We start from the raw sequence: 56,001 nt of genomic DNA, 5'->3' as shown, positions 1-56,001 counted from the left end.
GCGCGCGTCTCCCGCATCGGAGAGAACGACATCCGTTCCAGTCGGCCGCACGTTAACCGGTGGCCTGCGAAGAGTGACCAGCCCATGTCCAACCCGCCGCCTGCCCCGCCTTCGCTTGCCGATTTGCGCAAGGAGATCGACGCGATCGACGAGCAGGTCCATCAGCTCCTGATGAACAGGGCCGACATCATCGACCGGCTGATCAAGGTCAAGAAGACCCAGGAGGTCGGCTCGGCATTCCGGCCGGCGCGAGAGGCCGACATGATGCGGCGCCTGGTGCAGCGCCATCGCGGCATCCTGCCGCTCGACACCGTCGAGGGCATCTGGCGCGTGATCGTCTCGACGTTCACTTACGTGCAGGCGCCGTTCTCGGTGCACGCCGACGTGTCGGTCGGCGAATCCGCGATGCGCGATTCCGCCAGGTTCCATTTCGGCTTCGTGGTGCCTTATGTCGCCCATTTCAGCGCCCAGGCCGCCGTCGAAGCCGTGGCGCGCTCGAAGGGCGATCTTGCGCTGGTGTCGACGACATCGGGGCATACGCCGTGGTGGATCACGCTCGAGCCCGTGGGCGCGCCGAAGATCATCGCCCGGATGCCGTTCATCGAGCGTGCCGACCATCCGGCGGCGCTGCCGGTGTTCGCGGTGTCGCGGGTCGCCGACGACGCGCTCGTGCTGGAGGTCGAGACCTGGAGCATCCGCGTCTCCGGCTGGAATGCGCAGGTGTCGCGCGCGCTGTCGCCGCTGGCCGACGTGGTCGCGGTGCCCGATACCGCCTTCGACGGCGCCGCGCTGCTGGTGTCGATCGAGGCGCCGTCGAACCTCGACAAGATCAAGGCTGCCCTAATCGCGGCGGGCGCCTCGGTCCGCTCGACGGCCCTCGTCGGCGGCCATGCGAAACGCTATACGGTTCCGAGCTGAGACGCCTCGCGCCAGTGATGATTTTCCGGAGTTGATGATGAACCGCCCCGTGCCGAACCCCGGCATCCTCGACATCGCGCCCTACACGCCGGGCAAGAGTCCCAAGCCGGAGCCTGGCCGCAAGGTTTTCAAGCTGTCGGCCAATGAGACCCCGTTTGGTCCCTCGCCGAGGGCGATCGAGGCGTTCAAGAGCGCGGCCACGCATCTGGAAGATTATCCGGAAGGGACCTCCCGGGTGCTGCGCGAGGCGATCGGCCGCACCTACGGCCTCGATCCCGACCGCATCGTCTGCGGCGCCGGCTCCGACGAGATCCTCAATCTGCTGGCACACACCTTTCTCGGCCAAGGCGACGAGGCGATCTCCACCGCGCACGGCTTCCTGGTCTATCCGATCGCGACCATGGCCTGCGGCGCCAGGAACGTGGTTGCCGCGGAGACGGAGTATCGCACCGATGTCGACGCCATCCTTGCCGCGGTGACGCCGCGCACCAAGCTGGTCTGGCTCGCCAACCCGAACAACCCGACCGGCACCTACATCCCGTTCGACGAGGTCAAGCGGCTGCGTGCCGGCCTGCCGTCGCATGTCGTGCTGGTGCTCGACGCCGCCTATGCCGACTACGTTTCGCGCAATGACTACGAGTTCGGGCTCGAGCTGGTGGCGACGACCGAGAACACGGTCGTCACTCATACCTTTTCCAAGATCCACGGCCTCGCGGCGCTCCGTGTCGGCTGGATGTTCGGCCCGGCGCACATCGTCGATGCGATCAACCGAATCCGTGGGCCGTTCAACGTCTCCTCGCCGGCGATGCTCGCCGCGGTCGCCGCGATCGAGGACACCGCGCATCAGCAGATGTCGAAGACGCACACGGAAACGTGGCGCAACTGGCTGACCGAGGAGATCGGCAAGCTCGGGCTGAAGGTGACGCCGAGCGTCACCAATTTCATCCTGATCCACTTCCCGACCGACAAGGGCAAGACCGCGGTCGAGGCCGACGCATTCCTGACCCGGCGCGGCCTCGTGCTGCGCGCGCTCGCCAACTACAAGCTGCCGAACGCGCTGCGCATGACGATCGGCACCGAGGAAGCCAATCGTCTGGTCGTGGAGGCTCTCAGCGAATTCATGAGGGCGAAATGAGCGTCGCGGGGCGGTTCGAACGCATCGCGCTGATCGGCTTCGGCCTGATCGGCGGCTCGATCGCGCGGGCGGCGCGGCTGCAGGGCGTGGCCGGCGAGATCGTCACCACCGCGCGCTCGGAAAAGACGCGCGCGCGCGTCGCCGAACTCGGCCTCGTCGACCGCGTCGTGGCGAGTAATGCGGAGGCGGTCAAGGATGCCGACCTCGTCATCCTCTGCATTCCCGTCGGCGCGTGCGGTCCGGTCGCGGCCGAGATCGCGCCGCATCTGAAGCCCGGAGCCATCGTCTCCGACGTCGGCTCCGTGAAGGGCGCCATCGTTCGCGACATGGCGCCACATCTGCCAGCGCATGTTCATTTCGTGCCGGCGCATCCGGTCGCCGGCACCGAGAATTCGGGACCGGATTCTGGTTTCGCCGAGCTGTTCATCAACCGCTGGTGCATCCTGACGCCACCCGACGGTGTAGATGCCGACGCGATCGATCGTCTCCGCGCGTTCTGGGCGGCGCTCGGCGCCAAGGTCGAGATCATGACGCCGGATCACCACGACCGCGTGCTCGCGATCACCAGCCATCTGCCGCATCTGATCGCCTACACCATCGTCGGCACCGCCGACGAGCTGGCGCAGGTGACGGAGTCCGAGGTGATCAAGTTCTCCGCCGGCGGCTTTCGCGATTTCACCCGCATCGCCGCCTCCGACCCGACGATGTGGCGCGACATCTTCCTGAGCAACAAGGATGCGGTGCTCGACATGCTCGGCACCTTCACCGAGGACCTCTCCAAGCTGACGCGGGCGATCCGCCGCGGCGACGGCGATGCGCTGTTCGATCACTTCACCCGCACCCGTGCGATCCGCCGCGGCATCGTCGATATCGGCCAGGATTCGGCGGCGCCGGACTTCGGCCGGCCGCTGCCGCAGTTGAAGAAGAGCTGAGGTCAGAACAGCGGCGGGACGCGGGCGACCTTGAACGGACCGAGCACGACGACGCCATCGGAGAAGCGCAACGGGAAGGTCCGCGCCTTGCGCCCTTCGAGGGTGGCCTCCTTGCCGAGCGCATTGATACCGAGCGCGACGCCGACATTGGCGTTCTGCTTGACGACCTTGCCGAGGCCGGGAATGGCGCGGTCGAGCGCACCGAGCAGGTTGTTGACGTCCTGCGACTTCACACCCGGCGCTACGCGATCGAGCGTCCCCTGCGGCACGCCGTTTTCGAGCATCTTGTCGAGACCGAGCGCCGGAATGACCTTTTCGATCCCGGCCACCGTCATTTGCACTTCGCCATCAATGCCGCCATTGGCGGTCAGGCTGAGCGTGCCCGACGCAACGGCCAGTAGCTCGCCCTGCTGGATGCGCGACTGGACGATCTCGACATGACCGCCCGCCGCCTGGATCTCGCGAAACCGCTCCGGCCAGGGTTTGGGCCGGAAGTCCTTGAGACCCGTGACGCGGGCCTGGATGTCGGTATTGAACGGTTCGGCAAGCAGAGGATGGCTGCCTTGGATGCTGCCGCTTTCGATCTGCAGCGCAGTCTCCAGCACCGGATGGTCGGACGGCGTGCCGTCGGCGAAGCGGCCGTGCAACTCGACGTGATCGGCGCGCGCGGCGGGCACGGCTGTCCCGCCCTCGATGCGGTCGATGGTCGGTTGTTCGAACACGAGGTCGGCGCGCTGTGGCGGCCCTGGCAGGCCGCGGACACTGGCCTCGCCGACGCGCCAGTTCGCGGAGAACGAGGTCGGTCCGCGCCCATCAGCAATCGTCGCGGGTCCCTTGAACTCCGCGATGAGCCGCTTCGGGTCCCACACCTGGGCGACGACGAGGATCTCGTCGAGCTTGGCATTCATCAAAGGCGTGCCGGCGGCCTGCGAGAACAGGTCCACGCTCGGATCCGTGCAGCGGACCTCGAGCCGGAACGGGAAGCCCGCGACCGAGCGCTTCGCGCAGTCATAGACGCGTCCCGATTTTGCTTCGCGCGCACGCCAAGCGTCGGCCTGGACATCCACTTGCGAAGCGGCGAAGAACCAGAATGCGCTCCACGCAACAGCGGCGATCAGGAGCAGAACGGGAGCTATGAAGAGCCCCCAACGAGAGCGCCTGCGGCGCGCTTGCGGCAAACGAGACATGCAGGACACCCTTTGGGCAGCAATTTTGGCAATTCGGCGATCACGGATTGTGTATCTAAATTAACAATTCGCGAGCATCACACTTAGGCTTCCGCATTGATGTCCGCAATGACCCTCTCCGAACGCGACCTTCCCCACGGCGACCTCTGGGTCTTCGGCTACGGCTCGCTGATGTGGCGGCCCGGATTCGCTTTTCTCGAGCAGGTGCCGGCGCGGCTGATCGGCGAGCATCGCGCGCTCTGTGTGTATTCGTTCGTCCACCGCGGAACGCCGGAGAAGCCGGGCCTCGTGCTCGGTCTCGATCGCGGCGGCGCGTGTCGCGGCATTGCGTTCCGGGTGGCAGCAGACAAGCGCGACGAGACCATCGCCTATTTGCGGGCGCGTGAGCAGGTAACCTCGGTATATCGCGAAGTGACGCGCTCGGTTTGGCTTGAAAACGACGCGCGCGAGCGGGTGAGCGCGCTGGTCTACGTGGTCGATCGCGGCCACGTGCAATATGCAGGCCGGCTGTCGCCACAGGAGCAGTTGCGCCATGTGCGCCAGGGTCACGGCCAGTCCGGCGCCAATCGCGACTACGTGATCTCGACCGTGAAGGCGATCGAGGCGCAGGGCTTTCGCGACGCGCAGTTGCATCGGCTGGCGACGATGCTGCACGATGACGGCCACTCGCTGCATCCTGCGCCAAGCAAGACATAGCCCTCAAGCCTTCACCGGCGCCGGCACCCGGCCAAACAACTGCGCCTGTTCCGCCTGCCCCGCGGCGACGAGCCGGCCGGTCGCCTCTTCGATGACGCTCTGAATCCGCGCCATGAACTCATCGCGCGGCAGGCCAGGCGGCAGCGGATCGAGAAACTCCACGACGAGCGTGCCCGGATAGCGCAGAAATGTGCGGCGTGGCCAAAACAGACCCGAATTCAGGGCCACCGGCAGGCAGAGTACGCCGCAATCCGTGTAGATCAGGCCGACCCCGCCCTTGTAGTCGGGCGGTGCGCCCGCCGGACGCCGGGTGCCTTCCGGGAAGATCACAAACTGACGGCCGTGCTTCACCTCCTCCGCCGCCCGCCGCATCACCTGCTTCAACGCGCGGGCGCCGGAGCTGCGGTCGATCGCGATCATGTCCGCCTTGACGAGATACTGTCCGAACAGGGGAATCCGCAGCAGCTCGCGCTTGAGAACGAAGAACGGCGCATCGAAGAAATGCAGCAGCGAGATCGTCTCCCACATCGACTGATGCTTGGCGGCGACGATCAGCGGCCCCTTCGGGATCTTCTCGACGCCGCGATATTCGACGCGGATGTTGCAGACGACGCGCATCAACAAGATGTTACTCTGCGCCCACCAGTTTGCGACGCGCAGCAGCGCCTTGCGGGGCATAGCCAGGGTCGGCAACGCGATCAGCGCCCAGAGCACGAAGTTCGGGTAGAACAGGATGTTGAACAGCAGCGAACGCAGGAAGATCGAGACCATCAGAAACCCAGTTCAATTGGCTTGCGCCGTCGTCGGTCGGCGCGACACCGAGCCGGTTGGCGGATCGAACTCAGGCGCGAGATCGAGGCCGAGATCGGCCAGCCGCAGCCGCATCTCGGCGGCGACATATTTGGCATATTCGGACAGCAGAAGCCGCACCGTCGGCGCGCTGGTCCACCACGGCTCGTCGCGCCATTTCTCGCCAACGACCGCATAGGGAATGAGATCCATGCTCGGCATCGCATGCGACAGTTCGACGATGGCCCGCGGCATGTGATAGTTCGACGTCACGACGATCAGCGACTTGAAGCCGCGCTCGCTCGCCCATCGCCGCGTCTGCGCAGCGTTGCTGCGGGTGTTGATCGCCGAATAATCCAGATCGACGCAGCAGTTGATGAATGATCGCGCCTCGGGCAGTGACCGGGTGATGTCGCTGGCCTCGTTGGTCGGGTGCACACCGGAGATCAGCAGCCGCCGGCCATAGCCTCCCGCCAGGAGTTCCACCGCGTCCGATACGCGTGACGAGCCGCCGGTCAGGACCACGATTCCGTCCGCCTTGCGCTCGGGCTGGATCTCGGCGCCCCGCAATTGCGAGAGGAAGCCGACGAAGCCGACCGCCGCGACGAAGAAGCCGACCCCGAGCGTCGCCACGGCGCCCGCGAGCGTCCGCCACACCGCCACGGTGAGCGGCAGCTTTCGCCTGCTATGGTCAGTCTCCGGCTCCATGCAACGCCTGGCTTGTCCTTGCCTGCCTGCGCGCGGCGCCATGCCGTCGCGCGATCCCGTCGTTCAAGTCCGGGAACGCAGGCAGGTTTCGCCGGCCTCCCGATCACGTTCGCTCGCCGCCGATCCTGGCGCGCGACCTCCGCCGTGTTCGTGACCCAGCTCACCCCGTCCTGCCTCACCCCGGCGCAGACGATTTTAGGCGGTTTTCGGGCCAAGTGAAATCCGCAACGAGACGGCTGGGGATAGAAGCCGCCATCAGTCGATGCTCGCCAGCGTCGTGAACAGGGTGCGGCGTGCGGCCCAGCCGGTCACCGCGGCGATCACGATGGCCTGCAGCGCGATCGCGACATAGCCGAGCGGGCGCAGCGAGAATGTCCCCAGCAACGCCGCGAACTGATCGCCGACGGGAGTGCCGGAGAACCAGTTGGCGATCGACTCCGAGAACCCGAATCCGAGCATCGCAAGGCCGCCGCCGATCACGCCCCCCTCCAGTCCGAGCTGCAGAAAATGCCGCAGGAAGTGGTTGGCGATGTAGCGATCGCCGGCGCCGACGAAATGCAGCACCTCGACGATCGGCCGGTTCGCGGCCATCGCGCCGCGGGTCGCGAACGACACCGAGATGATGGTGGCCGCGATCACCAGCAGCAGAATGCCGAAGCCTGCGAAAAGCGTCGCGCCGGTCATCGAGCGCATGCGCTCGATCCAGGCGCGGTGGTCATCCACGCTGGCGGTCGGCGCAACCTGGGTCACGCGGCTGCGGAGCGCGTTGAGGTCGAAGCTGGTGCCGGGCTGGACGCGCGCGATGATGACGCGCGGCACCGGAAGCTCGTCGAACGACAGGCCGCTGCCGAGCCACGGCTCCAGCAGCTTGCTGGATTCCTCCTTGGTGAACGGCCGGACCTCCACGATTCCGGACTGCGCCCGCATCGCCTCCGTCACCAGGGCAATGTCGCGCTCGATGTCCCGTCCGGTCTTGGGGCGAACCTGGACGGTGATCTCGCTCGACACCTCCGACTGCCACTCGGCCGCGGACTCGCTGACCAGCAGCACGCCGCCGGTCGTGATCGAGGCCAGGAAGGTCATGATCGCCACCACGGCGACCAGCGCGCGGCCGGCGATCGAGGCCCGCGGCACGATCGGCGACACGATGCGGGCCTGCGCTGGCAGTTGCGGGCGGTCGTCGCCGAGATCGACCAGGAGGCCGCGATCGTCTACGCTACTCATAGATGTGCAATCGTCCCTGATGCAGCACCAGCCGGCGGGCCTCGTATTGGTCCATCAGCGTGATGTCATGGGTTGCGATGATGACCGCCGTCCCCGAGCGGTTCAATTCGATGAACAGCCGCAGCAGGCGGCGCCCGAGCGTCGGATCGACGTTGCCGGTCGGCTCGTCCGCGAGCAGCAGTTGCGGCCGCGAGATCACGGCGCGCGCGATCGCCGCGCGCTGCTTCTCACCACCCGACAGGATCGGCGGCAGCGCGTCCATGCGCTCGCCAAGGCCGACCCATTTCAGGAGGTCGATGACCTCCTTGCGGTAGCTCGATTCATCCCGCCCCATGACGCGAAACGGCAGCGCCACGTTCTCGTAGGTCGTCATGTGATCGAGCAGCCGGAAGTCCTGCAGCACGATGCCGATGCGCTTGCGCAGATCGGCGATCTCCTCTTTGCTGAGCAGCGAGATATCGTAGCCGAACAGATTGACCAGGCCGCGGGTCGGCCGCAGCGACAGAAACAACAGCTTGAGCAGCGAGGTCTTGCCCGCGCCCGACGGGCCGGTGAGGAACTGGAAGGAATGGGCCGGAATCTGGAAACTGAGGTCACGGAGAATCTCCGGCCCCAATCCATAGCGCAGCCCAACATTTTCGAACCGAACCAAAGCGTCAGCTCCGTTCGACCGCGTGCGCGGCAGACCCGCACGCTCCAAGCTCAGCGGTACGATGGCCCGATTGAGCGCCCGTTATGGTTTCCGGTTCGTTAACGGTCGCCGTGTACCATTGGCGCGATTGAGTTCCGATGTTCGTCGACATGGCGGTCCTTGTAGCACGAACTGTCGGAAACAAAGCGGCAATGGCCGTTGGAGAACAGGCGCGATGTTCATCGTTTGCCCTCATTGTACGACATCTTATGCCATCGACGTGGCAACCCTGGGTATGGCTGGCCGCAACGTACGCTGTTCCCGTTGCAAGGAGGTCTGGCTGGCACGACCGGAGGATGCGGTCGAGGCGCCCGCCCCCATGCCTGCCATGGCGGAGGCCGGCGCGGCGGCCGCGCCCCGTGACGCGGCCGACGAGTGGGAAGCCCTCGCGCGCCAGGAAGACGACGACGAACGGACGCCCGATATGGAAAGTCCGCCACTGGCTGCCGGCTGGCCCGAGGATGCCCTCGCCGAGCCCGACGACGACACGGCCGATGCCGCGCAGCCGGCGCAGAGCGGGGCTTCGCGCCTCGCCGGTCTCCGCAAACTCATCAGGCGCCCGACGTTGCCGGATTTCCCAGGCAACAAGGTGTTGAACCTGCCGGTGCTGACGGCCGCCATGGCGGCGCTCACGATTGCGCTGGTGGTGTGGCGCGCCGACGTCGTCAGGCTGCTGCCGCAGACGGCCTCGTTCTACAAGCTGGTCGGGCTCGAGGTGAACCTGCGCGGCCTGACCTTCAAGGACCTGAAGGTGGCGACCGAAACCGTCGACGGCAAGCCGGTGCTGGTGATCGAGGGGACGATCGTCAGCCTGACGAAGAAATCGGTCGACCTGCCGCGGCTGCGCTTCAGCGTCCGTGACGCGCAGGGCACCGAGATCTACGCCTGGAACACGCTGCTCGAGCAGACCGCGCTCAAGCCCGGCGAGCGCACGACGTTCAAGTCGCGGCTCGCCTCGCCCCCTCCCGAAGGCCGCAATATCGATATACGGTTCTTCAACCGGCGCGATCTCGCCGCCGGCAGTGCATGATGGTTCCGGTCTCGTGGGTCGCCCGCGGGGCCCACGAGACGGAGACGAAACGACATGTCGCGCGTGCTGATCGCCGACGACGAAGATTCGATGCGGACCTTGGTCGCGCGCGCCATTGCCATGGATGGACATGAGATCGTGACGGCGCAGGACGGTGCCGAGGCGCTCGACATCCTGACGCGCGAGGCCGGCGCCTTCGACCTGCTGCTGACCGACATCCAAATGCCCATCATGGACGGCATCGCGCTGGCGCTGTCGGCAGCACGCGATTTTCCCGACCTGACCATCCTGCTGATGACCGGCTTTGCCCATCAGCGCGAGCGGGCGTCGAATCTCAGCGCGATCGCTCACGACGTCATCACCAAGCCGTTCTCGATCGCCGACATCCGCACCGCGGTCGCCGACGCGCTGGCGTCAAAGGCTGCGAAGGCGTAGGGCGCCAACGATGATCCTCGACGTTGCTGCAGTCCGCGCTGTCATCCCTGCAAACGCAGGGATCCATAGCCACCGCCGCCGTTGAGGGACAAGACTGGTCCCACATCTCGCGCCATCACATCTCCCTGGGGGTATGGGTCCCGGGTCGGCGCCACGCCGTCGCTTCGCGCCATCGCGGCTTGCCCGGGACGACAGCGATGGGTGCGATGGAGCGCGGACGTGCCTGATGGGCTCGCGCCTGCGTAAAGGTCGCTGAAGGAACTGATCCTCTCTCCTCCGTCATTGCGAGCGCAGCGAAGCAATCCAGAATCCCTCTGCGGAGACCATCTGGATTGCTTCGCTGCGCTCGCAATGACGCTGGGGCGGCCGTCGGACGCCCCGCTCAGCTTCACGCGCTGAGCGCGCGCATCTCGGCATAGAGATCGGATTTGCCCTCGAAACCGATGCCGGGGAGGTCGGGCATCGTGATGTGGCCGTCGGTCACCTTCACGCCGTCGGGGAAGCCACCATAGGGCTGGAACAGGTCGGGATAGCTCTCATTGCCGCCGAGGCCGAGGCCGGCGGCAATGTTGAGGGACATCTGGTGACCGCCATGCGGGATGCAGCGCGACGGCGACCAGCCATAGATCCTGAGCACGTCGAGCGTGCGCAGATACTCGCACAGGCCGTAGGACAGCGCGCAGTCGAACTGCAACCAGTCGCGATCGGGGCGCATGCCGCCGTAGCGGATGAGGTTGCGCGCGTCCTGGTGGCTGAACAGGTTCTCGCCGGTCGCCATCGGGCCGGGATAGAAATCGGCCAGCGTCGCCTGCAGGTGATAGTCGAGCGGATCGCCCGCCTCCTCGTACCAGAACAGCGGATAGTCGCGCAGCATCTTGGCGTAGGCGATCGCAGTCTCCAGGTCGAAGCGGCCATTGGCGTCGACCGCGAGCTGATTGTTGGGGCCGATCTCCGCGAGCACGGCCTCGATGCGCTGGCGGTCCTCGTCGATCGGCGCGCCGCCGATCTTCATCTTCACGACAGTGTAGCCACGCTCGAGATAGCCGCGCATCTCGCGGCGCAGCGCCGAGAGATCCTTGCCGGGATAGTAGTAGCCGCCGGCAGCGTAGACGAAGACGCGCGGTTCGGCCTTGCGGCCGTGCCGCTCCGCGAGCAGACGGAACAGCGGCTTGTCGGCGATCTTGGCGACCGCATCCCAGATCGCCATGTCCAACGTGCCGACCGCGACCGAGCGCTCGCCGTGGCCGCCGGGCTTCTCGTTGATCATCATCGCCGCCCAGGCCTTGTCCGGGTCGATGTTGTCCTTGCTGGCATCGAGCAACGATGTCGGGTCAGCTTCCACGAGGCGCGCGCGAAAGCGCTCGCGGATCAAGCCGCCCTGGCCGTAGCGGCCGTTGGAGTTGAAGCCGTAGCCGACCACGGGCCGGCCATTGCGCTCGACATTGGTGATGACCGCGACCAGGCTCGACGTCATCTTGGTGAAGTCGATATAGGCATTGCGGATCGGCGACGAGATCGGCTTCGTCACCTCGCGGACGTCGACGATACGAACGGTCATGGTCATTCTCCTGGTCGGGGTCGCACGCGCCGTTTCAGAGCGAGGCGCCTGCGCAGATGGTGATGGTCTGGCCGGTGATGGCGCCCGCTTCCGGCAACAGCAGGAAGGCGGTGAGCGCAGCCACCTCGACCGGATCGACGTAGCGCCCCATCGGCGGCAGCACCGGGGCGATGCCGGCGCGGCTGGGATCGCGCAGAAACGGCGTGTCGGTCGCAGCCGGTGCGACGACGTTGACGGTGATCAGGCGCGGCGCCAGCTCGATCGCCCAGGAGCGCGCGAGGCCGGTGAGTGCCGCCTTGGTCGCGGCGTATTGGCTGCGGCCGGCCGCGCCATTGGCGGTGCGGCTGCCGATCAGCACGATGCGCCCGCCTTCGCGCAGGCGCGGCGCCAGCGCATTGGCCAGCGCCTCCGCGGCGCCGACATGGACGCGCCACATCCCTTCGCTGCTCTCGGCCTGCAACTCGCCGAGACGGCCGACACGCATGTAGCCGGCGGCGTGGACCAGCGCGGTCACGGCGCCGACGTCAGCAAGGCGCGCGATCAGCGTCTGCGGTTCGGCGAGATCGGCCTCGAAGCCACCGAAGTGTTCGTGCGACAGCACCGAGGCCGCGCGGTCGATGCCGGTCACGCGCCAGCCGTCCGCCAGCAGACGCTCGGCGATGGCGCGGCCGATGCCCGAGCTGGTTCCGGTCACCACCGCATGGCGAAGGCCCGAGCTGCTGTCGTGGTCCTGTGCCGTCATCCCTTGTACGCAGCCGCCTCGGCCTTGACCTTCACCGCATCGAAATTGTTGATCTTGTCGATCAGCTCATTGGTGTAGAGCGCAGCATAGTCCTTGATGTCCAGCCCGTTCATCGCGGCCTCGGTGCGGAACTCTTGCTCGTTGATCCCGCCCATCTTCGTATCGGCATAAGGCGGCGCGTAGAGCTTGATGCGGCGGCTGATCGACTGCAGCACGGCCTTGGCCGCCGCGTCCTCGCTGGCACCGCGCGGCGCCGTCTCCGGGTACATCTTGAGAAAGGCCCTGGCGCCGGCGGTCGGATTGGCGAGCAGGAATTGCGACGCCTTGCACACCGAGCGGCCAAAGCCGACCAGGAGATCCCTGTCCTTCTCGAACGTCGGCGGCATCGCCATCAGGAACTGGCCGCCGACCATCGGGATCGTGGTCGGACGCGGCAGATAGGCCAGCTCGATGCCGGCGGCCTCGATCTGGCCGAAGCCAGTATCGAAATAAGCGAGCGCATCGATCACGCCGCGTTGCAGGGCGACGCCCGCCGGCGTGCCGTTGCCGACCGCGACCCAGCTCACATCCTTGTCCGGATCGAGGCCGAGCGCCTTCAGCACGTTCCTGGTCACCGGATATTCGGTGGCGCCGAAGTCGGACACGCCGATCTTCTTGCCCTTGAGGTCCGTGTAGCTCTTGAGCCCCGAGCCAGGCGGGACGGCGATGTCCCATTTGTACGGATAGGTATATTGATAGAACAGTTTCGCGCCACCCCATTCGCCCTTGGCGAGCAGCGGCAGCGCTGTCGACGGCACGCCGACGCCGACGATGACGGAGCCCCGGTCGGTCGCGACCTGGACGTTGGCATTGGTGCCGAGCGCCTGGACGTCGAGCGAGAACCCTTCCTGCGCGTTGTAGCCGAGCGCCTCGCCGATCACGCAATTGATGATGGTGGCGTTGAGCGCCTTGAGCCCAACGCCGAAGCGAAGCTTCTTCGCATCCGCCGCCATCAGGCCGGCCGGCGCGCCGCTGATCAGCAGCGCCGCGCCGGCACTGCTCCTCAGGAATGACCTGCGCGAAACCATCCTTCGTTCCTCCCTGTTGTCCTATTTTTTCCGGTTGGCGCCCCAGTGCACGATCTTGGCCTCGCACCAGCGCACGATCCCATGCAGCACGATGCCGAGAACGCCGAGAATGATCAGCGCGGCGAACACGCCGGCGACGTCGGACACCGCCTGCGCCTGGGTGATGACGACGCCCATGCCGCGCTGCGCGCCGAGGAATTCGGCGACGATCGCGCCGAGCAGCGCATAGACCACGGCCATGTCGAGGCCGGCGAAGATGAAGGGCGCGGCGTTGGGCAGCTTGACGATGCGATAGGTCTCGAAGCGCGAGGCCGACAGCGAGCGCATCAGGTCGATACGCTCTGGCTCGACGGCGCGCAGCCCCGTGAAGCTGTTGATCAGCACCGGGAAGAACGACAGCAGCGCCGAGATCGCGATCTTCGAGCCGTCTCCGAAGCCGAACCAGATCACGATCAGCGGTGCGATCGCCACTTTGGGAAGGCTCTGCAGCGCGAACGCATAGGGCATCACCAGCCGTTCGATGGCCTCGACCTCCGCCATCAAGGAGCCGATGACGAGGCCGAGCCCGACGCCGATGGCGCAGCCCGCGGCGGCGTTGCTCAGCGTGCTCCATAGCGGCAGGTAATAGCCGAGCGGGCTGGCCGGGCTGACCGCGAGCCCGGACCACAACGCACGAACGACCGCTTCGGGCTTCGGCAGGATGTAGGACGGAATGTTCAGCAGGTTGACCGCGGCGATCCAGCTCAGGATCAGCACCGCGAGGCCGATCCAGGCGATCGGCGAGCCCAGGCTGATGCGGCGGCGCGGGCTTGCGGGCTTCTGCGACAGGGCTGAAACGGCGACGTTGGCGAGATCAGTCATGGCCGTGCTCCTGCGCATTGAGCAGTCCGCGGACTTCCCTGGCAAGCCGCGCATAGTCCGGATGCAACACGATGTCGTCGAACGTGCGCGGCCGCGGAATGGGCACGTGGAGATCAGCGAGGATGCGGCCGGGGCGGGCCGACATCACGATGACCCGGTCGGCGAGAAAGATCGCCTCGGAGATCGAGTGCGTGATCAGCAGGATGGTCTTGCGGTTCTCCTGCCAGATCCGTTGCAGCTCGAGGTTCAGGCGCTCGCGCGTCAGTGCGTCGAGCGCGCCGAACGGCTCGTCCATCAGCAGGATCTCGGGATCGCGCGCCAGCGCGCGGCAGATCCCGGCGCGCTGCTGCATGCCGCCGGACAGCTCATAGGGATATTTGTCGCCGAAATCGCCGAGACCGGTAACGGCGAGCAGCCGCTCGATGCGATCGCCGGCCGGCGCATGTTTGCCGCCGACGCGCAAGGGCAACCCGACATTGTCGCGTACCGTCATCCACGGCAGCAGGTTGGCCGCCTGGAACACGACGCCGACCTTGCGCGAGGGACCGGCGACGGGCTCGCCATCGAGCAGCAGCCGGCCGTCGCTGTAACTATCAAGCCCCGCGAGCAGACGCAGCAAGGTGCTCTTGCCGCAGCCGGAGGGACCGACGACGCAGACGAACTCGCCCGGCTTGATATCCAGCGAGATCCGGCTCAACGCATGGACCGTCGCGCCGGAGGCCGAGACATAAGTCTTCGACAGTTGATCGATCGCGATGAGCACAGCCTCGGGCGCAGCCGCAGCGCGCCGGGTTGCATCGTCGACATCCATCGTCAGCATGAGCGTCCACCCGGTGTCTTTTTGTTGTGATCACGGGGCAACGGCCGGCACCGGCCGTCGGCTCTCGCAAGCTCAGGCCGCAGCCTTCACCGTCAACCCGGCCGCGGCCACCGCGGCGCGGATCGCGGCCATCTCCTCGGCGCTCGGCGCATGCGTCGGCGGCCGCACCGTGGCATCGCGGATCACGCCGGCGACCTGCATCGCCGCCTTCATGCGGCCATGCGCCTCCCCGGTCGGCTCGCCGCCGCCATACACCGCGTCCTTGAGCGGATCGATCATGGCCTGCAGCTTCATCGCAAGCTTAAGGTCGCCAGCGGTGACGGCAGCGAACAGATCGTAGATCAGATCCGGAATCAGCGAGGCGAAGCCGACCAGCGCACCATCGACGCCCTGCACCATCGACGCCAGCAGATATTCGTCATGACACGTCAGCAGCGCCTTGTGCGGCGCCGCCGCGCGGATCGCCTTGAGGTCGCGGGCGTATTTGTTCATCTCGCGGGTGCCGATCTTGAACGCCTGCACGTGGTCGAGGCGGGCGAGCTCGGCGAGCAGCTCCGAGGAGAACGAGGCGCGGGTCCAGGCGGGATAGACATGCACGATCAGCGGCAGCCTGGTGGCTTCGCCGATGGCGCTGAAATAATCCAGGCAGTGCTCGCGCTTGAAGCCGAAGCGCAGCCAGTGATGGGGCGGCATGATGTCGAGAGCAGTCGCGCCCGCTTCCTTCGCCATCAGTGCATGCTCGATGCCGTCCTTGATGCCTTCGCACACGACGGAGGAGATGGTCGGGCAGATGCCGGTGAGCGCCTTGGCGACGATGCGCGTCACCTCCGCGCGCTCCTTCGCCGTGAGGCTGAACACCTCGCCGGTGTGGCCGTTGGTCATGATGCCGACGATGCCGCGACGCTTGCCGAGCCAGGCTGCGTAACGCGACAGCTCGACCTCATCGATGCTGTGGTCGGCGTTGAAGGGGACGGCGATCGCCGGGATGATCCCCTTGAAGTTGGTCATGCCGCTCATGCTTGCTCCTGTTTCGTCACATCGACGTTCATCGTTTCGCGACCGTCGCAGTCGCCCCGCCCATGGCCGCCAGAGCCCGGGACAGCTGGGCTGCCGCTCTGAGCAGCGGCGCCACGCCGAGCCGCTCGAAGTCGTCCGCGGTGATCCGCATGGTGGGCGCAGCGATACTGATCGCCGCGAGCGGAATGCCGTCGCGGTCGATGACGGGCGCGGCGAGCACGCACAGCCCCGGCGCATTTTCCTGATTTGACAGCGCGTAGCCGGCAGCCTTCACCTGGCGCAGGCGCTGCAGCAGCGCGTCAAGATCGGTGATCGTGGTTTCGGTGCGCTTGATGCGCGGCTGCGCCTCGAGCACCTCGATCTGCGTCTCGACCGGCAGCAACGACAGGATCGCCTGGCCGACGGCGGTCGAATAGACCGGCGCGCGGCTGCCGATGCGGACGTCGACGCCGAGCCGGACGAGGCCCGCCTGGATGCGCTCGACATAGACGATGTCGCTGCCGTCGAGCACCGCCAGCGAGGCAGCCTCGTTCATTTCGCCGACCAGACTACGCAGGATCGGACGCGCCTGATCGCGCAGCTCCGAGCGCGCGATCGCGTTGAAGCCGAGATCGAGGCATTTCAGCGTCAGGCGGAAGCGCCTGGAGTCGCCGACCTTCTCGACGTAGCCGAGCATCACGAGCGTGTTGAGCAGTCGGAACGTCGTGCCCTTGTCGAGCGCGGCGCGGCGCGCAACGTCGGCGAGCACCAGCTCCGGCTCCTCGCTGGTGAAGGCATTGAGCACCTGAAAGCCCTTGGCCAGCGACTGCACGACGCTTTTGCCAGCCTTGCTGTCCTCGTCCACGTGGAGGCTCCGACGTTTCCTGCTTGACGCCGGCCTTGACGACCGGCATTCGGATTGACTAAGGTTCGGATTGCGAACTATAGTTCGTATATTAGAATGCGCGTAGCCGCTGCTGTCAAGCACGCTCGCGCGCGGCATACGGCGCGGCTTGAAATCCGCGCAGCCGGCATGATCTCTCCCTGAGGGCCGCGACATCTCGCGGCCCTTTTCAGGAGTCCGGCGTGAGCGTCGCATTCACCAAGGAAGAGAGCGCCGAGACGGCGGCCGAAACGCAACTGCCCGACCGGCCGGTCTCGCCGCATCCGAACCTCGTGACCGCGGCCGGACTCAAGGCGCTCGAGGCGCAGTTGCGCGAAGCGCAGGCGGCGTTTGAAGCGGCCCAGGGAATCGAGGACGTCAACGAGCGGCGACGGGAGTCGGCGCTGCCGCTGCGCGACGCGCGCTACTTTGCAGCGCGGGTGCGGACCGCGCAGGTGATGCCGGCGCCGACATCGACGGGGCAGATCGCGTTCGGCAGCACGGTGACGTTCAAGCGCGGCGACGGCCGCGTCCAGACCTACACCATCGTCGGCGAGGACGAGGCCGATCCGAAGCGCGGCATGATCTCCTATGTCTCCCCTGTGGCTCGCCTGCTGATGGGCAAATCGGCCGGCGACGTGGTCGAGGTTACCGGACAAGAGCTGGAGATTCTCACGATCGCCTGAGGCGATGCCCATCACGCCGGCAGGAAACGATGCTCAAAGTTGGAATCATCTCCGACACTCATGGGCTGCTGCGGCCGGAGGCAGTGCGATGTCTGTCGGGCGTCGACCACATCATCCACGCCGGCGATATCGGCCGGCACGAGATCGTCGAGCGGCTTCGCCTGATCGCGCCGGTGACTGCGATCCGCGGCAACATCGACACGGCAGACTGGGCGAATGCATATCCTGCGACCGAGACCGTCAGGCTCGGCACGCGTGCCGTCCATGTCGTGCACGACGTCCACGACCTCGCGATCGACCCTGCAACGGCGGGTATCGACATCGTCGTGTCCGGTCATTCGCATCGCGCAGGCGTCGAGACACGCGACGGCGTGCTCTACCTGAATCCGGGCAGCGCAGGGCCGCGCCGCTTCAAGCTGCCGATCACCCTGGCGACGCTGAACATCTCCTTCGGCCAACTGTCACCCGCGATCCACGATCTCGGCAGCGCCTGAAGCAAAGCGAAAGGGCGCCCATGGGCGCCCTCCCCGAACCTCGTATGAGATGCATCGATCAGAAGCGATCGGCCAGCGCCATCCCGGGGTCGCTGAACGAGGGGCGGCCGGTCTCGACGTGGCCGGCGACGCGGCGATAGAAGCTGTCGTCGGTGTCGCTGGTGACGACGAAGTCGTACCACAGGCCGGATTTGCGCAGATGCCAGTAGAGCTCGCCGTGGCGGCCGGGCGCAGACACCTTGACGGTCCACGACGTCGATGGGCCGCCATGGCTCGGTCCGGGGAAGAAGGTCGGTGCGCCAAAGCCGAAGCCGGGAGCATCGAAGTCGGGCGCGGACCGGAAGCCCGGCACCACGCCAAAACCCACCGGATGGAAGCCCGGGCGCGGACCGAAGCCGGGACATTGCGGCTCCAGCGCGGCCGAGACCGAGGCGGTGACGGCCTGCAACGGGCCATAGATCTCGTTGGACTTCACCGTGAAGCTCACGCGGGCATGGCCGTCGTTGCGCAGCTGCATGTGGAGGCCGCCCTCGAAGACGTTGTAGCCGACGAAGATCTCCGGGTTGGCGGCATTCGACAACCTGACCTTGTCGAGGTCGCCCTTGAAATGACGATGGAAGCCGTTCGGGCCGAGCACCCAGAGATCATACAGGCCATCGCTGCCGACGCTCCATTCATCGTCGATCATCTTGCCGGCCTCGACGGTGTATCGGCGCGGAATGAGATCGAGATGCTGCTTGTCGTAGACGTGGAACACCGCGCCGGCAAAGCCGGTGTTGGCGAACAGCAGTTTCACCTTGCCCGCGGCGGCGTCGACCTTTGCGGTGGCGTGCAGGATATAGGGCAGCGGACGCGAATAGCGCGCGCCGCTCTCCTGAAAAAGCGGCTGCGGCGTCGCGGGCGCAACCGGCGCCGGCAACGTCTTCTGGTGCGCGTCGGACGCCTGCCAGTTGCTCTGATCGGGCAATTCCGGGAAGCGCGGATCGTTCGGGCTGGCGAAATCGAACGCCGAGGTGAGATCGCCGGAGACGGCGCGGTGCCAGGGGCTGATGGCGTCGACCTTGATCGCAAAGCGCTTCTCGAGGAAACGACCGATCGAGGTGTGGTCGAACACCTGCGAGTTGACCCAGCCGCCCTTGCTCCAAGGTGAAACGACGTACATCGGCACCCGCGCGGAGAGGCCCCAGGGACGGATGTTGCCGCTGATGGTGTCGGTCGCAGTCAGCACGTTGCCGACGGTGTTGGAGAAATACTCGCCGTCGAGCGGCAAGGTCGCCTTGCCCATCAGCTTGCCGTTGATGTCGTAGGACGGCACTGCGGGCGCCGGCAGATGATCGAAGAAGCCGTCGTTCTCGTCGAAGGTCAGGAAGAAGACGGTCTGGCTCCAGACCTCGGGATTGGCGGTCAGGGCTTCCAGCACCTGGTCGGTGAAATTGCCGGCGCGGGTCGGGCTGCCGCCGCCGGGATGCTCGGAGTTGGCCTGCGTCGGCAGGATCCACGACACCTGCGGCAAGGTGCCGGCCATCACGTCGGCCTTCAGCCGGTCGAGATAATCCGGACCGCCGGTCAGGCCGTGCACGTAGTTCGGATCGTTCGGCTGCGCATGACGGAAGCTGGAGAACGCCAGGCAGCCGTGCATCGCGCCGGTCCAGTTGTCGTTCATGTCCTGATAGATGTGCCAGCTGACGCCGGCCTTGTTCAGCAGATCGGGCAGCGTGTCCCAGGCGAAGTCGCTGCCAACATATTTGTAGGTCGCCTGCGGCTGCGGCTGGCCGGCCACCCAATTGTGCGGGTTCGGCCAGCAGCGCAGATTGTTGGGCTCGGAATCGTTGGTGGTGGAGTTGATGCCCTGCGCGCGCAGCGCCGGATTGAAGTTGGAGCCCGACCAGAACACGATGCGGTTGGGATCGGTGCCGGTGGTGATCGAGGCGTGGTAGGCGTCGCAGATCGTGAACGCCTCGGCGAGCGCGAACTGGAACGGAATGTCGTCGCGGCCGAAATAGCCCATCGCATAGGGCGTCTTGTACTTCGCCCAATAGCCCATCTTGCCCTGATTCCACGCCGCCTGGCTGTCGCCGAAGGCGTGCGGCGTGCCGTAGCCGACCAGCGCGTTGGAGGTCGTGGAGTCGCGGTGATAGGGCGGAATCTCGCGGCTGCCGTCGGACTGGAACCAGACCGGCTTGCCGCTCTCCAGCGGGATCGGGAAGCGGTCGCCGAAGCCGCGGACGCCGCGCAGCGTGCCGAAGTAGTGGTCGAAGGAGCGGTTCTCCTGCATCAGGATGACGATGTGCTTGACGTCCTGAATGGTGCCGGTCCGGCGCCGTGCCGGAATGGCCAGCGCCTGGCGGATGCTGGCGAAGGCAGCCGCCGCCGTGGCGCCTGCCAAGAAATCGCGACGTGTTGTCATGCTGATACGACCTTTTGAAATCTTGAAGAACGTATTCAGGGTTGGCGGGGCGAGCCCGACCTGCTCCTGCGAACGTCCCTTGGCGTATCAGCGCGACTTGACAGCGCTGTGAAATTTTTATTTACGAAATGAAACTGAATGAGATTTCCTCAGTATCGGGGCACAGCGTGACGGGATCGACCTTTCGTTCTGGGCCGGGCGTGAACGGCATCTTGTTTCGTATTCGTGAGTTGCAGAACGAGCTTCCGCCGAAGGCGCGGCAGATCGCGGAGCTGGTCATCGCCCGGCCGGAGCCGTTCATCCACATGTCGATCACCGAGGTCGCGGAAGCCTGCGGCGTCAGCGAGGGGACGATCGTGTCGTTCTGCCGGCGGGTCGGGGTGCGCGGCTTCCAGGAGCTCAAGATCATGCTGGCGCGGGACCTGATCGAGCCGGTCCGGCTGATCCAGGAGGACCTGCATCGCGGCGATGATCCGGCGACGGTCACGGACCACATCTTCGCGGCGCATGCCGCCTCGCTGCAGGAGACGCGGCGGCTGCTGTCGATGGACGCGCTGGCGCAGGCGGCGAAGCTGCTGCGCGAGGCGCGGCGCGTCGAGATCTACGGCATCGGGAGCTCGGCGCCGATCGCGCAGGACCTGTCGTATCGGCTGCTGCAGCTTGGGCTGGCGGCCAATGCGATCGTGGATTCGCATGTCCAGGCGGTCAGCGCCGGGATGACCGGGCCCGATGTCGCGACCGTCACGGTGTCGCATTCGGGCAGCACGGTCGAGACCGTGCTGGCGACGCGGCTGGCGCAGGCGGCGGGTGCGCGGACCATCGGCATCACCCGGCTCGGCAAGTCGCCGCTGGCGGCGCATTGCGAGGTGCTGCTCTACACCGTCGCCAACGAGACGCGCTATCGCCCGGAGGCGATGAGCAGCCGCGTCGCGCAGCTCGCGATCATCGACACGCTGGTCAGCTGCTGCGCGCTGACCGACACCGAGCGCTCCGTCGACCGGCTGCAGCACGCGGCGCGCATCCTGTCCGAAAAGCGCTACTGAACTGCGCGGCCTCCGGTCAAAACAACGATGAGCCACGGGGATGATCTCCCGTGGCCGATCCATCCTCAATAGTCCTTCAGCAGCCGCTCGATGTAGTCGAGCTCGAGCTGCGGCCGCGACTGATCGCCGAGCCGGCGGCGCAGCTCCTCGAGGATGCGGCGGACGCGCTGCACGTCGATCTCGCCGGGAATCTTCTGCGAGAAATCGTCGATGTCGCGGCCGGGATGCATCGGACGTCCGAGCGGGTCGGTCTGCTGCGCGCCCTGCTGGCGGCCGGCGCGCTGGCCGGGGCCGTCGCCCGGCTGGTCGCCGTCGCCCTGCTGCATCGCCTCGGCGAGGCTCTGCGCGCCCTTGCGCAGCGCATCCAGCGCCTTGCCCTGCGATTCCACGGCGCCGTCGGCATTATTGTCGCCGAGCTGGCTGCCGGCATCGCCCATCGCGCTGTCGGCATCGTCGAGACCGTCGCCGGAATCGCCCTGGTCGCCTTGATCCCCCTGCTCGCCTTGCTGGCCGGGCTGCCCCTTCTGGCCTTTCTGACCCTTCTGTCCCTTTTCGCCCTGCTGGCCCATGCCACGCTTGGCGAGCTGGTCCTGCAACTGCTTCAGGCGGTCGCGCAGCGCCTGCTGGTCCTGCTGCAGGTCGCCCATGCCCTGGTCCTGGTCGCCCTGCTGCTTGTTGCGGTTGCGGCGCGAGTCCTGACCCTGCTTGAAGGTCTTGTCGCGGAGCTGCTGCTGCTTGCGGATCATGTCGCCGAGCTCGTTGAGCGCCTGCTCCATGTCGTTGTCGCCGCCCTGGTTGGGCTGCGCCATCTGCAAATTCTCCAGCATCTGCTGCAACTGCTCGAGCAGCTCGCGCGCGCCCTCCTTGTCGCCCTGCCGCGACAGCCGCTCCATGCGGTCGATCATGTTCTGCAGGTCCTGCTGGCGCAGGATCTTGGTGTTCTGATCGAGCGGCCGCTGCGCCATCTGCGGGTTGTTGCGCAATTGCTCGGCGAGCTGGCGCATGTAGTTGTCCATCGCCTTGCGCAGGTCCTCGGCGAGCTTCTTGATCTCCTCGTCGCTGGCGCCGCGCTCCAGCGCCTGCTTCAGCGCGTCCTGGGCCGCGCGCAGCGCCTTGTCGACGTCGGAGATGTTGCCGTCCTCGATGGTGACGGCGAGCGCCCACAGGCTCGCCACCACCTCGCGCAGCGCATCGTCGGTGCGCGCCGCCTCGAGCTGGCGCATCACCGAGCGCAGGCCGAGATACTGGCCGAGTTCGGGCGTGAACAGCTCCGGCGCGATCGCCAGCGCGTCGAGCGCGGTGAACACGTCGGCGTTGCGGTTGCCGTCGAGCGCGAGGATGCGCCGCTGCTCGATCAGCGCCCGCGCCAGCGGCTTGGTGAACAGCCGCTCCGGCAGCCTGGTCTCGAACGGCTCGCTGGTGCCCTCGTTGCCGGCCTCGTCCTTGGCCGTCAGCGTGAGCGTGACGTCGGCGCCGGCGTACGGGTCCTCGCTGAGATCCTTGACGGTCTGGCCGACGCCGTTGCGGGTGCGCGCGTTCGGCAGCACCAGCGGAAACTCCGGCGGCTGGAACAGCGGCCGTGCGGCGGGCGCGTCAGCCGTCTTGCTTTCGTTGCTTTCGGCAGCCTTGCTTTCGACGGGCCGCGCAGCGACCTTGGCGCGGGCTTCGGTGACGCCGTAATCATCCTCGAGCTTGTAGGACAGCTTCAGCGAGCCACGCGCCTGCCGCTCCGGGTCCTTGGCCATGCTGATGACCGGCGGCTTGTCCGGCGTCGCCGCGAACACCCATTGCGGCTGCCCTGCGGGCGCGCGGACGTGAACGGTGCCGTCGGTCTTGATCGTGTAGTGCTTCTCGGTGGTGCCCTTCGGCGCGGCCTCGCCGACCGCGACCTCGCCGGGCGCCGCCTCGGCGACGCCGCCTGACGTGATGATGTCGAGATTGCCGCCGCTGGAACGCACGATCAGCGTCGAGCCCTGGGGCACCACGATCGGGCCGCTCGACGGCACCGCGCCTTCCTTGTTGGCGGCGGACAGGATGATCGGCGGCTTCGCGGTGTAGAGCGGCGGCTTGACCCAGGCATCGACCCGGACCGTGACCGGCGTCAGCACGCCGTTCCAGTCGAACGCCGAGGCGAGGCGCATCGGCCGCTCGTCGCCGGCCGCGACATAGGTCGCGACCAGCAGCACGATCACCAGCGCGCGCACCGCCCAGGGGTCGTGCAGCGACAGCCGCGGCCGCGGCGTCCCGGCGCGGATGCGCTTGATCGAGGCCAAGGTGCGCTCGCGCTGCGCCTGCCACAGCGCGTGCGCGATCGGATCCTTGGTGGTCAGCGTGTCGGTGAGAGCGGTGGCGGGGCGATGGGCGATGCCCGAGCCGCGATCGAGCCGCGCCAGGCCCTCGTCGCGGGTCGGCCAGCGATATCTCAGCATCGGCACGGTGGCGCCGAGCAGGAGCAGCAGAAACAGCCCGACGCCGATCATGCGGACCGCGAACGGCAGGCCGAGCCAGAGGCCGGCCCAGGAGACGATCAGGAACAGACCGACCACCGTGAGCAGCCGGGCGAGATGCGGCCAGCCGCGCTCCCAGGCGATGGCGAGACGCGCCCGCTTCAGCGCCTGCGCCAGCTTGAGCCGCGCCAAGCCATCATGCGTCAGGCCATCGGGCGTGCTGCTTGCCGGCCCGGCCGGCTCGGGGGTGATGCCGCTCAACAATCTCTCCAGGTTGCCCGGATGTTCACCCTAGCACAAAGGCAGCCGTGAGGCACCCGCTCTGCGCGGGCTTTCCCGCCGCCGGCCGCGGTTCACACGGGAGTGTGACCGGCCGGGTTCCCGGAAAGCTACGGGGCGCCCTGATGACGGCGGGGCGTCCCGATGACAACGGAGGGTGATCCACCCGCACACCCCAAACTCCGTGATTGCGAGCGCAGCGATGTGTCCGCCGAAGCCCTTCGGGCGAAGGCGGAAGCAATCCAGGGCTCCGGGTGGGACTCTGGATTGCTTCGTCGCTGCGCTCCTCGCAATGACGTCGTGGCGAACGTCACGATGCACATGATCAAATACTCCGCGGAGGAAATCATTAGCAAAACGAGCACCATCCTTCTCGCGACGCATCCGGCGCCCGAGTGATACCCGACATCTCACCCTCTCGAGAAGCGAGGGCGCAGGGAAGACCGGGCGCCGGCCGGCGCCCATGGTCCGCGTGCAACAAAAGCACGCGGCAGAACCACAGGCTCAGCCGAGATCACCCGGCCTTCCCTGCGCGATGGTGTTACGATTTATACGCGATCTTCCCGGGGAACGGCTGTCTTGCCCCCGTCGCCGGCGGTTCGTCACCGCCAACTTGGCATCAGCACCGGGATGCCAGAACCACGCGACTTCACCGTCGCACCGGGATCGTTCGTCCGCACGGAAAGACCCGTGCTGCGCCCCAATGCGCCCACCGCATCCCGCACCCGACGTCCGTGACGATCGCGAAGCGCCCCCTCAGCGGGACGGGATGCGGGGAGTAGAGCATAATTTCGGATAAAGCGCAATAGAAATATTTGCATGACCGGCAGCACGGGCGAGAGCAAACGCAAAATCTCGGCCTCGCTTCATCGAGGCTTCAACGTCAGCGATCAACGCAAATACGGCATCGAGCCAACTACTAGATACCGCCGGAACAAGGCTCGCGGCACATTGGATCAGGAAAGCGCCGGTACGGCCACCGCCTTTCGATGCCCTTCAAGATACATCGGCAATTGCTTCGCGACGGCGGGCCAGCACACCCCTTTGGGTTGCAAAGTCGGCAGGGTTGTATATGAATCGTCCGCTACCTTTATGTAAAGGGTATTCAAATGTCGGAAACCGATTTCTCTCAACAGCCTTTTAACACCACCGAATTCATCGAGAATCCCGAGAACCGATGCCCCGTCGTCCTCGTGCTGGATAATTCGGGCTCGATGACGGGTGCACCTATTCAGCAATTGAATGACGGTCTCCAGGCATTTCGCGATGAGCTCGTAACCGACAGCCTTGCAGCAAAGCGCGTGGAAGTGGCGATCGTCACTTTCGGGCCTGTGAAAGTGGAGATGGATTTTACTACGGCTCAAAACTTCTATCCGTCGAGAATCGAGCCAGCCGGCGCAACTCCAATGGGTGAAGCCATTGAGCAGGCGATTAACATGTTGACGGAAAGGAAAGCGACCTATCGAGCAGCCGGCGTCAAGCATTACCGCCCCTGGGTATTCCTGATCACGGACGGGTCGCCCACGGATTCCGTGTCTCGGGCCACCCAGCTTGTCCATGAGGGCGAGGCCTCAAAGTCTTTCATGTTCTATGCTGTCGGGGTCGAAGGGGCTGATTTCAGCACCTTACGCTCCATTGCGACTCGGGAACCTCTGAAGCTGAAAGGTCTTCAGTTCAAGGAATTTTTCCAGTGGCTGTCTGCTTCGCTCTCCTCCGTATCGAGGTCTAACCCGGGCGACCAGGTCCCCCTGCAAAACCCAGTAGCCCCGGATGGCTGGGCTACGGCCGGATGACCGGAATCGATTGGGAATGGGTATCGGCAAGCGCTGTTGGCACATCCCATCTTCGAATAAATCGTGGTTGTGATGACTCCGGCGCCTGCATTTTCGTTCGCGGCGAACATGAGTCCGCCCTCATCGTGGTTTGTTCGGACGGTGCAGGGTCGGCTCAACGCTCTTCCTTGGGCGCTCGGATTGCGGTCCGCGCGTTTTGCCGCAATGCGCGAAGCTTTTTGAAAGGCGGAGGAAAGATCCGAGATATCTCTCGGGACATAGCCAGCGACTGGCTCGACGATATCCGCGGGCGCATTGAAATAGTTTCGCAATCGTTCGGAATTCCTCGACGCGAGTTTGCTGCCACCCTCATAGGATGCGTTATTGGAAAATCCGGGGCAAAGGTCTTGCACGTAGGCGATGGAGCGGCAGTTCATCGCCTAGTAGATGCGCATGAGTGGGATATCTCAAGTTGGCCGTCTCACGGAGAGTATGCCTCCACAACCTATTTCGTCACGGACGATCCCGAACCGACGTTCAATCTGAGTGAGATAAGCGGCCCACTCGCTGAACTAGCGGTCTTTACCGACGGGATCGAGCACCTCGTCTTGAACTTCGCGACGAAACGCGCATTCGACCCGTTCTTTAATCAGATATTCTCGGGCTTCAAGCCCGAAGGAACGGGACGAAATCGAAATCTGTCGTCTCACTTGAGCAACTATTTGAGGAGCCCGGCTCTCTGCGAAAAAACCGACGACGACAAAACGCTACTGCTTGCTCGCCGCAAATCACATGTCGCGCCTTAAGAACATCTATGATCAGCAAAAGAAGGCCGTCGTCCTCGGTAAATTGCTAGGCCGAGGCGGTGAAGGGGCGGTATTCGAAATCACTGGGTCGCCCGATCTGGTGGCGAAAATCTATCATCCCGAGAAGGCGCAAGAGCGCAAAGAAAAGATCGCCGCAATGATCGCGGCTAACATTCAGTCTCGCGTTAGCAACGCCGCATTTCCGATATCGGCGCTATTCGATGGAGGGGGAGGATTTGCCGGATTCACAATGCGGCGCGTTGGCAAGCAAAAACCAGTTCACGAATTATACTCGCCAGCGAGTCGACGAAATGAGTTCCCAAATGCAGACTACCGACTGCTAATTCGCACATCTCTGAACATTGCCAAAGCAGTTGCTGCGGTGCACGCGGCCGGATGCGTTATCGGCGACCTAAATCACTCCGGCATTTTGGTCGGCCCAGATGCCACTGCAACGCTGATCGATTGTGACTCCTTCCAATTTGCCAAGGACAACCGGCTATATTATTGCACGGTAGGCGTTCCCGATTACACGCCACCCGAACTACAAGGTAAGCCGTTCGCGAGCACGATTCGGACGCAAAACCATGATGCATTCGGTCTAGCGATCGCGATCTTCAGCCTATTGTTCCTTGGGCGTCACCCGTTCTCTGGAAGATATCTCGGAAGAGGCGATATGCCCGAGGAGCGCGCTATCGCTGAGTATCGATTCGCGTACTCATACGATAGAGCGCGAACGCAAACCGAACCACCTCCATTCGCCCCGACCTTATCGTACGTGCCGGCAGATTGTGCCGCCGCCTTCGAGGCATGCTTCGGCCCGGCCGGCTCCAACAACGGCCGCCCAAAAGCGGCGGATTGGGTGTCTTTGCTGCGAAGGGCCGAGTCGCAGCTCGTCAAGTGTAGCGCATCTGCAGCTCACTTTCATTTCTCATCCGCCCCGAACTGCCCCTGGTGCAAGCTGGAAAAAGCCTTTCCAGGATTTATTGCGTTTCCGGTGCCTCTTGTTGTCAACACTACTGCACCGGCTGATCTCGGCCAGCTGATTGCCGCAATACGCGGGGTTCGTGATCCCGGCATAGCACCAGCACTCAGCGCCGTTATGCCGGCGATACAGAGTTCACCAAACGCCCAAAACAAAGGTGCAATCGATAGCTCGGCGACGCAATTCGTCGGGGCAACACTTGGCGGCATCTTCGCCATCACCATTCTGCGACTAGGGACTGTTCCGCCCTTGGTAGGATTAACAGCTCTTGGCGTATCCGCTTATTTCGCTCTTAGGAATCCCAAGCAGCAGCATGCAAACAGTCCTCGCTCACACCAGCTCAAACAGGCCTGGGGCCAAATCGAACAACGGTACCGAAAGGACGGAGACAATTCGCGCTTTGCCGACGCCAGACGGAAAGCCGAGTTGCATATCCGCGAATTTAATGAGCTTCCGAACGAGGAGGCTCGATTATTGGCAGATCTCGCTCGGACGCAACGCGATATACAGCTGAAGCATTTTCTTGAGCGTTTCACTCTCGTAAGTGCGAGAATAAAAGGTGTCGGTGGTGGCAAGAAGGCGACTTTGAGGTCGTACGGGATCAGCACGGCTGCCGATGTCACTAAACAACGCATCGAGCAAATCCCGGGATTTGGACCGGTCACGGCGAACCAGATGGCATCGTGGCGATCAGAACTGGAGCGACGATTTACGTTCAATCCAAATCTACCCATTGATCCAAATGAGATCGCACGCATAAGGTCTGGCATTGTTCAAAAGCGCGCGTCGCTGGAATCTGCACTGAAAGATGATCTCGTTTTTGTCAGAACGGTCGCAGCCGAAATCGAGCGATCCCGAGGTGACATTACAACTCGCGCCCGATCGATTTGGGTGGAGCTGAAACAGGCAGAGGCAGACGAAAAAGTCAGGATTTTTGGCGATGTCACCGCTCGTCGGTGGGTGTTCGGCGTCGCTTGCGTTGCCTCGCTCATGGTCGTTGGCGCCATGGAGAGTCCTACGGTGCCAGCCGCTCCAGCCATCAGTCAAAGCTCAGCTAGCCCGGCAGCACCAGTTCTGGCACCAGCCGCGCCCCCAATTAAGCCTGCAAGCACTCCGAGTGGGCCAGCCAGTCCAAATGGTGCATCTCAGGCGATCATTGTACCGATGCAGCCGTCAGTTGAGCTTTCGGAACAGACAAAAGTCATTGCTGCTCTACCGCCGGCGCCGCCTACTGCTCCTCCACTTCCCCCTGCACAGGAGATCAAACCTGTTCCATCTCCTCGACCCGAACTGCTGCCGAGCGGCTCCGATTCTCCCACGGATGGCGTGAAAGCGGATCCAGCAATCGGTCGACTTTCCGAGTTGGGCTATGCAGCAGGTAATAGCCTCAGATGGGATAAGGACAGCTATGCTGCTTTGCGAGAGTTCAGGATCATCAATCATTTGCCAGCAGGCGACCAGATAGATGATGTCACAACGCGAGCCCTGAATTCCTCCCGCGCTATCACGCGAACCGGATCGTTTCTCGGCGGCTGGGCTGCGGATCCAGATTGCTCACAGGGAACTCAGCTGAATATCTCCGTGCGTGAAGCGAAGACGGACGGCGGGCTATGCACATTCGACGCGTTTATTCCAAGCAGGGTTGGCTGGACGGTGCGAGGTCACTGCCAAGTCGGAGCGGATCGATGGCCCGCAACTATCACCTTCACCGTCTCCGGCAGGACCCTACTCTGGTCGAGCGCGAAGGGCAAAGCGACGTACTATCGATGCGGATAATGGGAGGGGAGAATGACAACCTGCTATTTCTGCGGTGCGCCCCTGACCAAAGGTCAGGGCGTTCGCAGATCTGTTCGGACAGGAACGAGCGTCGCAGGCTTCTCTAGTTCCGCGCCTACGCTACTCACGATCGTCCTGTACGCGCTCCTTCGCGGCAAGCCACCGTCTGTAAGGAGCTATTTTTCGCTCCGAACTCTCTGTGCGTCTTGCGTTCAGCGCATGGATGCTCGACGAGCATTTCTCAATAGGATTGCAATGGGCGCTAGCGGCATCGTTTTGGCTTTTTTGATGCTCGCCCTTCTGAGATGATGACGCAAAATACAACGGCTCGGTCGTCACCAGCTACGCTTTAGCACTGGAATAGGCGCTCGACTTGTTACGCAAGTCTCGCAACGAGCCTGACTGCAGCGAGTACAGTCGAAGGATGTAGACAGTTGTTCTGTTTGAAGTCCGTGCAGGGTGCTCTATTGGGACTACAAGAACAGTAAGCCTCATAAGCAGGGCACCGGCGTATCCATCGCGATCAGTTGCTCCACCTCGATCCGCGGGCGGATCACGGCGGCCTGGTCGCCCTTGACCAGCACCTCGGGCACCAGCGCGCGGGTGTTGTAGGTGCAGGCCTGGACGGCGCCGTAGGCGCCGGGATTACGGTGACACTGCATAAAACTCGAGGCACGCGGGGGACGAGATCCGGAGCGCCGACGAGATCGAGAGCGCCGCAGTGTCAAACGCATCTCACGCGGACGCCAGTTGCGAGATGACGAGGTCGAGCAGCGCCCGCAGCCGGGCGAGCCGGCGCAGATCGCGGTGATAGCCGACATAGGTGTCCCGCCCCGGCGGCTGCTCACCGATGTCGACGGGCCGCAGGCCCGGCGTCGCGTCGCCGAGCGGCCGGGGCAGCACGGCGAGGCCCGCGCCTTGCGCCGATAGCATGGCCTGAACGTCGCGGTTGTTGCTGCGCATCGCGACCTCGGCCTTCGGCAGTCGCTTCGCCAGCCAGCGCGCATCGGGCATGTCGGCGAAGGCCGTGTCCATGGTGACGACCCTGATCCCCCGGCCATCGCCCTCGACGGCCTGCGGGCCGTCGAGCGGGCCGTACACGGCATAGGGGATGTGCAGGAGCCGGCGCGAGATCACCTCCGGCTCGTCGAACGCGCGGATGCGAAACACGAGATCGGCCTCGCGGCGGGGAAGACTGTAGAGCCGCGCGTCGGTCAAGAGCTCGACACAGACGCGCGGGTGCAGCCGGCCGAATTCGGCCAGAACCGGCGTCAGCACCAGGCGGCCGAACCAATCCGACGACGAGATCCTGAGAAAACCGTCGAGCTGCGCCTGCGCGCCCGCCAGGCGCCGCTCGAACGCGAGCGCCTCCTCCTCCATCCGCTCGGCGTGGGCCAACACCGCCGTGCCCTCGTGAGTCAGCACGAAGCCTTCGGCCGTGCGCTGAAACAGCGTCTGGCTCACGGCCGCTTCGAGCGCCGCCAGGCGGCGTCCCATGGTCGGCTGAGACAGGCCGAGCCGGCGCGCGGCCGCGCCGAGCGTGCCCTCGCGCGCGATGGCGAGGAAGATCCGCAGGTCGCTCCACTCCATGCGAGGCCTTTCGACGACGGGGGCGACGGACACGAGACGCCCATTCAAAACTGAATGGATTACATACGAACTCGATGATGTCCATTCATGGCACGACGGCCGATGATGCCTCCATCACAACAGGAGGTCGCCATGACCATCTCGATGAAGGCTGCCATTCTCCACGAAACCGGCGCGCCGCTGCGCGTCACCCCGATCAGCCGCCCCGCGCCGGGACCCGGCGAGGTCCTCGTCCGCATCGCCGCGGCGGGCACCAACCCGCTCGACGCCAAGATCCACGCCGGCCAGGCCGCCCATGCCAGGCACCCGGCCCCCGCCATCCTCGGCCTGGACATGGCCGGCACGGTCGAGGCCACGGGCGAAGGCGTCACCCGGTTTCGTCCGGGCGACGAGGTCTACGGCATGGTCGGCGGAGTCGGCGGCCACCCGGGAACGCTGGCCGAATATGTCAGCGCCGACGCGGATCTGCTCGCGGCCAAGCCGGCGAACCTCAGCATGCGCGAGGCGGCCGTCCTGCCGCTGGTGACGATCACGGCCTGGGAAGGTCTGGTCGATCGCGTCGGCATCCGGCCGGGACAGACGCTGCTCGTCCTGGGCGGCGCCGGCGGTGTCGGTCACATCGTCGTCCAGCTCGGCCTCGCCTTCGGCGCAACGGTTTTCGCAACGGGAAGTCCAGAGAGCCGGCCGGTGATCGAGCGCCTGGGCGCTGTTTTCATCGACCGCAACGAACCGATCGCCGACGCCGTCGAGCGCATCACGGCGGGCCGCGGCTTCGACATCGTCTACGACACGGTCGGCGCGCTCGACACCGCCTTCGCCGCGGTCGCGCGGTTCGGCCATGTCACCTCGTCGCTGGGCTGGGGCACCCATCCGCTGGCGCCGCTGTCGTTCAAGGGCGGCACCTATTCCGGCGTCTTCACGCTGCTGCCGCTGCTCGACGGCAAGGGACGGCGGCATCACGGCGAGATCCTCGCCCAGGCCGCACAGCTGGTGGAATCCGGCAAGCTCACGCCGCTGCTCGACTCGCGCCGGTTCGCCCTCGAGGACGTCGGTGCGGCCTATGATGCGCTCAAGACGGGCGGCACCGGCAAGATCGCCATCGACATCGCGGCGGCATGAGCCGGCGCGACCCACGAGCCTCACACGCAACGGCAATATCGAGGAATAGTCCGATGAGAGTCTGGTTCATCACAGGGGCCTCGCGCGGCTTCGGCGCGCTGGTCGCGCAGCAGGCGCTGGACAGAGGCGACGCCGTCGTGGCGACCGCCCGCAATCCGAAGGCGATCGTCGATCGCATCGGGGCGCATCCCGACCTCCTGGCCCTCGCGCTCGACGTGACCAGGGAGAGCGAGGCGGTCGCGGCGGCGCAGGCGGCGATCGACCGCTTCGGCAGGATCGACGTGCTCCTCAACAACGCCGGCTTCGGCCTGATGGGCGCGGTCGAGGAAACCAGCCGAGAGGAGATCGAGGCCGTCTTCCGCACCAACGTGTTCGGGCTCCTGGCCGTCACCCGCGCCATTCTGCCCCACATGCGCAAGGCACGGTCCGGCCGCATCCTCAACATCTCGTCGATCGGCGGCTATCGCGGCTCGGCCGGCTTCGGCGTCTATGGCGCGACCAAGTTCGCCGTCGAGGCGTTGTCGGAGGCGATGCGCGCCGAGCTCAATCCGCTCGGCATCCATGTGACGGCGATCGAGCCGGGCTACTTCCGGACCGACTTCATGGACGCCTCGTCGTTGAAGGTCAGCCGCATCGTGATCCCCGATTACAGCGCGACGGCAGGTCGGGTCCGCGCGAACGCCGGCACCGTCAACGGCGCCCAGCCCGGCGATCCCGACAAGCTCGCGCGGGTGCTCGTCGACTTCGCCGGCGAGCCCGACCCGCCGGTGCGGTTACCACTGGGGGCCGACACCGTCGCGGCGATCGAGGCGAAGCACGCCTCCGACGCCGCCATCATCGCCCGATGGCGCGAGGTCGCGCTCTCGACGGGCTTCTGAGTGGGGACCACGGTGACGGTGCACCGGATCAAACGCTGAGGAGAGACGCCGTTTGATCACCCGTGCCGTCTCCCGCTGCTGTGACAATCGCGGCCGACCTCACGGCCAGACCGGCGCCCCCTCCAGCCCCGCGGTCTCCGGCAGCCCGCACATCAGGTTCGCATTCTGCACTGCCTGCCCGGCTGCGCCCTTGCCGAGATTGTCGACGACGCCGAGCGCGATCACCAGGTTGCGCTCGGGGTCGGCGGCGTAGCTGACGAAGGCGAGGTTGGAGCCGGTGGCCCATTTGGTCTGCGGCGGCTTGTCGGTGACACGGACGAAGGCGCTGTCGGCGTAGAAGCGGCGGGCGGCGTCGAGGCACTGCGCGGTGGTGGCGCGGCCGCGGGCGTAAATGGTGGCGAGAATGCCGCGGGTCATCGGCACCAGATGCGGCGTGAACACGAGGCCGGCGGCGCTGCCGCCGCTGAGGCGCGCGATCGTGCTTTCGATCTCGGGCATGTGGACGTGCCTGAGCAGGCCGTAGGGGATCAGGTTCTCGTTGCTCTCGGCGTAGCCGAACTTGCTGTCGCCGCCGCGGCCGGCGCCGGAGATGCCGGTCTTGGCGTCGATCACGATGTTGTCGGGCGAGATCAGTTTGTCGGCCAGCAGCGGCGCCAGCGGGGTCAGCGCGGCCGCGGGGAAACAGCCGGGATTGGCGATGCGGGTCTTGCCCGCGATCTCCCTGGGCCAGACGTCGGCGAGGCCGTAGGTCCAGCCGTCGGCGTAGCGGTGGTCGCCGCCGATGTCGACGATCTTCACGCTGCTTGGCACGCGCGCCAGCGCCTCCCGCGAGGCGCCGGTGGGGAGCGAGGCGAACAGCACGTCGAGCTGCGGCAGGCGCGCGGGGTCCCACTTCTCGATCACGAGATCGGCGAGCCTGGCCGGCACGCCGGGGAAGCGCTCCGCCAGCCGCTGGCCTGCGCTGCCCTCGCCCGCGGCGTAGACCAGCTCGAACGCCGGATGCCCCGCGACCAGGCGCATCGCCTCGCCGCCGCCAAAACCGCTGATCCCGACAATGCCGACGCGAATGCTCATGGGGGTGTCCTGATGTGGAGTGGAGAAGCGAGTTGAGTAAGATACGAGCGGGCGGAGACATATGCGATGGCCCCGCTCCCGCCCGCAAGTGGTGACGTCCGACAATGAGCACCATCGACCCCACGCGATACAAGCTCTTCGATCGAATGGCCGGCGGGCTCTTTCAGGGAACTGCCAAAGTCTTCTCATCAGAAGAGCGGCTTGGCGTCTTCCTGATCGAGTTCTTCAGGGACGACGAGCTCGAACCACTGCTGGCTGAGCTCCGGGACATTGCAGCGATGGAGATGAGCGACCAGGACTGGGAAACCTATTGGTGGCGTAGCCCGGCTCAGAGCGTCCCCCGGGATGCCAAGGCGAGCCACCGGTTGCTGGAGGCCGTCATGGGCGCAATTTCCACTGCAATTTCAGGCCGAGCGTAGCCAACGAACGCGAGAGCGCACAGGCTAATCCGCTGAGCGATATGCTCATCAGTTACTCCGTCATGGCCGGGCTTGTCCCGCCTGCGCGGCCGAAGCCGCTGCGGCGCGGCGAAGGCCCGGCCATCCACGTCGCCCCGCGGGCTCGGATGGACGTGGATGCCCGGGACAAGCCCGGGCATGACGATGTGGGGACAGATGAGCGCAACAGCGCGAGCGGCTTGCGCGGCAGCGCCGCCTCACAGCCACGGCGCCGGCGTATCCATCGCGATCAGCTGCTCGACCTCGATGCGCGGGCGGATCACGGCGGCCTGGTCGCCCTTGACCAGCACCTCGGGCACCAGCGCGCGGGTGTTGTAGGTGCAGGCCTGCACGGCGCCGTAGGCGCCTGATGTCATGATGGCGAGGAGGTCGCCGGGCGCAGGCTCGGGCAGTGTGCGGTCGAGCGCGAGGTAGTCGCCGCTTTCGCAGACCGGGCCGACGACGTCGGCGACGAACGACGGCGCACCTGGCGCGGGCTGGATCACCGGCAGGATGTCGTGATGGGCCTCATAGAGCGTCGGGCGGATCAGGTCGTTCATCGCGGCGTCGATGATGACGAAGTTCTTGGCCTCGCCGTGCTTCACGTAGATCACCTTGGCGACGAGGATGCCGGCATTGCCGACGATCATCCGTCCCGGCTCGAACATCAGGGTGCAGCCGAGATTGTGGCTGACGCGCTTGACCATCGCGGCATAGGCGGCGGGTTCCGGCGGCACCGCGCGGTCCATGTGATAGGGGATGCCGAGGCCGCCGCCGAAATCGACATGGGAGATGTCGTGGCCGTCGGCGCGCAGGGTCTGCACGAACTCGGTCAGAATGCGGAACGCGGTCTCCATCGGGCCGAGATCGGTGATCTGGCTGCCGATATGGACGTCGACGCCGGTGACCTTGATGCCCGGCATCTTCGCCGCGCGGGAATAGACGCGGCGGGCGTGCTCCAGCGGAATGCCGAACTTGTTCTCCGACTTGCCGGTCGAGATTTTGGCGTGCGTGCCGGCATCGACGTCCGGGTTGACGCGCACGGAGATGCGGGCGGTGTGGCCGGTCTCCTGGGCGAGCCGCGCAAGCAGATCGAGCTCGGGCTCGGATTCGATGTTGAGGCAGTGGATGTCGGCCGCGAGCGCGGCGCGCAGCTCGGCCTCGGTCTTGCCGACGCCGGAGAACACGATCTTGCGCGAGGGGATGCCGGCCGCCAGCGCCCGCTTCAATTCGCCGCCGGAGACGACGTCGGCGCCGGCGCCGAGCTTGGCGAGCGTCCGCAGCACCGACTGGTTGGAGTTGGCCTTCATCGCGTAGCAGATCAGCACGTCCTGGCCGGCGAAGGCGTCCGCGAACACGCGGTAGTGCCGCTCCAGCGTGGCGGTGGAGTAGCAGTAGAACGGGGTGCCGACGGTGGCGGCGAGCTCGGCGAGATTGACGGCCTCGGCGTGCAGCACGCCGTCGCGGTAGTCGAAGTGGTTCATGGGTCAGGTCCGCGCGCGGGCTGCGAGATGAATGATTGTGGCGGCGAATTGCCGGGAAATGGGGCGGATTGTCAAACCCGCGCTGCCACCCTCCCCTGGAGGGGGAGGGTCGATCGCACGCGAAGCGGGCGAGCGGGGTGGGGTGAAGCCGCGAGGACGGTGCGCGTGGAGAGATCACCCCACCCCGCCTCGCGTTTCGCTTCGCTCACCGTGAGGCGACCCTCCCCCTCCAGGGGAGGGTGGCATCGAGCGCTGATCGAGAGGGAGTTCGAGCTCTATTTGCTGTCGAGCAGCGGGTCGAGGATGAAGGGTTTCTTCTGGCCGCGGGTGGCGGCGGGGGCGGCGTCGGCGCCGTAGCCGGAGTTGAACAGGCCGGGCTTGTTGGCGGCATCCGTGGCGGTGTCGGCGGGAGCGGCCGACATCTGCGGCGCCGGCGGGGAGTTGGCCGGCAGGTCCAACGGGCCCTTGCGGCCGCAGGCGGCCAGCAGAAGGGCTGAAGCGCCCAGGACGAGCAGGACCCGGGCGGCGGAGGTTGGACGGCGAGCGCGATTCACGTGTGAAATCCCCATGCGGGCGGCACCATACAGAGAATGCACCGGCCTGACGAGTGCGGGAGTGCCACGCCGGGCCGATCAAATTTCGAACGCGAGCCCTACTTTCGCTGTTTTTCCAGCCGCTTCAGCCAGGCTTTGGCCTGCGCGGCCACGTTCTTCGGCGCGGTGCCGCCGTAGCTGGTGCGGCTCTTCACCGAGGACTCGACCGAGAGCACGCCGAGCACCTCGGCTGATATCTTCGGCTCGACCTCCTGCATCGCCTTCAGCGGCAGCTCGTGCAGGGCGACGCCCTGCTTGGCGGCCAAGGCCACGATCCGGCCCGTGACGTGATGGGCCTCGCGGAACGGCATCTTGAGCGTGCGCACCAGCCAGTCGGCGAGGTCGGTCGCCGTCGCATAGCCCTCGCCGGCTGCGGCCTTCATGCGGGCCTCGTCCGGCACGAGGTCGAGCGCCATGCCGGTCATGGCGCGGATGGCGAGCGACAGCGCCGCGAACGCCTCCATCGCGCCCTGCTTATCCTCCTGCATGTCCTTCTGATAGGCGAGCGGCAGGCCCTTCATGACGATCAGGAGCCCGTTCAGCGCGCCGATGACGCGGCCGGTCTTGGCGCGCACCAGCTCGGCGGCGTCCGGGTTGCGCTTCTGCGGCATGATCGAGGAGCCGGTGGTGAACTTGTCCGACAGCTTGATCAGGCCGACCAGCGGCGAGGTCCAGATCACGATCTCCTCGGCGAAGCGCGACAGATGCACGGCGCAGATCGAGGCGGCCGAGAGGGTCTCCAGCACGAAATCGCGGTCGGAGACGGCGTCGAGCGAATTGGCCATCGGGCGCTCGAAGCCGAGTGCCTCGGCGGTGGCGTGGCGGTCGATCGGGAACGAGGTGCCGGCGAGCGCGGCGGCGCCCAGCGGCGATTCATTGAGGCGCTTGCGGGCATCGATGAAGCGGCCGCGGTCGCGCCCGGCCATCTCGACATAGGCGAGCAGATGGTGGCCGAAGGTGACCGGCTGGGCGGTCTGCAGATGGGTGAAGCCGGGCATGACCGTGCCGGCGTATTCGAGCGCGCGGGTGGCGAGCGCGTGCTGGTAGGCGGCGAGCGCCGCGTCGATGTCGTCGATGGTGTCGCGGACGAACAGGCGGAAGTCGGTCGCGACCTGGTCGTTGCGCGAGCGCGCGGTGTGCAGGCGGCCGGCGGCGGGGCCGATCAGCTCGGAGAGCCGGCTCTCGACATTCATATGGATGTCTTCCAGGGCCCGCTTGAACTCGAACGAACCCTTGGTGATCTCTGACAAAATCGTGTCTAGACCCTTAGCCATATTTTTCGCATCACCCGCGGTGATGATGCCCTGGGCGGCGAGCATGGCGGCGTGCGCCTTGGAAGCGGCGATATCCTGCGCGTAAAGGTGGCGATCGACGTCGATCGAGACGTTGATGTCCTCCATGATCTCGTCGGGACGCTCCGAGAACCGTCCGCCCCACATCGTGTTGCTCATGCCTGAACCGCTTCCAAGACCTTGCTGACCGCCGCTGGATGGGACACACCGTCCGGTATCCCGAAATTCGCGCCTCTGATAGCCGCAACCGACCCGAGATGACAAACGATAAGCCTGACCCGTCCCCTGCCCGCCCCGCATCCTCGCGGCGGACGCTGCTCGCGGCCGGTGCCGTGGCGGTGGTCGCCGTGGCCGGCATCGCGGCGGTGACCCTTGGCGGATTGCTGAAGGGACGGCCGGCGGGCGACCAGGCCTGTCAGGCGGCGGTCGACACCGCCAAGCGGATCGCACCGCTGATCAAGGGCGAGGTGGCGGCGCTGACGGCGGCAACAATGCCGCTGCGGCTGCCGGATCTCGCCTTCGAGGACGGCACGGGGGCAGCGAAGAAGCTGTCGGATTTCCGTGGCAAGACGGTGCTATTGAACCTGTGGGCGACCTGGTGCGTGCCCTGCCGCAAGGAGATGCCGGCGCTGGACGGGCTGCAGGCCAAGCTCGGCAGCGACGCCTTCCAGGTGGTTGCGGTCAACATCGACACCCGCGACCCGGAGAAGCCAAAGACGTTCCTCGCCGACGCCAAGCTGACGCAGCTCGCCTATTTCAGCGACCCGAAGGCCAAGGTGTTCCAGGATCTGAAGGCGGTCGGCCGCGCGCTGGGGATGCCGACCTCGGTGCTGGTCGACGGCAATGGCTGCGAGATCGCGACCATCGCGGGTCCCGCCGAGTGGGACAGCGCCGACGCGGTCAAGCTGATCCAGGCGGCGACATCGAAGGCCGCCGCGGGACTCTAATCGGGAGAACTCAGGCGGCGATGTTGAGGTTGCCGCCGACGCCGGGGCCGGCATTGGCGAGCGACAATGTCTGCTGCGCGCCGCCGAGCAGCGTCAGCACCGCATCCTTCTGGGCGTTCAGGTTCTGCTTCAGCACCGACGTGGCGACCTGCTGCTGTGTCGCACTCGCCTGCTGCGCCATGACCGCAGCCACCAAGCTCATGTCCATACGCGTACAACCTCTCGTTACGGCGAGGTTAAGCCGTGTGCCTTAACGAAGCGTATCGCTCGAGCCCGGCGGCGGTAAAATCAGCGGGTCGGCACCGGCTTGGGGCCGCGATAGTCGTAGAAGCCGCGCTGCGTCTTGCGGCCGAGCCAGCCGGCCTCGACATATTTCACCAGCAGCGGGCACGGCCGGTATTTGGAATCCGCCAGCCCCTCATGCAGCACCTGCATGATGGACAGACAGGTATCCAGACCGATGAAATCGGCCAGCTCGAGCGGCCCCATCGGGTGATGCGCGCCGAGCTTCATCGCCGCATCGATCGCCTCGACATTGCCGACGCCCTCATAGAGCGTGTAGATCGCCTCGTTGATCATCGGCAGCAGGACGCGGTTGACGATGAAGGCCGGGAAGTCCTCGGAAACGGCGACCTGCTTGCCGAGCCGGCCGACGAACTCCTTGGCCGCCTCGAAGGTGGCGTCGTCGGTGGCGATGCCGCGGATCAGCTCGACCAGCTCCATCAGCGGAACCGGGTTCATGAAATGAATGCCGATGAAGCGCTCGGGGCGATCGGTGCAGGCGGCGAGCCGGGTGATCGAGATCGACGAGGTGTTGGAGGCGATGATCGCCTCCGGCTTCAGCACCGCGCAGAGATCGTGGAAGATCTTGCGCTTGACGTCCTCCTTCTCGATCGCGGTCTCGATGACGAGATCGCAATCGGCGAGGCCGTCGAGGGTTTCGCTGATCGAGATATGGCCGAGCGCCTGGTTGCGGGCGTCCTCGGAGATCACCTTCTTCGCGACCTGGCGGGTCAGATTGCCGTTGATGGTCGCCATGCCCGATTTCAACCGGTCGGCAGTGACGTCGTTGAGCACCACGTCGAGCCCGGCCAGCGCGGCAACGTGCGCGATGCCGTTGCCCATCTGTCCTGCGCCGATCACTCCGAGCTTGTTGATCTGAGCCATGTTGTCATCCACCCGAACGGCACGCCTGCTGCGCCCGCCCATGCCCTTGGAAGTGAGAACACCGGCCGCCGCGGTCCCACGCGGCCGGTGTCTTGAGCGTTACTTGCCGAGCTTGCCGAGCGCCTCGGTCAGCTCCGGAACCGCCTGGTAGAGATCGGCCACCAAACCGTAATCGGCCACCTGGAAGATCGGCGCGTCCTCGTCCTTGTTGATCGCGACGATCACCTTGGAGTCCTTCATGCCGGCCAGATGCTGAATGGCGCCTGAAATGCCGACCGCGACGTACAGCTCCGGCGCCACGACCTTGCCGGTCTGCCCGACCTGCCAATCGTTCGGCGCGTAGCCCGCATCCACCGCGGCGCGCGAGGCGCCGACGCCGGCGCCGAGCTTGTCGGCGAGCGGCTCGATGTACTTGGCGAAGTTCTCGCGGCTCTGCATCGCGCGGCCGCCGGAGACGATGATCTTGGCCGACGTCAGCTCGGGACGGTCGCTCTTGGCGACCTCCTCGCCGACGAAGGTCGACAGCGCCGGATCGCCGGCCGCCGCGACGGTCTCGACCGATGCGCTGCCGCCCTCGCCTGCGGCGGCGAAGGTCGAGGTGCGCACGGTGATGACCTTCTTGGCGTCCTTCGACTTCACGGTCTGGATCGCGTTGCCGGCATAGATCGGACGCTCGAACGTGTCGGGCGACACGACCTTGATGATCTCCGACACCTGCATCACGTCGAGCAAAGCGGCGATGCGCGGCATCACGTTCTTGAAGCGCGAGGTCGCGGGCGCGACGATCGCGTCGTAGTTCGCGGCGAGCTTGACGACGAGGTCGGCGAGCGGCTCGGCGAGATCATGCGCGTAGGCCGCGTCATCGGCAAGCAGCACCTTCTTGACACCGGCGAGCTTGGCGGCGGCTTCGGCCGCAGCCTTGGCGCCCTGGCCCGCGACCAGCACGTCGACATCGGCGCCGAGGGCTGTCGCCGCCGTCAGCGCCTTGTTGGTCGCGTCCTTGATGGATGCATTGTCGTGTTCGGCAATCAGCAGCGTGGCCATCAGAGCACCCCCGCCTCGGTCTTGAGTTTGTTGACGAGCTCGGCGACGTCCTTGACCTTGACGCCGGCCTTGCGGCCCGCCGGCTCGGTGGTCTTGAGCACTTCGAGCCGCGGCGTGAGATCGACACCGGTGTCGGCCGCCGTCTTCTCGGCGATCGGCTTCTTCTTCGCCTTCATGATGTTCGGCAGCGACGCGTAGCGCGGCTCGTTGAGGCGAAGGTCGGTGGTGACGATCGCCGGCCCCTTGAGCTTCACGGTCTGCAGGCCGCCGTCGACCTCGCGGGTGACCTTGAAATCGGAGCCCTCGACCTCGAGCTTGGAGGCGAAGGTCGCCTGCGCCCAGCCCAGCAGCGCGGCCAGCATCTGGCCGGTCTGGTTGGAATCGTCGTCGATCGCCTGCTTGCCGAGGATGATCAGACCCGGTTGCTCGTCCTGCGCCACGGCTTTGAGGATCTTCGCGACCGCCAGCGGTTCCACGTTGCCCTCGGCCTTGACCAGGATGCCGCGGTCGGCGCCCATCGCGAGCGCGGTGCGGATCGTCTCGGACGCCTGCGCGGGCCCGATCGAGACCACCACCACCTCGGTCGCCTTGCCGGCTTCCTTCAGCCGCAGCGCTTCCTCGACGGCGATCTCGTCGAACGGATTCATCGACATCTTGACGTTGGCGAGCTCAACGCCCGATCCGTCGCTCTTGACGCGGACCTTGACGTTGTAATCGACCACCCGCTTGACCGGCACCAGAACCTTCATCGATCCTCTTTCGCTCTAAATTGTCCGGGGTTGACCTTTCGGGCGCGGAACCTAAAGCCCCCGTACCCCCCGGTCAACGCGCGAGGGGCGAAAAAACGCAGGCCCGCACGCCCCCGCGTTAACGGTTTTGCGGGTTAACGGTTTTGGCCCGGCACCCACAACACGTCGCCGGCGCCGTTCCGGTTTGCCGCCCGGCTGGCCACGAACAGGAAATCCGACAACCGGTTCATATAACGAATAGCGGCCTCGCTGACCGGCTCGTCAGGCTTGCCGGCGAGTTCCGTCATGATCCGTTCCGCCCTGCGGCAAATGGTACGCGCCACATGCAGATGCGCCGCCGCCGCAGTCCCTCCGGGCAGCACGAACGACGTCAGCGGCGAGAGCCGCTCGTTCAGCGTATCGATGTCGCGCTCCAGGCGGTCGACCTGGCTCGCGACGACGCGCAGCCGCTCCGCCTTGCCCTCGCGCTGCGGCACGGCGAGATCGGCGCCGAGGTCGAACAGATCGTTCTGGATCAGGCCGAGCATCGCATCGATCTCGGGCGCATCGGCCAGATGCAGCCGGACCACGCCGATCGCAGCGTTGGTCTCGTCAACGGTTCCATAGGCGGAGACGCGCAGATCGTACTTGGGACGCCGCTCGCCATTGCCGAGCGCGGTCGTACCGTCGTCACCTGTCCGTGTGTAGATGCGATTCAGGACCACCATGCTGCGTTCTCAACGTCCGTTTCTCGACGCCTCGGCGTCTCGGTCTCAGCGCCCCATTGCCCAGATCGCCGCCATGGCAACGACGATCGCGACGAACTGCAGGATCACCCGCCAGCGCATCAGCTTCTGCGACAGGTTCGGCGAGCCGCCGCGCGTCATGTTGACGAGGCCGAGAAACAGCACCAGGGCGACCGCGCCAACGGCGATGGGAAGGATGAATTTACCAAGAAGTGAAGCCATCGGTGCTAGATAACACCGCAAACGCAAGAGCGCCATGGCGGATCCGCGCAGCCGGCGCTGCAACTTCTGGCTTTTGGACCCGTAATATCGGATTGTACAAATCACGTTCTTTCGCGGAGTGCAGGGACAGGTGAAGGCGCTTCGCTACATCTTCCACGTCGTCATGGACGCGTTCTACACCTTCCTCGCCGACGACGGCTGGGCGATCGCCAGCCATATCGCGCTGTCGACCCTGATGGCGCTGTTTCCCTTCCTGATCGTCCTGACCTCGCTCGCCGGCTTTCTCGGCTCCAAGGACCTGGCCGACCAGGCCGCCACCTTGATGCTCGAGACTTGGCCGGCGCAGGTGGCGGATGCGCTGACCGGCGAGATCCACGACGTGCTGACCACGACCCGGACCGATGCGCTGACCATCGGCGCCGTGCTCGCGGTCTACTTCGCCTCGAACGGCGTCGAGGCGCTGCGGGTCGCGCTCAACCGCGCCTACGGCGTGATCGAACAGCGCCGCTGGTACTGGCTGCGGCTGGAATCGATCGGCTATACCCTGGTCGCCGCGTTCACGGCGCTGGCGATGTCGTTCCTGATCGTGCTCGGCCCGCTGATGCTCGCCACCGCCCGGCGCTATTTGCCGCTGGCGGTCGAAGCCAACGAGCGCTTCGTCAACCTGACGCGCTACGGCATCACCATCAGCGCGCTGGTCGTCGCGCTGTTCATCCTGCACGCCTGGCTGCCGGCGGGGCGGCGCAGCTTCATGCAGATCCTGCCCGGCATCGTCTTCACCTTCATCGCCTCGCTGGTGTCAGGGATCGTGTTCGGCCAGTACCTGGCGCGCTTCGCCAACAACTACGTCACGATGTATGCAGGGCTCGCATCGGTGATCATCGCACTGGTGTTCCTGTATTTCATCGCCGCGATCTTCGTGTATGGCGGCGAATTGAACGCTTCGATCATCAAGTCGCGGCTGCCGCGCGGCGTGTCGCTCCAAGAAGCGCAGTCGCTAGAGCCCGCGGCGAAACGGGCTTGAGCAGGAACGCGTCCGCGCCGGCAGCCCGCGAGGCCGCCTCGTCCTCGCCGCGTCCGGACACGCCGATGATCGGGATAGTCCCGTGGGGCGCGTCCAGCTTGCGAATGCGAGCAATCGCCTCGACGCCGTTGATGCCGGGCAGCACCATGTCCATCAGCACCGCATCGTAATTGCCGGCCGCGATCCGCTCCGGCGCCGCCTCGCCGCGGCCGATGAACTCGGCCTGGTGGCCGAGTTCATTGAGGATGGTGTTGAGCACCACGCGGCCGAACGGATTGTCCTCCACCCCGAGGATCCGCAGGGGCCGCGTCGGCGCGAGGGCGACACCATCTTCCGATCCGCCGGCGGTGGCGTGCGGTGTAGCCGCAACGGTCAGCGTCACCGTCAGGGTGAAGGTCGTGCCGCCGCCTTCATGCGGCGCCACTGCGACATCGCCGCCCATGGCGCGCGCCAGTTGCCGGACCGAGGACAGTCCGAGTCCGGCCCCGCCGAAGCGCGAGGCAATCGAAACATTGGCTTGGCTGAACGGCCGGAACAGCCGCTTGATCTCCTTCAGGGTCAGGCCGATGCCCGAATCCGAGACGTGGAAGGCGATCGCGGCGCTGCCCCTGCCCGCGCCTCGGCCTGCGCCCCTGCTCGGCTTGCCGCGACCGCCGCGGCGTGCCGGAACGACCTCCAGCGCCACGCCCCCCTGCTCGGTGAACTTCACCGCATTGTCGATCAGGTTCTCGAGCGCAGCGCGCAGCCGCACGGGGTCGCCGATCACGAGTCCCGGCAAGTCGTCGGAAACGTGGACCTTGACATCCAGCCCCTTGGCGGCGGCGCGGCCCGACAGCGAGTCTCCGGCGGCCCGCGCCAGCACGCGCAGATCGAACAGATCCTCACGCGGCAGCGCGCCGGTGGTCTCGTCCTTGGCGGCATCGACGAACAGGGTGGCGAGGCTCGACAGATGCTCCGCGCCGGCCTTGATCGTATCGACCCAGCGCCGCTCGCGCTCGCCAAGCTCGGAGGTGGCGAGCAGGTCGCTGATGGCGAGAATGCCAGTCAGCGGCGTGCGCACTTCATGGGCGAACACCGCCAGCGCGGCTTCGACGACTCCTGGTGATCCAGCGGCAGCCTTGGGCGCGGACTTCGCGGTCTCGGGCTTCCTCACTCCGGACTTGGCCGCGCTTCGCCGGCTCCCCGCCATCGCCGTGACCTGAGGAACGTGCTTCTTGAGCGGTCGCGCCTTGGTGCGCTCCTTGGCCGGCGCCGCCTTCGCGGCCCTGGTCTTCTGCGTTTGTGTCTTCGGCGCTTGTGCTGCGGACGACGGCATCCTCGGGGATGTCGTCCTGGAGGGCGCCTTTTCCGCGGGCGCTCTGGACGCGCCGGCGGACCTGGGCGCAGCCGGCTTGGCCGGTCGGGCCCGACGCCCCGTACTCATCTTCCGAACGCGCTTCATCATGGCCCCTGTGACATGAACTCCGAAAAACGAAGGGGCACTTGTACTGTCATGTCTCGTCGTGCCGCTTTCGATTGAAGCTCCCGATTACCCGCGCCATTGAGCAGCATGGCACGGTCGTTTCCGGGTGTCACGATGCCCCGGAGGTTGTCCCCGCCGGAAACGTGGGGAGACATCAGGGCTTGCGGCAGGACGCGGCTAGACCATGCCGATCCTGTGTCGGATTTCCGCCGGCGAGACGCCTTCCGCACGCAAGGCGCGCAATCCCGTCGCCCGGGAGGACTTGGACAGCTTGTGGCCCTGCGCGTCGCGAATCAGTTGGTGATGCCGATAGGCCGGAGCCGGCAGGCCGAGCAGGACCTGCAGCAGCCGGTGCACGCTGGTGGCATGAAACAGGTCCTGCCCACGCACCACCTCGGTCACCCCCTGCAGGGCATCGTCGAGCACGACGGAGAGGTGATAACTGGTCGGCGTCTCCTTGCGCGCCAGAACCACATCCCCCCAGGCCTCCGGCCTTGCTTCGACCCTGCCACTCTCGCCCGAAGGCCCGGCGCCATGCTCGTCCCAGGCCGGCCGGCCGGCGCGCGCGACCGCGGCGGCCATGTCGAGCCGCAAGGCATAGGGCGCGCCGCTGGCCATCAGTGCCGCACGGCGCGCCTCGGAGAGCGAGGTCGCCGTCCCCGGATAGAGCGGCGCGCCATCCGGATCGCGCGGCCAAGCCCCCTCTGCATCCCGTTGCGCGACCATCCGCGCGGCCTCGGCCCGGCTCTCGAAGCTCGGATAGACCAGCCCCATGCCCCGCAGCCGGTCCAGCGCAGCGCGGTACTCGGCAAGGTGCTCCGATTGCCGCCGCACCGGCTGCTCCCAGGCGATGCCGAGCCAGGCGAGGTCCTCATAGATCGCCTGCTCGAACTCGGGGCGGCAGCGGGTCGGATCGATGTCCTCGATGCGCAGCAGCAAGCGGCCGCCGCTCCGCTGCGCGCATTGGAAGTTCAACAGCGCCGAAAAAGCGTGGCCGAGATGCAGATAGCCGTTGGGGCTGGGGGCAAATCGGAAAACGGGTGGCATCATGATGAGTTCGACGCCACAGAGCCCTGCGCCTCTCCTGCCTGCGTTTCGCGTTCCAGACGCTCGACCACGGTCCGATAGAAGTGCTCTGCCTGCTGCATCATCTCGGCCGTACTGCTGCGGCATTCGCTGAAGGCCGACCGGGCCAGCTCGAACTCGGCATCGACGAACGCGGCCACCACGGGCGGCAGCGGTGCGATGCCGAGCTCGCGGGTCGAGGCTTTCCGCTGCATCAGCTCGGCCACCTCCGCCTGCAAGGCCGCGGGCGGATCGCACTCCGCCATCAAGGTCGGAAAATGCATCGGCGCCACCGCTTCCCTTGGGTGCAGGCGCAGCCAGCGCAGCGTCGCGGCTGGCCGCAGCGCGTAGAAGATCTTCTTCTGCGCAACCTCCGTGCCGTCGCCGAAATACGCGCGGCGTTGCCGTTCACCGAGATGCAGATAGTGCCGCGCCACGGCATCGCGGCTCGCCACGCTCCTGGCGAAGGCGAGAAAGTCATCACGAAACCAAGCGGAGCCACGATACACCACCGGCGACCGCAGCCATTCGATGATGACCGCATTGCCCTTCAGCAGCAGCTGTACCGCCTTGGCCAGGTCCCAGCCGTTGGCGTCGTAATCATCTTCGAGCGGAAACTCGATGACGTCGCGCACCGGCCATGGCTTGATATGATCGGCGGCGCGCCGCACATAGACGAACCGGCAATCATAGTCGCTGTCGGGCGAGGCAAAGCCCCAGGCGCGGCTGCCGCTCTCGATGGCGAGCGGCAGAAACACGCCGTACTCGGCAACGACGCGATCCAGCAGGGAGTCGATCCCGGCGACCTTGTGGCGGGCCATGTCGGAGGGGATGCTACGCAAGCTCATGAGAGTTCCAGCCGTGACTGATGCTGCCTTAGCCCTGGGCCTTCCTGCCGTCCACCCGGCGCGACATGGCCCAGCCTTGCGTTCGGCGACGCCATGACCCTTCACCTCGACAGCCAAGCCGTTCTCGAGGACGCGATCCGCGACCTGGTGAAGCAGGACGCGCGGCTGGCGCCCGTCCTCGAAGCGACCGGCATGCCGGCGCTCCGGAGGCGCGAGCCGGGCTTCGCCGGGATCGCCCACATCGTCTGCGGCCAGCAGCTCTCGACCGCGAGCGCGGCCGCGATCTGGGGCCGGCTGCAGGCGGCATTCGATCCGTTCGATGCCGACGCCGTCCGCCGCGCCCGCGCCGACCGGCTGGGGCGGCTCGGCCTCTCTGCCGCCAAGATCAAGACGCTGAAGCACATCGCGCGCGAGCTCGGCGCCGGGCGGCTGAACCTCGACGTGCTCGCCAATGAGGACGCCGACGCCGCGCACGCCACCCTGACCGCCCTGCCCGGCATCGGACCGTGGACCGCCGACGTCTACCTGCTGTTCTGCCTCGGCCATGGCGACGCCTGGCCGTCCGGCGACCTCGCCGTGCAGGAGGCGGTCAAGGTCGGGCTCGGGCTTGCGACGCGGCCTACGGCCAAGCAGATGATGCCGCTGGCCGAAGCGTGGCGCCCGCTGCGCGGCGCGGCGGCGCACCTGTGGTGGAGCTATTACCGCGTCGTCAAGAAGCGCGAGGGCGTGATCACGCCGGCGAACTAACAACTCCGGCGAACGCCGTTTCAAACAAAGTTGGGGTTGCAAAACGGTCATCGATGTCGGCCAGGATCGCGCCACGACGCACAGCAAACGAACGGCCGAGGTCTTCATCATGCAATCGTCCGATTTCATCGTCGCGCGCGGCGATCTGCAGCAGTGCAAGACGATCGCCACCGAGCTTCCCGATGGCGACGCGCTTCCTGCCGAGGCGCTGCTGGTGAAGGTCGACCGCTTCGCCTTCACCGCCAACAACATCACCTACGCGCTGCTCGGCGAGCAGTTGAAATATTGGCAACTGTTTCCCGCGCCCGACGGCTTCGGCATCATTCCCGTATGGGGCTTCGGCAACGTGATCGCGTCCCGCCATCCTGCCGTCGCCGAAGGCCAGCGCCTGTTCGGCTACTTCCCGATGGCGACGCATCTCGTCATCGAGGCCGCCGACGTCGGCAAGCGCGGCCTGCGCGACGCGGCCGCGCACCGCCAGGGCGTCGCGCCGGTCTACAACGCCTATGCGCGGGTGGGCGACGATCCCGCCTTTGCCGGACGGCAAGGCGATGATCAGGCGCTGCTGCGCCCGCTGTTCATGCTGTCGTTCCTGGTCGACGACTTTCTCGCCGAACAGGCCCATTTCGGCGCCACAACCGTCATCCTGTCCTCGGCCTCGAGCAAGACCGCGTTCGGACTCGCCCACCTCCTGCATACGCGGCGCAAGGGCATCCGCGTGATCGGGCTGACCTCGCCATCGAATGCCGCCTTCGTCCGCTCGCTCGGCTGCTACGACGAGGTCGTGACCTACGACGCGGTCGACATGCTCGACGCGAGGTCGCGCGCGGCGTTCGTCGACATGGCCGGCAACGCCAGCCTCCGCGCCGCGCTGCATCGGCACTACGGCGACAACCTCGTCTATTCCGGCCGCGTCGGGCTGACGCATCAGGACGGCAGCGATGATGCAGAGATGCTTCCCGGTGCCCCGCCCACCTGGTTCTTCGCGCCCGACCAGATCAGGAAGCGTGCCAGGGAATGGGGACCCGGCGGCATCGAAAGCCGGCTCGGCGCGGCGTGGCGGGACTTCGCCCCGCGGCTCGACGGCTGGCTCACGATCACGGAAGGACGCGGACCGGAGGCCGTACAGCGCGTCTATCTCGACACCTTGCAAGGTCATATTCCGCCGCATGAGGGCCACATGCTGACGATGGCGACGTAAGCAGGTTTTCACCCGCGACCAAACCCGTGTAGCGTTGCCCGGACTGAGGTTGCGCAGAGGCAGGGAGGCGAGGCGATGTCCATTCTCGGAACGGGCAACTACAGCTATCGCGTCGTCAAGGACTGGGCCAAGCTGCCCGAGGGCTGGGCGCTCACCGACGTCGCCTCGGTTGCCGTTGACAGCAAGGATCGCGTCTACGCCTTCAATCGCGGCGCCCATCCGATGATCGTGTTCGACCGCGACGGCAATTTCATCAAGAGCTGGGGCGAGGGCCTGTTCAGCCGCGCCCACGGCTTGTCGATCGACAGCGAGGACAATCTCTACTGCACCGACGATGGCGACCACACCGTGCGCAAATGCACGGATGACGGCAAGGTGCTGCTGACCATCGGCCTGCCGGAGCGTCCGGCGCCGTTCATGAGCGGCGAGCCGTTCAACCGCTGCACCCACACCGCGCTGTCGCCCTCGGGCGAGATCTACGTTTCCGACGGCTACGGTAATGCGCGGGTCCACAAATACACACCCGACGGCCGGCTGATCCGCAGCTGGGGCGAGCCCGGCTCCGATCCCGGCCAGTTCAACATCGTTCACAACATCGCGACCGATGCCGACGGTTTTGTCTATGTCGCCGATCGCGAGAACCACCGCATCCAGATCTTCGACGGCGACGGCCGCTACGAGACGCAGTGGAACAATCTGCATCGGCCCTGCGCGCTGTGCGCCTGCGGCGCGGGGCGCAAGACCTTCATCATCGGCGAGCTCGGCCCCGGCATGCCGGTCAACCTCAACGTTCCCAATCTCGGACCGCGGCTGACCATCACCGACGCCACCGGCCGGCGCATCGCCCGGCTCGGCGGCGAGCACGGTCCGGGCCTGGAAACCGGCCGCTTCCTGGCCCCGCACGGCCTCGCCATCGACAGCCGCGGCGACATCTATGTCGGCGAGGTCGGCGTCACCAACTGGAGCACGAGCTTCCCGGACCGGCCGATGCCGGACGAGGTCAGGATCCACCGCTGCCTGCAGAAGCTGGAGCGGGTCCCGGGCTGACCTTGGTCGTCCTGCTGGTCGTCGTGCCGGAAGACATGCAACTGATTTGCAGTGCGGCGGATCGGGCGCTCTGCCACGGTTCTGACGCGCTTTGGACGGCAGCTCCAAAGGCGGGAGAAGCCATGTCAAGCCATTCTTGGGGCTTCACAATCCCGTCACGCTGCATGTAGTATGTCAGGGCATGCTGCTTCGCAGCCGTTATGGAGGCCAGGAGCGTTACTTGAACGCACATGTCTCGCAAGGCGGTTGGCCGGTGTTGGTGCTGAACGCGGACTTCCGGCCGCTGAGTTACTACCCGCTGTCTCTCTGGTCGTGGCAAGACGCGATCAAGGCAGTGTTTCTCGATCGCGTCAACATTGTCGAATACTACGACCGCGCGATCCGAAGTCCGTCCTTCGAAATCCAGCTGCCCAGCGTGGTTTCGCTGAAATCCTTCGTAAAGCCGTCGACGCATCCGGCCTTCACCCGCTTCAACGTCTTCCTCCGCGACCGTTTCGCCTGCCAGTACTGCCACTCCGGCGACGACCTGACCTTCGATCACGTCATCCCCCGCAGCAAGGGTGGCCAGACCACCTGGGAGAACGTCGTCGCCGCCTGCTCGCCCTGCAATCTGAAGAAGGGCAATCTGACGCCACAGCAGGCCAAGATGTTCCCCAAGCAGGCGCCCTATGCGCCAACCGTCCACCAGCTCCATCGCAACGGCCGGCTGTTCCCGCCGAACTACCTGCACGACAGCTGGCTCGACTATCTCTATTGGGACACCGAGCTCGATCCGTAGCGGATCGGCCCGTTGTCGGTGTTGATGCTGGACATCGCCCCGGCGGCGGCGACATGCTGCTCTCGCTGGAGTCTGCGAACGCCCGGCCGTCCGGCCATATATCGGACTGGATTAACTCCACTTTAGGTCCCTGTTCAGCATGCTCGCGCGTTGCCGCATGGGCCGCCGCCATGGCTGCCCGCTTCCGTCACCGATCCAGCAGGGCCGTCCGTTCCGCGCATGCAGACCGCAACCACCGAGTGCAAAGCGGCGGCGCTCGCGAAAGCCCAGGCAGCCAGCTCGCTGCAGAACATTTCCCTCACGATGTTCGCCAATGTGGCGATCGCAACGTCGCTGGCGCTGTTGCTGTATCTCAGGGAGGGCGGCACCCTCATCTTCTGGTGGCTGGGCGCCGCCATCGTCTTCGCCGCGTTCCGCGCCGGATGGGTGTCGTACCTGAAATCGTCCGGACGGATCGAGCGCGATCCACAGCGCGTGCTGCGCAATCTCACCATCATGGCTTTCGCCAGCGGCGTGCTGTGGGCGATCGTCCCGATCGCCCTGCCGGCCTTCTCCCACGCGCACAACGTCAACGACGTCGTCTTCATCATGGCCGGCACCACCACCGGGGCCATCATCCAGAGTCTCGCCTATTCGAGGATGGCGATCGCGTTCGGCGCGCCGCTGATGGGCGCGACCGTGCTGCGGATGCTGATCTCGGGCAGCGACGTCGACTACATCGTCGCGGTCGATGTCGCCTTCCTGACCTTCATGCTGTTCCGCGCAGCGCGGCTCGGCGAGCGCAACTTCATCGCGAGCCAGAAGACCGCCATCGAGGCGACCGTGCTGGCGGAATCCGTCGCCGAGGCCAACCACGCTTTGGAGCGTTTGGTTCGCACGGACTCGCTCACCGGGCTCGCCAACCGCAGCCACTTCCGCACCGTGGCCGCCGCGGCGTGCCGTTCCGGACGCGGGGTCGCATTCCTCCTGATCGACGTCGACAACTTCAAGACCATCAACGACGCGCGCGGCCACGATGCCGGCGACCGGGTCATTCAGGCCATCGCCGCGCTGCTGCAATCCGCCTGCCGCGGCGACGATCTGCCGGTCCGCCTGGGCGGCGATGAGTTCGTCGTCGTCATGCAGGGCGACGACGTGGCGAGCCGGTCCGTCGCACTCGCCGAATGGCTGATGGCCGCCCTCGCGCAGCCGCTCGCGATCGCGGGCCAGGTGCTGCCCGTGAGCTGCTCGATCGGCATCGCGGCGCATGCGGAAGGCCCGATCGATCTGGAAGAGCTCTCCGCCCGCGCCGACGTCGCGCTCTATCGCGCCAAGGACGACGGCCGCGCCTGCATGCGCGTGTTCGACGCCAAGATGCAGTCCGAGCTGACGCTGCAGCGCCGGCTCGACGCCGAACTGCCCGCCGCGCTGGCCCGCCGCGAGCTCCACGTCGAATTCCAGCCCCAGGTCGCGATGGCCACGCAGGAGGTCATCGGCTTCGAGGCGCTGCTGCGCTGGAAGCACCCGAGCGCCGGACTGATCCCGCCGCCGGACATCGTGTCCGCGGCGATCCGGTTGCGCCTGTCCGGCCAGCTCACGGAGTTCGTGGGCGAGCGCGTCTGCGCGTTCCTGCGCGCGCTCGACCGCAAGAAGGCGCACGGCATCCGGGTATCGATCAACGTCTCGCCGCGGGAATTCCCGCTTCACTCGCCGGCGCAGACCCTCAAGACCGTCTCCGAGCGCTACGGCGTCGATCCCCACCGGATCGAGATCGAGGTGACCGAAGAGGCGATGTTCGATCCCAAGCGCTGCGCCGACGAATTGAAGTTGATCGACCAATACGGCTTTGGTCTTGCGATCGACGATTTCGGCGTCGGCCATTCCTCGATCGCGAACCTGATGGCGGTCGAGATCGACACCATCAAGATCGACCGCTCCTTCATCCACGGCATCGCCGGCAACCGACGGGATCAGCAGCTCGTCGCCGCCATCACCGCGGTGGCGCTGCCGCTCGGCCACCGCATGATCGCCGAGGGCGTCGAGAGCGAGGCGGACGCCGAGTGCCTTCGGATGCTCGGCTGCTCCTACGGACAGGGCTGGCTGTATGGCAAGCCGATGAAGGAGGATGACGCCATCGCGTGGCTCGTCCAGCATCGCAGCGGTGCCGCTGCCGCGGTCGAGCGCTTGCCGCGCAGCGCGTAGGTGCTGCGCGGACGTCGCGCTCACGGATGGACCAGCACATCGGCAAGACCTTGGACAAGGCTCGGTCCGAAGGCGCCGGCCCAGGCGGCGGCGATGACGAGGACGAGGCCAGGGACGAGGCGCAGGGCGAAGGACGACCCGCCGCTGGTCCACGCCACCACGATCTTGCTGATCGTGTTCGCCGACAGCGCCGCGAGCACCGGAACCACGGCATCGGCGGCGCCGATCTTGCCCGACGCGGCAAGCGCGGCCGCGGCCGCCGCCGGCGCATGGGTATCGACCAGACCGGCGACGGCGGCGCTCGCCACCAGGCCGGCTTCGCCGAACGCCTCGCGCAACGCGGCCGAGAGCACCAGAACCGCAGAGATCGTCAGCGCCAGCAACAGCGCGCCCGGCAGGCTGAAGGCGCGTCCGGGCGGCAGGTCGGCGGAACCGCTCTGCCGCAACCCGACGATCGTGAAGATCGCGCCGTAGATCGCCGCCGCCGCGCCGGCACAGAGCAGCGGGACCAGCAGCGCCTGCAGCGCGGGAAGGCTGGTGACGGCCAGCACCGCGGCGAGCTGGGCGATGGTCGCGACGGTCGACAATGCCGCGCCGGCGGCCGCGGCGCCGCCAAGCTCCGGCGCCTTGCGCGCCCGTGCGCCCATCGCGCCGATCGTGGCCGTGCTGGAGACGAAGCCCGAGGCGAAGCCGGACACGGCGAGCCCGCCGCGTGCGCCGAGCAGACGCATCGAGACATGTCCGGCGGCACCGATCGCCATCATCAGGACGACGAGCGTCCAGATGCCGCGCAGGTTGAGCGCGCCGTACGGACCGATCGGCTGATCCGGGAGCAGAGGCAGCACGACCAGCGTGGCCGCGGCAAAGATCAGGCCGTCCTTGAGCTCGCTCTCGCTGAGCACCGAACGGACGAAGTCGTGCAGCACCGGCCGGGCCGCCAACAGCACCGCCAGCACGACGGCGACGCCCGCCGCCAGAGCAGGTTGCTCGGTGGCGAGGCCGCCGAGCAGGACGGTCAGGATCAGCGCCGCCTCCGAGGTCAGTCCCGGATCGTCGCTGCGCGAACGCCAATAGGCGATCGCCGTGAGGACCATGATTCCAGCGGTGACGACGGCCAGCAGCAGCTTGCCGCCGATCAGCATGCTCACCGCGCCGGCCAGCGACGCGACGGCAAAGGTCCGCAAGCCCGCGGGCGAGCGCCCGGGCCCCTCGCCCTTGCGGCGCTCGCGCTCCAGACCGATCAGCAACCCGATGACGAGCGCGACGACGATCGCGATGATCGCGGGACTGAGGCTCATGAGATCCGGCATCGACATGATCCTACGTCAAACCGCCAGGTCTGCGCCGGGTGACATCGGGCAACCCGGTACATCGCCGCAAGGTGTCCCATCGGTCCGCTCAGGCCGCGACGAACGCGCTGACGATCATCAGCATACACGTGACGAGACCAAGTGCGGGGACCCATAGCGGCACCCGCACATCGGCGGCATCCGATCCGATGCGCCGGATGCGGATGCGGAGCAGGCACAGATTGACGATGGCGAAGATCGTCAGCGTCGCGAGCGAGGTGCCTTCCGCCAGCCGCTCCAGCGGGAAGGCCAGCGCGAGGATCGCGACCGCCAGCATGACGAGGCCGGTTGCGATCAGCGGCGTTCCGGTGCGCGGATCGACCTGGCCGGCGATGCGCGGCAGGTCGCCCTGCCCCGCCATGCCATAGACGACGCGCGCCGTCATCGTCATCTGCGCGAGAACGGTGTTGAGCGTGGACACGATCGCAATCGCGGTGAAGGTGGCGGGGCTGATGCCTGCGACGGCATTGAACACCAGGCTGAGCGGCGCCGGAGAGGCCGACAGCACGCCCGGCGCCACAGCGGTCACCGCGATCGCAGCAATCAGCACATACAGCACGGAGGTGATCAGCAGCGTGAGCGCCATCGCCCACGGAATGCTTCGCTGCGGGCTCTTGGCCTCCTCCACGACGTTGGCGAGGTCCTCGAAGCCGACGAAGGCGAAGAACGCGAGCAGGCCGGCGAAGGTGATGCCGGAGAGAACGCCGAGATCGAGCGGCGGCGGCGTCAGCAAGGCAGGGCCGAACGCGACGCCGGAGTGAACGGCCGAGACGACGATCCACACCAGTCCGCCGGTCTCGATCAAGGTCAGCAGTCCGGCGAGCATCACCGATTCGAGAATGCCCCAGGACGCCACGATGCCGAGCGCGACCACGATGGCCATCGCGATCAGCGGCGTCGGCAGATCGATCAGTTGCCGGATGTAGCCGGCGCCGCCGAGCGTCACCGCGGCCGCCGCGATGATGCCGGTGGCGAGCCGCAGCGTGCCGGCCGCCGTCGACAGCAGCCGCGACTTGAAAGCCGCGCGGACATAAGCGGCCTCGCCGGCGCTCACGGGATAGCGGGTCGCAAGCTCGGCATAGGAGGCGGCGGTGAACGCCATCACGAACGCCGCCAGCGCAAAGGCCCAGGAGGAATGGACTCCTGCATGACCGGCGACCGCGCCGATCAGGACATAGATGCCGGCGCCGACGGTCACGCCCGTGCCGTAGAGGACCAGCAGCGGCAGTCCGAGCCGCCGCCGCAAGCCAGATGGAGGCACGATTGGATCTTGCGGCACCACGACGTCCATTCTTGATCACAACGAACAACAGAGTTGTAGGGGCTTAAGGGAGCAAGCGCGAGCGCTCTTGATCCCGGTCAATCCGGAGCGCGCGCCCGCGGCCGGCCGCTGCGGCATCCGGCCGCCGGGCCTTCTTCGCGAGGCGCGTTCGCCTTCACGGCCATCGGCCAACTTGAGATGCGCCGCGTCGAGACATGACTTCGCGCTCTCGCGGCGCGATGGGCCCGAGCTGTGCTGATCGATCTCCTCTCGAAACGAGAGGGTGCAGGGAAGGCCGGACCTCGACTGAGGCCCGTGGCCCGCCTGCTCAAAAAATGCAGGCGGCAGGT

The 56,001-nt window shown here is 66.2% G+C and carries 52 protein-coding genes and 1 pseudogene; 22 read left to right on the top strand and 31 right to left on the bottom strand.

What is annotated here, in order from left to right; translation table 11 throughout:
* Positions 1-84: 84 nt before the first annotated feature.
* Genes ACQR1E_RS32440 through ACQR1E_RS32430 form a run of 3 tightly spaced genes read left to right on the top strand, consistent with a single transcriptional unit; the run spans position 85 to position 2,985 of the window.
* On the top strand, positions 85-918 hold the full coding sequence (locus ACQR1E_RS32440) for a chorismate mutase (protein ID WP_315718102.1): 834 nt from the start codon (positions 85-87) through the stop codon (positions 916-918).
* 37 nt (positions 919-955) lie between these two features.
* Entirely contained in the window at positions 956-2,053 is a 1,098-nt protein-coding gene (gene hisC / locus ACQR1E_RS32435; protein WP_315753822.1) for a histidinol-phosphate transaminase, read from the top strand.
* Complete coding sequence (locus ACQR1E_RS32430) at positions 2,050-2,985, top strand: prephenate/arogenate dehydrogenase family protein (RefSeq protein WP_315753824.1); 936 nt, start codon at positions 2,050-2,052, stop codon at positions 2,983-2,985. Before hisC ends, ACQR1E_RS32430 begins: the two co-directional genes overlap by 4 nt.
* 2 nt (positions 2,986-2,987) lie before the next feature.
* Here the strand turns inward: ACQR1E_RS32430 and ACQR1E_RS32425 are convergent, their stop codons facing one another.
* Positions 2,988-4,172: a DUF2125 domain-containing protein gene (locus tag ACQR1E_RS32425; protein WP_316171789.1), complete on the bottom strand. Its 1,185-nt coding sequence runs from the start codon at positions 4,170-4,172 to the stop codon at positions 2,988-2,990.
* Positions 4,173-4,271: 99 nt separating this feature from the next.
* Between ACQR1E_RS32425 and ACQR1E_RS32420 the strand changes: the two genes are divergently transcribed.
* A complete protein-coding gene (locus ACQR1E_RS32420; protein WP_409977989.1) occupies positions 4,272-4,868 on the top strand; it encodes a gamma-glutamylcyclotransferase in 597 nt (198 codons plus the stop codon).
* A gap of 3 nt (positions 4,869-4,871) precedes the next feature.
* Here the strand turns inward: ACQR1E_RS32420 and ACQR1E_RS32415 are convergent, their stop codons facing one another.
* From ACQR1E_RS32415 to ftsE, 4 genes are all read right to left on the bottom strand, one after another.
* Positions 4,872-5,639 carry a lysophospholipid acyltransferase family protein gene (locus ACQR1E_RS32415; RefSeq protein WP_434898030.1) on the bottom strand — a complete coding sequence of 256 codons (768 nt, stop codon included), beginning with the start codon at positions 5,637-5,639 and terminating at the stop codon, positions 4,872-4,874.
* A gap of 12 nt (positions 5,640-5,651) precedes the next feature.
* Entirely contained in the window at positions 5,652-6,365 is a 714-nt protein-coding gene (locus tag ACQR1E_RS32410) for a YdcF family protein (protein WP_315718108.1), read from the bottom strand.
* A 255-nt stretch (positions 6,366-6,620) separates the two neighbouring features.
* Positions 6,621-7,589, bottom strand: a complete 969-nt coding sequence (locus ACQR1E_RS32405; RefSeq protein WP_315718109.1) for a cell division protein FtsX — start codon at positions 7,587-7,589, stop codon at positions 6,621-6,623.
* Positions 7,582-8,241, bottom strand: coding sequence for a cell division ATP-binding protein FtsE (gene ftsE / locus ACQR1E_RS32400; protein WP_006615648.1), 660 nt, complete (start codon positions 8,239-8,241; stop codon positions 7,582-7,584). The genes ACQR1E_RS32405 and ftsE overlap by 8 nt, the downstream gene beginning before the upstream one ends.
* 214 nt (positions 8,242-8,455) lie before the next feature.
* Between ftsE and ACQR1E_RS32395 the strand changes: the two genes are divergently transcribed.
* Positions 8,456-9,310: an MJ0042-type zinc finger domain-containing protein gene (locus ACQR1E_RS32395; RefSeq protein ID WP_434898032.1), complete on the top strand. Its 855-nt coding sequence runs from the start codon at positions 8,456-8,458 to the stop codon at positions 9,308-9,310.
* Positions 9,311-9,364: 54 nt separating this feature from the next.
* The gene (locus ACQR1E_RS32390) at positions 9,365-9,745 is read left to right on the top strand and encodes a response regulator (protein WP_315718112.1); all 381 of its coding nucleotides are present in this window, start codon (positions 9,365-9,367) and stop codon (positions 9,743-9,745) included.
* 388 nt (positions 9,746-10,133) lie between these two features.
* Here ACQR1E_RS32390 and ACQR1E_RS32385 read toward each other — a convergent pair whose 3' ends face one another.
* The 7 genes from ACQR1E_RS32385 to ACQR1E_RS32355 all read right to left on the bottom strand — a co-directional run bounded on the left by ACQR1E_RS32385 (position 10,134) and on the right by ACQR1E_RS32355 (position 16,654).
* Positions 10,134-11,303 (bottom strand): mandelate racemase/muconate lactonizing enzyme family protein, encoded by a 1,170-nt coding sequence (locus tag ACQR1E_RS32385; protein ID WP_315826641.1) that lies wholly within the window; start codon positions 11,301-11,303, stop codon positions 10,134-10,136.
* Between the two features lie 34 nt (positions 11,304-11,337).
* Positions 11,338-12,045: an SDR family NAD(P)-dependent oxidoreductase gene (locus ACQR1E_RS32380; RefSeq protein ID WP_315718115.1), complete on the bottom strand. Its 708-nt coding sequence runs from the start codon at positions 12,043-12,045 to the stop codon at positions 11,338-11,340.
* Complete coding sequence (locus ACQR1E_RS32375; protein WP_434898029.1) at positions 12,042-13,112, bottom strand: ABC transporter substrate-binding protein; 1,071 nt, start codon at positions 13,110-13,112, stop codon at positions 12,042-12,044. Before ACQR1E_RS32375 ends, ACQR1E_RS32380 begins: the two co-directional genes overlap by 4 nt.
* Positions 13,113-13,133: 21 nt before the next feature.
* Positions 13,134-13,973 carry an ABC transporter permease gene (locus ACQR1E_RS32370; RefSeq protein WP_434898028.1) on the bottom strand — a complete coding sequence of 280 codons (840 nt, stop codon included), beginning with the start codon at positions 13,971-13,973 and terminating at the stop codon, positions 13,134-13,136.
* A complete protein-coding gene (locus ACQR1E_RS32365; protein ID WP_434898027.1) occupies positions 13,966-14,793 on the bottom strand; it encodes an ABC transporter ATP-binding protein in 828 nt (275 codons plus the stop codon). Before ACQR1E_RS32365 ends, ACQR1E_RS32370 begins: the two co-directional genes overlap by 8 nt.
* 72 nt (positions 14,794-14,865) lie before the next feature.
* Positions 14,866-15,810, bottom strand: a complete 945-nt coding sequence (locus tag ACQR1E_RS32360; protein WP_316204220.1) for a dihydrodipicolinate synthase family protein — start codon at positions 15,808-15,810, stop codon at positions 14,866-14,868.
* A 28-nt stretch (positions 15,811-15,838) separates the two neighbouring features.
* Positions 15,839-16,654 carry an IclR family transcriptional regulator gene (locus tag ACQR1E_RS32355; RefSeq protein WP_316204218.1) on the bottom strand — a complete coding sequence of 272 codons (816 nt, stop codon included), beginning with the start codon at positions 16,652-16,654 and terminating at the stop codon, positions 15,839-15,841.
* 221 nt (positions 16,655-16,875) lie between these two features.
* Between ACQR1E_RS32355 and greA the strand changes: the two genes are divergently transcribed.
* Positions 16,876-17,358 carry a transcription elongation factor GreA gene (gene greA / locus ACQR1E_RS32350; protein WP_316166762.1) on the top strand — a complete coding sequence of 161 codons (483 nt, stop codon included), beginning with the start codon at positions 16,876-16,878 and terminating at the stop codon, positions 17,356-17,358.
* Positions 17,359-17,387: 29 nt separating this feature from the next.
* Positions 17,388-17,852, top strand: a complete 465-nt coding sequence (locus ACQR1E_RS32345; RefSeq protein ID WP_434898026.1) for a metallophosphoesterase family protein — start codon at positions 17,388-17,390, stop codon at positions 17,850-17,852.
* A gap of 58 nt (positions 17,853-17,910) precedes the next feature.
* On the opposite strand, the gene ACQR1E_RS32340 is transcribed toward ACQR1E_RS32345, so the two are convergent.
* Positions 17,911-20,259 carry a phosphocholine-specific phospholipase C gene (locus tag ACQR1E_RS32340; protein ID WP_434898025.1) on the bottom strand — a complete coding sequence of 783 codons (2,349 nt, stop codon included), beginning with the start codon at positions 20,257-20,259 and terminating at the stop codon, positions 17,911-17,913.
* 212 nt (positions 20,260-20,471) lie between these two features.
* Here ACQR1E_RS32340 and ACQR1E_RS32335 point away from each other — a divergent pair, with 212 nt between their 5' ends.
* Positions 20,472-21,302 carry a MurR/RpiR family transcriptional regulator gene (locus tag ACQR1E_RS32335; RefSeq protein ID WP_316171800.1) on the top strand — a complete coding sequence of 277 codons (831 nt, stop codon included), beginning with the start codon at positions 20,472-20,474 and terminating at the stop codon, positions 21,300-21,302.
* Between the two features lie 65 nt (positions 21,303-21,367).
* On the opposite strand, the gene ACQR1E_RS32330 is transcribed toward ACQR1E_RS32335, so the two are convergent.
* Positions 21,368-24,010 carry a TIGR02302 family protein gene (locus ACQR1E_RS32330; protein ID WP_434898024.1) on the bottom strand — a complete coding sequence of 881 codons (2,643 nt, stop codon included), beginning with the start codon at positions 24,008-24,010 and terminating at the stop codon, positions 21,368-21,370.
* A gap of 1,127 nt (positions 24,011-25,137) precedes the next feature.
* Between ACQR1E_RS32330 and ACQR1E_RS32325 the strand changes: the two genes are divergently transcribed.
* The 3 genes from ACQR1E_RS32325 to ACQR1E_RS32315 are packed head-to-tail and all read left to right on the top strand — an operon-like array spanning position 25,138 to position 29,367.
* Positions 25,138-25,821 carry a vWA domain-containing protein gene (locus tag ACQR1E_RS32325; RefSeq protein WP_434898023.1) on the top strand — a complete coding sequence of 228 codons (684 nt, stop codon included), beginning with the start codon at positions 25,138-25,140 and terminating at the stop codon, positions 25,819-25,821.
* A complete protein-coding gene (locus tag ACQR1E_RS32320; RefSeq protein ID WP_434898022.1) occupies positions 25,818-26,606 on the top strand; it encodes a PP2C family serine/threonine-protein phosphatase in 789 nt (262 codons plus the stop codon). The genes ACQR1E_RS32325 and ACQR1E_RS32320 overlap by 4 nt, the downstream gene beginning before the upstream one ends.
* Complete coding sequence (locus ACQR1E_RS32315; protein WP_434898021.1) at positions 26,593-29,367, top strand: hypothetical protein; 2,775 nt, start codon at positions 26,593-26,595, stop codon at positions 29,365-29,367. The genes ACQR1E_RS32320 and ACQR1E_RS32315 overlap by 14 nt, the downstream gene beginning before the upstream one ends.
* A 491-nt stretch (positions 29,368-29,858) precedes the next feature.
* On the opposite strand, the pseudogene ACQR1E_RS32310 reads toward ACQR1E_RS32315, so the two are convergent.
* Together ACQR1E_RS32310 and ACQR1E_RS32305 are read right to left on the bottom strand one after the other, a co-directional pair.
* A pseudogene (locus ACQR1E_RS32310) lies at positions 29,859-30,008 on the bottom strand (diaminopimelate decarboxylase); the annotation flags it as partial.
* A gap of 94 nt (positions 30,009-30,102) precedes the next feature.
* Positions 30,103-30,957 carry a LysR family transcriptional regulator gene (locus ACQR1E_RS32305; RefSeq protein ID WP_434843706.1) on the bottom strand — a complete coding sequence of 285 codons (855 nt, stop codon included), beginning with the start codon at positions 30,955-30,957 and terminating at the stop codon, positions 30,103-30,105.
* A gap of 132 nt (positions 30,958-31,089) precedes the next feature.
* Between ACQR1E_RS32305 and ACQR1E_RS32300 the strand changes: the two genes are divergently transcribed.
* Positions 31,090-32,076 (top strand): alcohol dehydrogenase catalytic domain-containing protein, encoded by a 987-nt coding sequence (locus ACQR1E_RS32300; RefSeq protein ID WP_434898020.1) that lies wholly within the window; start codon positions 31,090-31,092, stop codon positions 32,074-32,076.
* A gap of 53 nt (positions 32,077-32,129) precedes the next feature.
* Positions 32,130-32,954: an SDR family NAD(P)-dependent oxidoreductase gene (locus ACQR1E_RS32295; RefSeq protein ID WP_315718134.1), complete on the top strand. Its 825-nt coding sequence runs from the start codon at positions 32,130-32,132 to the stop codon at positions 32,952-32,954.
* A gap of 99 nt (positions 32,955-33,053) precedes the next feature.
* Here the strand turns inward: ACQR1E_RS32295 and argC are convergent, their stop codons facing one another.
* Positions 33,054-34,028: an N-acetyl-gamma-glutamyl-phosphate reductase gene (gene argC / locus ACQR1E_RS32290; protein ID WP_434898019.1), complete on the bottom strand. Its 975-nt coding sequence runs from the start codon at positions 34,026-34,028 to the stop codon at positions 33,054-33,056.
* Positions 34,029-34,132: 104 nt separating this feature from the next.
* Between argC and ACQR1E_RS32285 the strand changes: the two genes are divergently transcribed.
* The gene (locus ACQR1E_RS32285; protein WP_434898018.1) at positions 34,133-34,447 is read left to right on the top strand and encodes a hypothetical protein; all 315 of its coding nucleotides are present in this window, start codon (positions 34,133-34,135) and stop codon (positions 34,445-34,447) included.
* Positions 34,448-34,683: 236 nt separating this feature from the next.
* Here the strand turns inward: ACQR1E_RS32285 and lysA are convergent, their stop codons facing one another.
* From lysA to argH, 3 genes are all read right to left on the bottom strand, one after another.
* Entirely contained in the window at positions 34,684-35,949 is a 1,266-nt protein-coding gene (lysA, locus tag ACQR1E_RS32280; RefSeq protein ID WP_434845239.1) for a diaminopimelate decarboxylase, read from the bottom strand.
* Positions 35,950-36,224: 275 nt separating this feature from the next.
* Positions 36,225-36,518: an LPS translocon maturation chaperone LptM gene (lptM, locus tag ACQR1E_RS32275; protein WP_315718142.1), complete on the bottom strand. Its 294-nt coding sequence runs from the start codon at positions 36,516-36,518 to the stop codon at positions 36,225-36,227.
* Positions 36,519-36,601: 83 nt separating this feature from the next.
* Positions 36,602-37,993 carry an argininosuccinate lyase gene (gene argH / locus ACQR1E_RS32270; protein ID WP_316202570.1) on the bottom strand — a complete coding sequence of 464 codons (1,392 nt, stop codon included), beginning with the start codon at positions 37,991-37,993 and terminating at the stop codon, positions 36,602-36,604.
* Positions 37,994-38,091: 98 nt separating this feature from the next.
* Between argH and tlpA the strand changes: the two genes are divergently transcribed.
* Entirely contained in the window at positions 38,092-38,781 is a 690-nt protein-coding gene (gene tlpA, locus ACQR1E_RS32265) for a thiol:disulfide interchange protein TlpA (RefSeq protein WP_434898017.1), read from the top strand.
* 10 nt (positions 38,782-38,791) lie between these two features.
* Here the strand turns inward: tlpA and ACQR1E_RS32260 are convergent, their stop codons facing one another.
* From ACQR1E_RS32260 to ACQR1E_RS32235, 6 genes are all read right to left on the bottom strand, one after another.
* Positions 38,792-38,989, bottom strand: a complete 198-nt coding sequence (locus ACQR1E_RS32260) for a putative motility protein (protein WP_315718145.1) — start codon at positions 38,987-38,989, stop codon at positions 38,792-38,794.
* An 80-nt stretch (positions 38,990-39,069) separates the two neighbouring features.
* Positions 39,070-39,948 carry a 3-hydroxybutyryl-CoA dehydrogenase gene (locus ACQR1E_RS32255; protein ID WP_315718147.1) on the bottom strand — a complete coding sequence of 293 codons (879 nt, stop codon included), beginning with the start codon at positions 39,946-39,948 and terminating at the stop codon, positions 39,070-39,072.
* A 99-nt stretch (positions 39,949-40,047) separates the two neighbouring features.
* Positions 40,048-40,992: an electron transfer flavoprotein subunit alpha/FixB family protein gene (locus ACQR1E_RS32250; protein ID WP_316171814.1), complete on the bottom strand. Its 945-nt coding sequence runs from the start codon at positions 40,990-40,992 to the stop codon at positions 40,048-40,050.
* A complete protein-coding gene (locus ACQR1E_RS32245; protein WP_315718150.1) occupies positions 40,992-41,741 on the bottom strand; it encodes an electron transfer flavoprotein subunit beta/FixA family protein in 750 nt (249 codons plus the stop codon). The genes ACQR1E_RS32250 and ACQR1E_RS32245 overlap by 1 nt, the downstream gene beginning before the upstream one ends.
* A gap of 134 nt (positions 41,742-41,875) precedes the next feature.
* Positions 41,876-42,448 (bottom strand): cob(I)yrinic acid a,c-diamide adenosyltransferase, encoded by a 573-nt coding sequence (locus ACQR1E_RS32240; RefSeq protein ID WP_315736202.1) that lies wholly within the window; start codon positions 42,446-42,448, stop codon positions 41,876-41,878.
* Between the two features lie 45 nt (positions 42,449-42,493).
* A complete protein-coding gene (locus tag ACQR1E_RS32235) occupies positions 42,494-42,688 on the bottom strand; it encodes a twin transmembrane helix small protein (protein ID WP_315718162.1) in 195 nt (64 codons plus the stop codon).
* 130 nt (positions 42,689-42,818) lie between these two features.
* Here ACQR1E_RS32235 and ACQR1E_RS32230 point away from each other — a divergent pair, with 130 nt between their 5' ends.
* Complete coding sequence (locus ACQR1E_RS32230) at positions 42,819-43,712, top strand: YihY/virulence factor BrkB family protein (protein WP_315718152.1); 894 nt, start codon at positions 42,819-42,821, stop codon at positions 43,710-43,712.
* Here ACQR1E_RS32230 and ACQR1E_RS32225 read toward each other — a convergent pair.
* From ACQR1E_RS32225 to ACQR1E_RS32215, 3 genes are all read right to left on the bottom strand, one after another.
* Positions 43,639-44,793 carry an ATP-binding protein gene (locus ACQR1E_RS32225; RefSeq protein ID WP_409999241.1) on the bottom strand — a complete coding sequence of 385 codons (1,155 nt, stop codon included), beginning with the start codon at positions 44,791-44,793 and terminating at the stop codon, positions 43,639-43,641. The two genes, ACQR1E_RS32230 and ACQR1E_RS32225, sit on opposite strands and share 74 nt — an antisense overlap.
* A 558-nt stretch (positions 44,794-45,351) precedes the next feature.
* Positions 45,352-46,221, bottom strand: a complete 870-nt coding sequence (gene gluQRS, locus ACQR1E_RS32220) for a tRNA glutamyl-Q(34) synthetase GluQRS (RefSeq protein ID WP_316171837.1) — start codon at positions 46,219-46,221, stop codon at positions 45,352-45,354.
* Positions 46,221-47,087: a nucleotidyltransferase domain-containing protein gene (locus ACQR1E_RS32215; RefSeq protein ID WP_316186177.1), complete on the bottom strand. Its 867-nt coding sequence runs from the start codon at positions 47,085-47,087 to the stop codon at positions 46,221-46,223. The genes gluQRS and ACQR1E_RS32215 overlap by 1 nt, the downstream gene beginning before the upstream one ends.
* Before the next feature lie 93 nt (positions 47,088-47,180).
* Between ACQR1E_RS32215 and ACQR1E_RS32210 the strand changes: the two genes are divergently transcribed.
* From ACQR1E_RS32210 to ACQR1E_RS32190, 5 genes are all read left to right on the top strand, one after another.
* Positions 47,181-47,834 carry a DNA-3-methyladenine glycosylase family protein gene (locus ACQR1E_RS32210; protein WP_316193849.1) on the top strand — a complete coding sequence of 218 codons (654 nt, stop codon included), beginning with the start codon at positions 47,181-47,183 and terminating at the stop codon, positions 47,832-47,834.
* A 109-nt stretch (positions 47,835-47,943) separates the two neighbouring features.
* Positions 47,944-49,035, top strand: a complete 1,092-nt coding sequence (locus ACQR1E_RS32205) for a DUF2855 family protein (protein WP_434898016.1) — start codon at positions 47,944-47,946, stop codon at positions 49,033-49,035.
* 75 nt (positions 49,036-49,110) lie between these two features.
* Positions 49,111-50,082: a peptidyl-alpha-hydroxyglycine alpha-amidating lyase family protein gene (locus ACQR1E_RS32200; RefSeq protein ID WP_315826615.1), complete on the top strand. Its 972-nt coding sequence runs from the start codon at positions 49,111-49,113 to the stop codon at positions 50,080-50,082.
* A 220-nt stretch (positions 50,083-50,302) separates the two neighbouring features.
* Entirely contained in the window at positions 50,303-50,860 is a 558-nt protein-coding gene (locus tag ACQR1E_RS32195; protein WP_006610584.1) for an HNH endonuclease, read from the top strand.
* 219 nt (positions 50,861-51,079) lie between these two features.
* On the top strand, positions 51,080-53,041 hold the full coding sequence (locus ACQR1E_RS32190; protein WP_434863090.1) for a putative bifunctional diguanylate cyclase/phosphodiesterase: 1,962 nt from the start codon (positions 51,080-51,082) through the stop codon (positions 53,039-53,041).
* 20 nt (positions 53,042-53,061) lie between these two features.
* Here the strand turns inward: ACQR1E_RS32190 and ACQR1E_RS32185 are convergent, their stop codons facing one another.
* Positions 53,062-54,357, bottom strand: a complete 1,296-nt coding sequence (locus ACQR1E_RS32185) for an MgtC/SapB family protein (protein ID WP_316176017.1) — start codon at positions 54,355-54,357, stop codon at positions 53,062-53,064.
* A gap of 82 nt (positions 54,358-54,439) precedes the next feature.
* Entirely contained in the window at positions 54,440-55,651 is a 1,212-nt protein-coding gene (locus ACQR1E_RS32180; protein ID WP_315718160.1) for an APC family permease, read from the bottom strand.
* Positions 55,652-56,001: the final 350 nt, after the last annotated feature.

The sequence above is a fragment of the Bradyrhizobium sp. HKCCYLRH1030 genome, assembly GCF_051168395.1.
Classification (GTDB): Bacteria; Pseudomonadota; Alphaproteobacteria; order Rhizobiales; family Xanthobacteraceae; genus Bradyrhizobium.
This window is presented reverse-complemented; position numbering and strand designations above follow the sequence as displayed.

Coding starts and splice junctions, on each gene's coding strand:
- ACQR1E_RS32440 (WP_315718102.1), top strand. CDS start 85: ATGTCCAACCCGCCGCCTGCCCCGCCTTCGCTTGCCGATTTGCGCAAG.
- hisC (WP_315753822.1), top strand. CDS start 956: ATGAACCGCCCCGTGCCGAACCCCGGCATCCTCGACATCGCGCCCTAC.
- ACQR1E_RS32430 (WP_315753824.1), top strand. CDS start 2,050: ATGAGCGTCGCGGGGCGGTTCGAACGCATCGCGCTGATCGGCTTCGGC.
- ACQR1E_RS32425 (WP_316171789.1), bottom strand. CDS start 4,172: ATGTCTCGTTTGCCGCAAGCGCGCCGCAGGCGCTCTCGTTGGGGGCTC.
- ACQR1E_RS32420 (WP_409977989.1), top strand. CDS start 4,272: ATGTCCGCAATGACCCTCTCCGAACGCGACCTTCCCCACGGCGACCTC.
- ACQR1E_RS32415 (WP_434898030.1), bottom strand. CDS start 5,639: ATGGTCTCGATCTTCCTGCGTTCGCTGCTGTTCAACATCCTGTTCTAC.
- ACQR1E_RS32410 (WP_315718108.1), bottom strand. CDS start 6,365: ATGGAGCCGGAGACTGACCATAGCAGGCGAAAGCTGCCGCTCACCGTG.
- ACQR1E_RS32405 (WP_315718109.1), bottom strand. CDS start 7,589: ATGAGTAGCGTAGACGATCGCGGCCTCCTGGTCGATCTCGGCGACGAC.
- ACQR1E_RS32395 (WP_434898032.1), top strand. CDS start 8,456: ATGTTCATCGTTTGCCCTCATTGTACGACATCTTATGCCATCGACGTG.
- ACQR1E_RS32390 (WP_315718112.1), top strand. CDS start 9,365: ATGTCGCGCGTGCTGATCGCCGACGACGAAGATTCGATGCGGACCTTG.
- ACQR1E_RS32385 (WP_315826641.1), bottom strand. CDS start 11,303: ATGACCGTTCGTATCGTCGACGTCCGCGAGGTGACGAAGCCGATCTCG.
- ACQR1E_RS32380 (WP_315718115.1), bottom strand. CDS start 12,045: ATGACGGCACAGGACCACGACAGCAGCTCGGGCCTTCGCCATGCGGTG.
- ACQR1E_RS32375 (WP_434898029.1), bottom strand. CDS start 13,112: ATGGTTTCGCGCAGGTCATTCCTGAGGAGCAGTGCCGGCGCGGCGCTG.
- ACQR1E_RS32370 (WP_434898028.1), bottom strand. CDS start 13,973: ATGACTGATCTCGCCAACGTCGCCGTTTCAGCCCTGTCGCAGAAGCCC.
- ACQR1E_RS32365 (WP_434898027.1), bottom strand. CDS start 14,793: ATGCTGACGATGGATGTCGACGATGCAACCCGGCGCGCTGCGGCTGCG.
- ACQR1E_RS32360 (WP_316204220.1), bottom strand. CDS start 15,810: ATGAGCGGCATGACCAACTTCAAGGGGATCATCCCGGCGATCGCCGTC.
- ACQR1E_RS32345 (WP_434898026.1), top strand. CDS start 17,388: ATGCTCAAAGTTGGAATCATCTCCGACACTCATGGGCTGCTGCGGCCG.
- ACQR1E_RS32340 (WP_434898025.1), bottom strand. CDS start 20,259: ATGACAACACGTCGCGATTTCTTGGCAGGCGCCACGGCGGCGGCTGCC.
- ACQR1E_RS32325 (WP_434898023.1), top strand. CDS start 25,138: ATGTCGGAAACCGATTTCTCTCAACAGCCTTTTAACACCACCGAATTC.
- ACQR1E_RS32320 (WP_434898022.1), top strand. CDS start 25,818: ATGACCGGAATCGATTGGGAATGGGTATCGGCAAGCGCTGTTGGCACA.
- ACQR1E_RS32315 (WP_434898021.1), top strand. CDS start 26,593: ATGTCGCGCCTTAAGAACATCTATGATCAGCAAAAGAAGGCCGTCGTC.
- ACQR1E_RS32305 (WP_434843706.1), bottom strand. CDS start 30,957: ATGGAGTGGAGCGACCTGCGGATCTTCCTCGCCATCGCGCGCGAGGGC.
- ACQR1E_RS32300 (WP_434898020.1), top strand. CDS start 31,090: ATGACCATCTCGATGAAGGCTGCCATTCTCCACGAAACCGGCGCGCCG.
- ACQR1E_RS32295 (WP_315718134.1), top strand. CDS start 32,130: ATGAGAGTCTGGTTCATCACAGGGGCCTCGCGCGGCTTCGGCGCGCTG.
- argC (WP_434898019.1), bottom strand. CDS start 34,028: ATGAGCATTCGCGTCGGCATTGTCGGGATCAGCGGTTTTGGCGGCGGC.
- ACQR1E_RS32285 (WP_434898018.1), top strand. CDS start 34,133: ATGAGCACCATCGACCCCACGCGATACAAGCTCTTCGATCGAATGGCC.
- lysA (WP_434845239.1), bottom strand. CDS start 35,949: ATGAACCACTTCGACTACCGCGACGGCGTGCTGCACGCCGAGGCCGTC.
- lptM (WP_315718142.1), bottom strand. CDS start 36,518: ATGGGGATTTCACACGTGAATCGCGCTCGCCGTCCAACCTCCGCCGCC.
- argH (WP_316202570.1), bottom strand. CDS start 37,993: ATGAGCAACACGATGTGGGGCGGACGGTTCTCGGAGCGTCCCGACGAG.
- tlpA (WP_434898017.1), top strand. CDS start 38,092: ATGACAAACGATAAGCCTGACCCGTCCCCTGCCCGCCCCGCATCCTCG.
- ACQR1E_RS32260 (WP_315718145.1), bottom strand. CDS start 38,989: ATGGACATGAGCTTGGTGGCTGCGGTCATGGCGCAGCAGGCGAGTGCG.
- ACQR1E_RS32255 (WP_315718147.1), bottom strand. CDS start 39,948: ATGGCTCAGATCAACAAGCTCGGAGTGATCGGCGCAGGACAGATGGGC.
- ACQR1E_RS32250 (WP_316171814.1), bottom strand. CDS start 40,992: ATGGCCACGCTGCTGATTGCCGAACACGACAATGCATCCATCAAGGAC.
- ACQR1E_RS32245 (WP_315718150.1), bottom strand. CDS start 41,741: ATGAAGGTTCTGGTGCCGGTCAAGCGGGTGGTCGATTACAACGTCAAG.
- ACQR1E_RS32240 (WP_315736202.1), bottom strand. CDS start 42,448: ATGGTGGTCCTGAATCGCATCTACACACGGACAGGTGACGACGGTACG.
- ACQR1E_RS32235 (WP_315718162.1), bottom strand. CDS start 42,688: ATGGCTTCACTTCTTGGTAAATTCATCCTTCCCATCGCCGTTGGCGCG.
- gluQRS (WP_316171837.1), bottom strand. CDS start 46,221: ATGCCACCCGTTTTCCGATTTGCCCCCAGCCCCAACGGCTATCTGCAT.
- ACQR1E_RS32215 (WP_316186177.1), bottom strand. CDS start 47,087: ATGAGCTTGCGTAGCATCCCCTCCGACATGGCCCGCCACAAGGTCGCC.
- ACQR1E_RS32210 (WP_316193849.1), top strand. CDS start 47,181: ATGACCCTTCACCTCGACAGCCAAGCCGTTCTCGAGGACGCGATCCGC.
- ACQR1E_RS32205 (WP_434898016.1), top strand. CDS start 47,944: ATGCAATCGTCCGATTTCATCGTCGCGCGCGGCGATCTGCAGCAGTGC.
- ACQR1E_RS32200 (WP_315826615.1), top strand. CDS start 49,111: ATGTCCATTCTCGGAACGGGCAACTACAGCTATCGCGTCGTCAAGGAC.
- ACQR1E_RS32190 (WP_434863090.1), top strand. CDS start 51,080: ATGCAGACCGCAACCACCGAGTGCAAAGCGGCGGCGCTCGCGAAAGCC.
- ACQR1E_RS32185 (WP_316176017.1), bottom strand. CDS start 54,357: ATGTCGATGCCGGATCTCATGAGCCTCAGTCCCGCGATCATCGCGATC.